Below are 57,396 nucleotides of genomic sequence, written 5' to 3'. Positions count from 1 at the left end.
GACCCGGATCCCGGAGGGTGGCCTGCATCTGTGGGTCCAGCTCCCGCCCGGCCTGGAGGACTCCGCCGTCGCGGACGCGGCACGGGCCCATGGTGTGGCGGTCAACGCGGGCGCCCGGTACTTCCCGGCCGAGCAACCGGGCGCCTTCCTGAGGCTCGGTTTCGCGGCCTCGGAGGACCCTGCCGACCTCGCAGAGGGCGTCCGCCTCCTCGGTGAGGCGGCACGAGGGTGCGCTACGACATGAAGGCGCGGGCACACCCCGCGTCCACCCGGCGGAGCCGCGCCGCCCTCGCCTGCCGTTCCTCCGCCGTTCCGGCGCCACCGGTGCCTCGCACGGAGGCGGGCCCTGGTCGGGCACCGTGATGCGGGCCCGACCAGGTGCTCCCCCGGTTACAGATGCGGTTACAGATAGGGGCGGGTGATCAGCTCGATCGCGTGACCGGCGGGGTCTTTGAAGTACACGCCTCGGCCGCCGTGCTCGTTGTTGATCTCGCCTGGGCGGCGCATCTGCGGATCGGCCCAGTGCTCGATGTCGCGATCGCACAGCCGCTGATACGCGCGATCGAACAGCTCGTCGTCGAGCAGGAACGCGTAGTGCTGCATCTGGATCTCCACCGGCGGCTCGGCGAACTGCAGTAGCACGCCGTCGGTGAGCTGGATGTTGGTGAACGGGCCCCAGGACGGTGCTTCTGGGAGTTCCAACAGCTCCCGGAAGAACCGAGCCGACTCGTTGCGGTCCTTGGAAGCGATGATGGTGTGGTTGAACGTGGCTGTCATTCGACTGACCTCATGGGTGTTCGACACGGAAAACGGACTCGCGGTGCGCGAGTGCCGGGAGGTCCGCGTGCCGAACTGAGTCCACGTGTCGAACTGAGCCCGCGTGCCGAACTGAGTCCACGTGCCGAGCTGAGGGGGTGCGTTCTTCGCACCCGTCGTGCGATCAGCCCACCACCGGGTGGCCAATCCGTGTGTGGCTTAGCGCCGGTCCGGTGTTCACGTCGGGTGACCCTACGCGATCAAGCTGACTGCCACAACAGGAAAACGATCAGCTGCGAGTGGCTCGCCAGACGGCCTTGGCCGGGTGGTCGGTCCATGATCGGACCGGCGCTCCCCCTCGCCGCTCGGTGACCAGTGGCCGGGCTTTCGGCGAGTGAGCGCCTTTGGCGGGTGGAGTGGAGTTATCCACAGGGGCCGCGGTGAGGGGCGGGGAGCTCGTAGGCTTCTGGAATGGCTCTGGCGGACGTGGAAGTGGTCGTGGACATGGATGTGGAAGACGCTTCGGGGACGAGCGAGGCGGTGCAGGTGCTGCGCCGGGTGTTCGGGTACGAGGCGTTCCGCGGCAGTCAGCAGGAGATCATCGAGCACGTCATAGGGGGCGGGGACGCGGTCGTCCTGATGCCGACCGGTGGCGGCAAGTCGCTGTGCTATCAGGTTCCCTCGCTGGTCAGGCCCGGTGTGGGGGTGGTGATCTCGCCGCTGATCGCGTTGATGCAGGACCAGGTGGACGCGCTGCGGGCGCTGGGCGTGCGGGCCGGGTTCCTCAATTCGACGCAGGATCTGGAGGAGCGGCGGCTGGTCGAGGCCGAGTTCCTGGCCGGGGAGCTGGATCTGCTGTATCTGGCGCCGGAGCGGCTGCGGGTGGAGCAGACGCTGAGCCTGCTGGACCGGGGGAAGATCGCGCTCTTCGCGATCGACGAGGCGCACTGTGTCGCGCAGTGGGGGCACGACTTCCGGCCCGACTACCTGGCGCTGTCGATGCTGCACGAGCGCTGGCCCGAGGTGCCGCGGATCGCGCTGACCGCCACCGCGACCGAGGCCACCCACACCGAGATCACCTCCCGGCTGCGGATGGCGGACGCCCGGCACTTCGTGGCGAGCTTCGACCGGCCGAACATCCAGTACCGGATCGCGGCGAAGAACGACCCCAAGCGCCAGCTGCTGGAGCTGCTGCGCGCGGAGCATGCGGGGGACGCGGGGATCGTCTACTGCCTGTCGCGGGCCTCGGTGGAGAAGACCGCGCAGTTCCTCGTGGACAACGGGATTCCGGCGGTGCCGTACCACGCCGGGCTCGACAGCCGTACGCGTGCGGAGAACCAGGCGCGGTTCCTGCGGGAGGACGGGCTGGTCGTGGTCGCCACGATCGCGTTCGGGATGGGGATCGACAAGCCGGACGTGCGGTTCGTGGCGCATCTGGATCTGCCGAAGTCCGTGGAGGGCTACTACCAGGAGACCGGCCGCGCCGGGCGGGACGGACAGCCGTCGACGGCCTGGCTGGCATACGGGCTCCAGGACGTGGTCCAGCAGCGGAAGATGATCGACGGGTCGGAGGGGGACGACGCGCACCGGCGGCGACTGGCGGCCCACCTCGACGCGATGCTGACGCTGTGCGAGACGGTGGAGTGCCGGCGGATCCGGCTGCTGGCGTACTTCGGCCAGGAGAGCGGCGCGTGCGGCAACTGCGACACGTGTCTGAGCCCGCCGCAGACCTGGGACGGCACGGTCGCCGCGCAGAAGCTGCTGTCGACGGTCGTACGGCTACAGCGCGAGCGCGGGCAGAAGTTCGGGGCGGGGCAGATCATCGACATCCTGCTGGGGAAGAAGACCGCGAAGGTCATCCAGTTCGATCATGACGGGCTGAGCGTCTTCGGCATCGGCAACGACCTTCGGGAGGCCGAATGGCGGGGTGTCGTACGGCAGTTGCTGGCGCAGGGGCTGCTCGCCGTCGAGGGGGACTACGGCACGCTGGTCCTGACCGGGACCAGCGGCGAGGTGCTGCGCGGTACGCGCCAGGTGCCGATGCGGCGGGAGCCGGAGAAGGCGGCCCGGGCGGCCAAGGCACCGGCGAAGGGCAAGCGTGCGCCGGTTGATCTGCCCGAGGAGGCGCTGCCGGTCTTCGAGGCGCTGCGCGGCTGGCGGGGCCGTACGGCCAAGGAGCAGGGCGTGCCCGCCTATGTGATCTTCCACGATGCGACGCTGCGGGAGATCGCCACGCTGCGGCCCACGACGACGACCGAGCTGGGCACGATCAGCGGCGTCGGTGAGAACAAGCTCGCGAAGTACGGGCAGCAGATTCTGGACGTGCTGACAGGGAAGGCGGACGAGCCCGAGCCCGAGCCCGGGGCCGCGGCAGGGGCAGGGGCAGGGGGAGCGACCGGGGCCGGGGGTGCGGCGGCCGGTTCCGGGGTGTCCGCGGCCGGTTCCGGGTTGTCCGCGGGCGGTTCCGCGGTGTCCGCGGGTGGCCGTGCCGAGCCGGGACCGGGGCCGGTGCCGGGTCCCGTAGCGGGACCGGAGGAGGAAGAAGAACTGCCGGAGCCGCCGGATGACATCGACTGGTGAGGGGCGGGGGCAGTTGAACGGCGGTAGGCGGCTAAGAGCGAGGAGATCACGGGGCGGCGGAGGCGCCGGACGGCAGGTGCAGGGTGGCTCGGGCGCCGCCGTCGGGGGCGTTGGCGAAGCGTAGGTCGATGCCGAGGACGGTAGCCTGGCCGACGGCGATGGTCAGGCCCAGGCCGTGCCCCTTGCCGCGGCCGGGGGCGTCGGTGCGGAAGCGCTGGGGTCCGTGGCGCAGCAGATCGGCGGGGTAGCCGGGGCCGTGGTCGCGTACCTCGATGGTCGGTGGTCCGTCGGGCGGGGCGTCGACGGTGACGACGACCGGGGGCCGGCCGTGCCGGTGCGCGTTGAGGACGAGGTTGGCCACGATGCGGTCGAGTCGACGCCGGTCGGTCTCGACGACCGTGTCGGAGACGATCCGCACCTCGGTGTCCAGGCCGGTGGCGCGTACCGAGCGTTCGACCAGCGGGCCCAGTTCGTAGGCGTCGAAGTCGCCGCGCTCGGTGCCGGAGTCCAGCCGGGAGATCTCCAGCAGGTCTTCGGTGAGCCGGTGCAGCGCCCGCAGCCGGTCGTTGATCATCTCCTTGGGGCGGCCCTCCGGGAGCAGCTCGGCCGAGGCGAGGATGCCGGTGAGGGGCGTACGGAGCTCATGGGCGACATCGGCGGTGAAGCGTTGCTCGGCCTGGAGGCGGCTCTGGAGGGAGCCGGCCACCGAGTCCAGGGCCGCGGCCACCGCCGCCACCTCGTCCTGGCCCGCCGGACCGCGCCCCGGTGCCCGGCCTTCCTCGTCGCCGACCCGGGCGTCCAGGTCGCCGGCGGTGATCCGGCGGGCGACCGCCGCCGTGGTGCCCAGCCGGCGGCTGATGCGGTGGGCGAGGAACAGCCCGGCGAGGCCGACGGCCGCGGCGGCGAGCACGGCCGAGCCCAGGATGGCGGTGTCGAGCTTCTCCAGGGAGCGGCGGGTGCTGCCGTACGAGTGCCAGACCGCCATCACCTGGTCGTCGGCGGGCGCCGCCGCCCACATGACGGGGCGGCCCCGATAGCTGCCGACCATCGTGCCGCGCCCACCTGAGCGCACCAACTCCCTTAGCTCATCGGGGAGTTCGGGCGGGTCGAGTCGGGAGTGGACGCTCTCGTCGGAGGTGCCGTACTCGAAGAGGGCCAGCGCGGTGTCGAGGTTCTCACGGGTCTCCTTGCGGATCTGACCGACGGTCTGGCGGGCCACCGCGTTGTGCACGAGGACGCCGAGGACGGCGGCGACCGCGCAGCTCACCGCCATCACGGTCAGCGCGATCTTCCAGCGGAGGGAGACCGCCGGGCGTCTCATGGGGGGCCGCCGTCTTCGTCCGGCCGGTTCCGGTGTTTGCGGGGCTCGTCGAGCGTGAGGTCCCACAGGTCCATCGAGTCACCGTCCCAGACGTAGTCGGTGACGCTGACGTAGCGCGGGTCCTTGGTGGGCTCCCGGATGGAGAGGTGCCCGGCCGCCAGCTCGACCCCGGCCAGCACCCCGCGCAGCGCCAGCACCCGAGTCACGACCTTGTGCTGGACGCTGTAGACGCGCAGCTCGCTGTTGCGGGCGTCGAGGTCGATGACGGTGATCAGGTCCGGCTTGCCGTCGCCCGTGAGGTCGTGCAGTTCGGGGCGGCGTACGGCCCTCGGCTCGGGCGGGTGCTGCCCCTGCGCGGCGATGTCCGCGTCGAGGACGGCGAGCGGGTCCACGTCGGCCATGGAGCCGCTGGGGACGTGCGGCACGTGCGGTACCGGCTTGCGGGCGGCCGGGTTGTCGTCCCGACCGAGCGGGGCGGGCGAGTACCCCGGCCACAGCGCGAGGGGCGCCTTGACGTCCCGGGCGCGCCCGTCGCTCTCCAGACCTTCCAGGCCGGCGCATCCGGCGAGGAGCGGCAGCAGGAGCGGACAGAGCAGGGGCAGGGCGAGGAGCCTTCGCACCGCGTCGCCACCGCCTCTCCGTCGCCGATTCCACCAAGCTATCCAAGCCTGCGACGGACGGAATCTTCAGCTCGGCCATTCCGACGGCACCGGGGCGGCCATTCCGACGCACCGGGGCGGCCATTCCGACGGCACCCCGGCGGCCATTCCGACGGCACCCCGGCGGCCAGGGCGACGGCACCGGGTGCGGCCAGGGCGACAGGGCGCCCGCGCGGACCGGATCGTGACGCCCGGGCGGGCCGAACCGATGACGCCCGGGCGAGCCGGACCGTGACGCCCCGGCGAGGTGCCGCGTCCCGGCGAGCGTGCCGCGTCCCGGGCCATGCGGCGCCTTGGCGCCTTTTGCCGCCTTTGCGGGGGCCGCACCCGACGCTTCGTCACAGGACCGATCCCAGAGATCTTGCTGGCTGTTACACAACGTACGGGTTGCCGTTAAGGACGCTCCGTAACGTGGTGCGCCGTTCCGTGCCCCCTGGCGGCCCACGCCGCCCCCGACGAGGAGTACCCATGCGGGCCCAGCGCCGCCACATGATCCGTACCGCCACCGTCGCGACCGGCGCGCTGGCCGTCGTCCTGCTTCCCGCAGGTGCCGCCTCCGCCGCCGATTCCACCGCGCCCTCGGAGAGCCGGACGTCGATCGTGCTGCCGGACAACGGGCTGGCCGGACTGGCCGAGAAGGCCGGCCACCTGCCCAAGGCCGGACTGATCGGCGGTGCGGGAGCGCTGGGCGTGGTGGCCACGACCGTCGCCGTGCACCGCCGGCGCCACGGCAGCCACGGCCGCGGTCACCAGGCCTGAACCGGGCAGTCAGCAGGCCTGAGCGGAGCGGCCAGCAGGCCTGAACCGGGCGGTCACCAGGCCTGGGCGGAGCGGCCAGCAGGCCTGAGCCACCGCCCGCCGCACGGCCTCACTCCCCCACCATCCGCTGCACGTCCTCGTACCCCAGCACCCCGCCACCCGTCCCCGTGACGTCCGGCAGCTGCCGGTCAGCGCGGATGGCGTCCGCCGCCCCGAGAGTGGCCTGAAGGGCCGTACGGAAGAGCAGCGAGCCGGTGCTGATACGGCGCACACCGAGCTCCGCCAGTCGGCTGACGGTGTGCCTCCCGGGGGCGAAGAGGATGTTCAGTGGAGCCGGGATCTCGGCGACCAGGACCGCCACGTCCTCGTCGGCGACGACGCCCGGTACGAAGACGCCGTCCGCGCCCGCGGCCAGGTAGCTCTCGGCGCGCGAGAGCGTCACCGAGAGCGGCGGCGGGGCGTCCACCAGCCAGTGGGTGTCGATCCGGGCGTTCAGGAACAGCCCCGGCGCCCGCCCCTTCGCAGCGCTGATCAATTCCGCCTGGCGGACCGGATCCTGCAACCCCGCACCGCCGGGCAGCCCGTCCTCCAGATTGAGACCGGCCGCCCCGGCCTCCGCCAACTCCCCGGCAAGTTCCGCGACTTGGGAGGGATCCCCGCCGAAGCCGCCCTCGATGTCGACGGTGTACGGACACTCCAGCCGGCCGTTGAGCCGCAGCGCCAGGGCCAGCGTCGCATCGCGGGCCTCGGCGAGGCCGCGCCCGTCCGGGTACCCATGGGCCGCGGCGACGCCCAGGCTCGTCGTACCGACCGCGGCGTACCCGGCGCCGGCGAGCGCGACGGCCGAGGCGACGTCCCAGGCGTTGGGCAGCAGCAGCGGCTGGTCGGCGTGGTGCAGCGCGTGGAAGTGGAAGGTGGCGTACTCCGGGGAGGTACTCATACGGGCACCGTAGGCACGTCTCCCTTCGGTTGGCGCCGAAGACTCGCGGCGGACAATGGCGTGATGACCACTCCGGCGTACAGCTCCGAACTCGCACGGCTGGCCGCACTGCTCGCGGACCGCACCCGCGCCACCTTCTGTCTGGCGCTGCTCGACGGCCGGGCCTGGACGCTCGGCGAGCTGGCGGCATATGCGCAGGTCGCGCCGTCGACGGCGAGCGAACACCTGACCCGGCTGACCGAAGGCGGACTGCTCGCCGAACACCGCCAGGGCCGTCACCGTTACGTCCGGCTGGCCGGCCCTCGCGTCGCCGAGCTGCTGGAGACCCTCACCGCGCAGCTCGATCCGCCGACCGAGGCCCCGCACGGCCTGCGCGCGGTGCACTCCTCGGCGGCGCTGGCCCGTGGCCGCACCTGTTACGACCACCTGGCCGGCCGGCTCGGCGTGACCATCACCGACGCCATGACCGGATGCGGGCTGCTCGACCAGGACGGCGGTTTCGCGCTGACCGACGCCGGCCGCGACTGGCTCACCGGCCGGCTGGACATCGAACCGGCCGCGCTGCGCACCGGCCGCCGCCCGCAGGCCCGCGGCTGCCTCGACTGGACCGAGCGCCGCCCCCACCTCGCGGGCACCGCCGGCGCCCGCCTGTGCGAACGGCTGCTGGACCGCCGCTGGATCCGCCGGATCGGGAGCGGCCGGGCGGTACGCCTCACGCGTGACGGGGCGACCGCGCTGCACGACCTGCTGGGGATCGACGGGGCGACGGCGGACCTGCTGTGAGGGCGGGGCAGCGGGCGGACGGGCAGCCCGGGACGGACGGCTGGTCCGCTGCCGGAGTACTGGCCCGGCCCGGCCGGGACGACTGGCCCGGCACGGCCGACCCGGCTGGGGACGGCCGCAATCCCGTGGCCCCGCGCGCCCCGGCCCCCGTACCGTACGCACATGATCGACACGACGCGCCCGGACCGCGCCGCCCCGGCCACCCGCACGCTCTGGCGCCCCACCGGCCCCGAGGAGCTCGCGCTGGTCGAGGCCTCCGGCTGGCGCGCCTGGCCGCCGCGGCTGCCCGACCAGCCGATCTTCTACCCCGTACTCAACGAGGACTACGCAGTACGCATCGCCCGCGACTGGAACGTACCGGCCTCCGGCGTCGGCCACGTCACCCGCTTCGAGGTCGAGGCGGACTTCGTCGCGCGCTACCCGGTGCAGCAGGCGGGCGGCCGGACGATCCTCGAACTCTGGGTCCCCGCCGAGGACTTGCCGGAGTTCAACCGGCACATCGTCGGCCGCATCGAGCTGGTCCACACCTTCCGCCCGCCGCAGTCGCCGTGACACCGGACCGGGCCCCAGGCCGCGCCGCCCGCCCCGTCCTGCTCACCTCGGCGCAGCGCACCGGCACCGCCGTGCTGCTGGCCGGGACGGCGACCCGGCGCGGCCTGGAGACCGCGGTGCTGACCGGCCCGGACACGCTGCGCGCGCTGGCCGGCCGGACGGTGCACTGGTACGGCGGACCACGCACCGCCGACCGTGTGTCCGGCGCCCTGGGGCTGGGGCTGCTGGAGCCGCCCGACGACTGGCTCGCCCGCCTGCCCCGGCAGCTCACCCTCCGCGACGTCGCACTGCTGACGCACGCGGAGGCGGTGCGGCTCCCGGGCCCGTTCTTCGCCAAGCCCCCAAGCGACAAGTCCTTCCCGCCCGGAGTGCGTACGGAGGGCGCCCGGCTGCCGCCGGCCGCCGCGAACACCCCGGTCCTGGTCTCGGAGGTGGTCTCGTTCGTCGCCGAGTACCGGCTCTTCCTCCTCGACGGCGCGCTGGCCACCGCCACCCGGTACGCCGTCCACGGACGGCTGGACCCCGCCCCGCTCGCCGACGACGACCGCGCGCCGCAGGTCCGCGCCTCCGCCGCCCGGCCACCTAGCCGCCCGCGCCGCACCCGCCCCGCCGCCCGTACACCGTGATCCGGGCGCCGCGCACCTCCCGGCTGCCGCAGACCTCGAACGCGTCCCGCAGCGTGGCGCGTTTGGCGATCTCCTGGTCGTTGTCGTCGGCGGGCTGGCCGGCGGGGTCACCGGCCACGATGATGCGGCGGGCGGCCAGCATGCGGTCGCGGATGGCGTCGCCGGAGAGCTCGGTGCCGTAGAGGGTGTGCGAGGCCAGGGGGCTCTCGGCCAGGGCGAGGTCGTTCAGGCCGCGGAAGTCGTGCGGCCGGGTCGCCATCCAGATCCGGCGCCGGGACGGCATGAAGAGCAGGCCGTCGCCCGGCTCGGCGACCTCCCGGACGGCCTGGGCGACCGCGGTGACGTCGTCGACCCGGCTGTCCGGGCTGCGCAGATGGACGTTGACGGGGAGCAGCGCGGCCAGCGCCGCCGCCAGGGCCAGGGTCCGGCGCAGCCGTCGGGCCCGGGTCTGGCCGTGCTCGCCGGCCGGACGGAGCAGCCGGGCCAGGGCCGCGCCCGCGAGCAGCGCGAACCCGACGACGTAGTACAGGACGTAGCGGTCGACGTAGGCCGGCTCGACGTGGGAGAGCAGGAGCAGCAGCAGGGTGGGGAGCAGCAGCAGCGGGACGGCCAGGGCGCGCAGGCCGATCGGGCCGCGGGAGCGCACCCGGACGCGGGCGCAGGCGATGCCGAGGACCGCGAGCACGGCGAAGGTCAGCAGCTGGATCGGGTCCGGCCACATCAGCCAGCTGATCTGCGCGGACTGCCGGGTGCTGTAGACCGCGAGCGGGGCCAGCCCGGCGAGCACGGCGACCGCGCACAGCGCCCAGGCGCGCCGCACGGGGCGGGGCAGCCGGGCGAGGATCACCGCGGCGCCGTGCGCGGGCAGCGCCAGACATGCGAACTCGTGCAGCAGGCAGGCGCACAGCATCAGCACCGCATACCCCAGCCACAGCTTCCGGCGGGGGCGGGCGGCGGTCAGCACCAACAGGTAGCTGGCCCAGACGACCAGGGCGCAGACGAGCGCGTAGGAGCGTCCCTCCTGCGCGTACTGCTGCACGACCGGAATCAGCGCGAAGGTGAGGCCGGCGAGCAGGCCGGCCCGCCGGCCGACCAGCCGCCCGCCCAGCAGGGCGACGCCCGCCGCGGCGGCGGTCATCGCCGCCACGGACGGCAGCCGAAGGCCGATCACCTGGCCCAGGACGCCGTCGAGGGTGGCGTCGTAGAAGCGGAACCAGACGTGCATCAGCGCGTAGTACAGGCCGTGGACGACATCGACGTGCTGGAGCGTGGACCACAGGTCGGCCAGGCTGCGGTGCGCCATGTCGTAGGTGACCGCCTCGTCCCGCCAGACGGCGTCCTGCCGGCGGACCCCCCACGCCCCCAGGAGCAGCATCAGCCCGGAGGGCATCAGCACCACCGCGCCCTGTGCCGCCCGGGTACCGCGGACGGCGACGGCGGACGGGTGGGTCGGCTTCTGGATCTGCGCTACGTCGATGACGGGCTCCGGTCGCGCACGGGACGGACGGGCTTCGGGCGGATCACGAACGGACTTCGGGCGGCGGGGTGCGTACCGACGCGAGGTGCGTACCGACGCAGGCTACGGGCGGGACGTGGCAGCGGGGGCCCGACCCGGCGCATCCGCCGGCCCGGGCCCCCGGCACGCTCACCCCAGTCGGGTCAACTTCGCTCCGAAGGACGGCTCGCGGAGGTCCTTCTGGAGCGCCACCGGTACCTTCTGGGCGGTCTGGCCGCTGCCGACCGTCAGCACTCCGACCGTCGTCCCGGCCTTCGCCTCGTGCGGGACCTTCTTACCGCCGCCGATGCTCAACTTCAGCTTCTGGCCCGGGACTCCGACCGCCTTCAGGTCCTTGGTGGCGACGACGGGCGTCTGTCCGCCCAGGCCGTCGTCGACGTAGCCGACGACCTGGCCCTTCTTCACCGCCGTGGCCGAGGTCAGGGCGGTGCGTACGGCTGCGATGACCTTCTTGCTGTTGTTCTTGACCATGGTGAGGCTGTTGGAGCCGTCGGGGTCCAGGCCCTTGAAGTGCTGGTCCATCATCGTGCCGAGTATCAGGCGGTCCTTGCCGTCCACCGTCTTGTAGGCCGCCCAGGACAGCGTGCCGCCGGCCGCCGTGCTGGAGCCGGTCTTGATGCCCTTGATGCTCAGCCCGGCCAGCAGCAGGTCGTCGTTGTTGTTGTTGATCCGCTTCGGCACGCCCGGGATGTCGGCGTTGGGCATGGCGACGATCGGCCGGAAGGCGTCGAACTTCATGACGGCCTCGGCCAGCTTGAGCTGGTCGACGGCGGTGCTCACGGTCTTGGGGTCCAGGCCGCTGGGGTCGGTGTAGGTGGTGTTCTTCATGCCCAGGTCCTTGGCGGCGTCGTTCATCTTCTTGACGAACGCCCCCTCGTTGGCGGACTGGGCGTCCCAACGGGCCAGCAGCCGGGCGATGTTGTTGCCGGACGGGATCATCAGCATCTTGATCATGTCCTGCTGGCTGAACTTCTGCCCCGCCTGAAGCCCCTTGATCCGCGACTCGTCCCTGGAACCGCCCTCGGTCACCGCCTTGGCGTCGACCTCGACCTGCGGGCCCTTGTCGTCCTTCTTGAGCGGGTGGTCCCTGAGGATGACGTAGGCCGTCATGATCTTGGCGACGCTCGCGGTCGGCACCGGCTTCTGCTCGCCGAACGTGCCGATCTCGCCGGAGCCCACGACCGTGACCGCCGCCTGCCCGTGCTCGGGCCACGGGATGGAGAGCTTGCCGCCCTCGAAGGTGAACGAGGACTTGGCGTCGCCGAGGACGAGCGTCGGATTCGGCAGCGGACGCACCGACTGGACGACCACGAAGATGACCGCCAGCAGGATCGCCAGCGGGGTCCAGATCTTGATCCGGCGGGCGACGGTGCGCAGCGTGGTCTCGGGCGGCGGCGGGGTGTTGGTGAGCTTCGCCAGCAGGTCGAGCGGCGGCAGCGGCTCCTGCTTGGTCCGCTCCGACTCGGGCAGCGCGGCGGGCTGGGCGCCGGCCGTGGCACCGGTGGCCGCGGGCGGCATCGCACCGGGGCTGTCGGCGCGCCCGGGCGCCCCGGCCGACTTGGCGGGGGCGGCGGCGGCCTTGCCGGTCGCCTTGTCGGCAGCCTTGTCGGTCTCCTTGCCGGTCGCCTTCTCCCCGGTCGCCTTGTCCCCGGTCGCCTTGTCCCCGGTCGCCTTGTCAGTCGCCTTGCCGGCGTCCCGTTCCGCGGGCTTCTCGGCCAGCTTCTCGGCGGCCTTCTCCGCAGCCTTGTCGGCGGCCTTGTCGGTCGTACGGGAGGGGGTCTTGGGCGCCGTCTTGCCCAGCGACTTGCCCGCACTGCCGTTGTCCGCCGACTTCAGCGCCACGAACTGGCTGGTCCGCTCGGAGTCACGCTCGGGCGCCTCCTCGGCACCGGTCGCCTTCCCCGAGCCGGAACCCTTCGCGGCGCCGGACTCCTTGCCGCCGGGTTCCTTGCTGTCCGTCTCCTTGGCAGCGGAATCCTTGGCTCCGCTCTCCTTGGCGACAGCGGACGCTTCCGTGCCCTTGGACTCGCCCTTGCCCCCGTCCGTGCCCTTGGACTCGCCCTTGCCCCCGCCCTTCTCCGTGCCCTTGCCCTTGGCGGGCGGGGTGATCTTGAACGCGGTGGTCGCCTGGTCGACGGCCTCGGCCGAGGCACCCTTCCCCTTGGTCTTCGCAAGGGCGAACACACGGGTCGGCTCATCGACCGCCTCGTCAACCGCCGCGTCGTCGCCCTCGGGCTCGCCCTGGGCCGCACCGTCGCCGTCGGCGTCACCCTTGGCGGCGCTGTCGGCGGCGCTCTTGACAGCACCCTTGGCCTCGCCCTTGACGGCACCCTTGGCCTCGCCCTTGGCGACGCTCTTCTCCGCGACCGCCTCGGCAGGCTTGCCCTTCTGCCGCCCGACGGTCTTGAACACCGCGGTCGGCTGGTCGACGACCTCGGCCCCGGCATCCTTGTCGGCGTCGGACCCGGCCCCGGCATCCGCGTCGGCATCGGCATCGGCCGTGGCCGCCCGCGCCGGCTCGGACCCGCCCTTCGCCCCGCCGTTCGCCCGGCCCTTCGCTCCGGCCTTCGCCTCGCCCTTCACGTCCGCCGCGGCCGCCGGCTTTGCTGCTGCCTTTGCAGCGGCACCCTCATCAGCCCCGTCGGCACCCCCGGCAACAGCCTCATCCGCAGACTCGTCGGCCTCGGACGCCACGTCGTCAGCCGTGGACGCCACCTCGGCGCCCCCTGCGGAGCGTTCGCTCTCAGCCGCCTCGCCGGTCACGTCGGCCGCGGCGTCCTCGTCGCCCCCGTCGACGTCCCCGTCGACGTCCCCGTCGACGTCCTCGCCGGCGCCCCCGTCAGCGCCCCCGTCGCCCTTCTCCGCGGTCCGGGCAGCCGCGGCGCCCTGCGGGCGGCCCTTGCCCCCCTCGGCGCCCACGGCGCCCTCAGCGGCCTTCTGAGGCGCTTCAGCGGCCTCAGCAGGCTCGGGCTTCCCGGGCGCTTCGGAGTCCTCGGCCGCCTTCGCGGCCCCCGACTCCTTCGCCGGTCGATCCGGTTCCCCTCGGAAGGCGGACAGGCGCGGATCACGTTCGCTCCGCGCCGTCTCCCCCGACGACTGCTTCTTGTCCGACTTGTCGGGGGACTCGCCCGCCACCGATGTCTCCTTCATACGTCCCACTGCTGCCTGGCCCAGTGTTCCCAAGTGTCCTGTGTCCGCACAGCGCCGCCTCGCCGCCACGCGAACCGGGTACCTGCCGCACCCCACGGAAAGCTGTCGCCGACGTGCAAGACGAGAACGACATACCTACCGGTTCCCTATCGAACCCCCCACGCACCCTCGACAGATGAATGTGAGAGGGGTCACCCTGTCATTCATCCACGCGGGGAGGCATGGATGGGCAGGAGCCGCAGAACAATTCCGGAGGAGCTTCTGCTGCTCGCTTTGGACCCGACCACGGGCACCACAGCGCAGCCGCAGTCGCTCGACCTCGGCCTGGCCGGGGCCCAGCTAGTAGAGCTGGCTCTGGCAGGACGGATAGCCCCAGACGGGGATCGTATCGCCGTGGTGATGGCACGGCCGACAGGAGATCCAACTCTGGACTCCGCGCTCGAACTGCTGCGCCGACGCGGCAGTCCGGTGCGCGCGGTCCACTGGATCGGCGGGCCCCGACTGGGGCTGCGCCAGACGTACCTCACGCATCTCGAACGGTGCGGCATGGTGCATGCCGTGGCGGGTCAGATGTGCGGGGTGCTGCCGACGACGCGCTACCAAGCGACGGAGACGGCGATCAGCCGGGAAATCAGGGCCCGGCTGGACAACGCGATCCGCACCGGCGTACCCCCGGACCCGCGGACCGCGGCGCTCGCCGCGCTGGCCCATGCGGTCGGCCTCGGCAAGCACCTCTACCCAGGGAACGAGGGGCGGTCATCGCGCTCCCGTCTCCGGGATCTCATTCGACACGACCCGATGGGCGGGCTGGTCGCACACGCCGTCATGGACGTGCAGAACGGCGTCGCGGCCCAGCCCCGGCGGCCGCAGGCCGCCGGGGCGGGAGCCGTACGGCAACCGGCGTCGCATGCCACGGCGGACCCGGCCGGCGCGCCGAGCCAGTCGCGGCACGGCCACGGCAGGATGGCCCGAGTGGGCGCCCGCTGACGCCGTAAGGACGCCGCACGAGGTCCCGTATCCAACGGTGCAGCGCCACTTCCGCACCACCCGCACCACCGCCCCACCATCCCGTTCGGGAGCCGCAGCAAGGAGCGCGGGGCGGCGGTTCCGGCCGTTCTGGACGACGACCGGGACCGCCGCCCCGCGCAAATGCGCGCTCGCCTTCTGTGTGCGTTTCACTGCGCGGTGTCACCTCGGAGTGGCAGTCTGCTGACTGGAAACGACAGCAGTACGGAGCCGGAGGTGCACTTCCCGTGGCGTCCAGTGTCAATCCCACCGTCAGACGACGCCGCTTGGGCCAGGAGCTGCGCAGGCTCCGCGAGCTCAAGGGCATGACGGCGGAGGAGGTGGCCGAGAAACTGTTGGTCTCCCAGTCGAAGATCAGCAGACTGGAGAACGGCCGCCGCAGCATCAGCCAGCGCGATGTCCGCGATCTCTGCGCGGTCTACGAGGTCGAGGACCACCGGATGGTCGAATCGCTGATGCAGATGGCGAAGGACTCCCGCCAGCAGGGCTGGTGGCACGCCTTCGGCGACATCCCCTACAGCGTGTACATCGGTCTGGAGACCGAGGCGGCCTCGCTGCGGATCTACGAGTCCCTCCTGGTGCCCGGCCTGCTACAGACGCCCGGCTACGCCGAGGCGGTCATCCCCGGAACCGTCCCCGAGTTGGCGTCGGACCACCTGGAGAAGCGGATCCAGGTGCGGATGCGCCGCCAGGAGCGGGTCAACGACCCCGAGCGCCCGCTGCGACTGTGGGTGGTGCTGGACGAGAGCGCGCTGCGACGAGTGGTCGGCAGTCATCTGATCATGCGCGAACAGCTCGACCATCTCGTCGAGATGACCAATTTGCCGCATGTGACGGTGCAGGTACTTCCGTACCAGACCGGCGCGCACGCCGGAATGTCGGGAACGTTCTCCATTCTGGAATTCGACGACGACTCGGATTCCAGCGTGGTGTACATCGAGGGCGTCACCAGCGACCTCTACCTGGAGAAGACGAATGATGTGCACAAATACACGATCATGTACGAGCACTTGCGGGCACAGGCACTGAGCGCGGAGGCCAGCCGGGAGTTCATCGCCGATGCGGCGAAATCCCACGCGGACGCCGTGAGGTGAGGCGTCGAGCCGGGAGGAAATGGGGCGGAATCTAGTATTCCGGATAACGGGTTCGCACGGTACACCTGCCCCTACTTCCTTGAAAAGAGATCAAGGAATATGCCATTCGGACGGGTGAACGGCCTCTGCGGCTGGTGATGTTGGCGCGTAGCGTCGTCACTACCGAATCCGCGGTAACCCAGAGTGAGCAGGAGCGAACATGGCCGTGCAGCCCAATTCCGCATTCTCCTGGACCAAGTCCTCGTACTCCGGCGGCAACGGCGCCTGCGTCGAATTCGCCGTACCCACCACCACAGCCATCGCGGTGCGCGACTCCAAGGACCCCGAGGGGCCGCGCCTCACGTTCGACAACTCCTCCTGGAGGCGCTTCGTGTCGGACGTCGCCGACGGCGCGTTCGACGTGGCGTGACCTGACGCGTCACGATCCGCATTCCGCAGATACGAGCCCTCTCGACTGGATCGCCGTCCCGGCCGAGGGGGCTCGGCCATGCCCACTCCCCGTTACCGGAATTCAGCGCAATTCGGCCACATACCGATCCGTCCCGGGGACGGTCGGCAGGAACGGCGCCATGAGCTCCACCCGTCCCAGCCCGGACTCCGCGACCTCCTCCCCCAGGCCGGCGAAGTGCGCCGCCCAGTCGTCGCGCGGATCGCGCTCAAGGAACCACAGCAGGGTCAGCCGGGTGTCGACGCCCTCGACCTGCTTCACATACGCCATCCGGTCCCCCGGCAGCGGCGTCGGCCGGAAGACCGTGACCATCGCCGCCGGTGAGCCGGCCAGCCGCCGCGGCAGGTGCCGGGTGCGCAGCCAGCGAAGCAGTTCGGCCCGCCGCTGCGGACCGTCCGCGTCGATCACCTCCAGCACCAGTCCGGCGTAGGGATGGTCCAGCGCGTGGAAGTCGCGGGGGCCCGCGGCACCGTCCCGGTAGACGGTCGCCAGATGGTCCTGGAAGGCCGTGAAGACGTGTGTGCGGCCCTGGTGGACCCGGCCGTCCCGGTTGAGGCGCCGGTTGATGCCGACGGTCCACTTCATGTGCTCGTCGTAGCGGCCCTCGGTGAGCCAGTAGGTGGAGAGGTAGCAGCCGGCCGTGACCGGCTGGGCGACGGCGGACTGCTCCGGGTAGCGCAGCAGTTGGAGTTCGCGGGTGGCCACCCAGCGGCGGCCGGCGAACATCCAGGGCATCGCCATGGCGCCGGCGATGTAGTGGTCGTCCTCGTACCAGCGGTTGTAGGCGTGTTCATGGCCCGGATGCGGTTCGACCATGGTGATCAGCGCGTGCCCGGGGCGCACCCCGTAGGGGCCGACGGCGGCCAGTTCGGCGTATGCGGCGACGTTGGTGTCGACGTTGGTGTCGACGACGGAGGGGGCGTCCTGTGGCGTTCCTTCGCGGTCTGCGGTCATGACGGACAGGTGTAGCTGACGATCCATCAGAAGGCGAGGGGTGCCGCGGGGCGTCCGGACCGCGGGGGCGTTCACCATGCGGGCACCCCTGCACACCGGGCGCCGCCCCGGCTACCCTCCATGCCACCTGTGGCTAACGACGGTTAACCGCAGGTCATGAGTGAGGGGAGACACCATGCCGGACGCGCGCCACGCCGACACCCACGCCCACACCCACGCCCCCGTACCCGAACTCGCCGCACGGGCGGCGCGGACCGGCAGCTCGCCCGTACGGGACATCCTGGCGCTCACCGCCCGCCCCGAGGTCATCTCGTTCGCCGGCGGGCTGCCCGCGCCCGAGCTCTTCGACGCGGCGGGGGTGGCCGAGGCCTTCCGGTACGTGCTGGCCGAACAGCCCCGGCGGGCGCTCCAGTACTCCACGAGTGAGGGCGATCCGGCGCTGCGGACGGCCGTCGCGGCGCGGCTGACCGGGCGCGGGCTGCCCACCGACGCCGACGACCTCCTGGTGACCACCGGCTCCCAGCAGGGCCTGTCGCTGCTGGCCACCGCCCTGTTGGAGCCGGGCGACACGGTGCTGGTCGAGGACCCCTGCTACCTCGCGGCGCTACAGATCTTCTCGCTCGCCGGCGCCCGGGTGGTGCCGGTGCCCACCGACGACGGCGGCCTGGACCCGGCGGCGCTGGACGAGATCGCCGCGCGCGAGCGCCCCAAGCTGCTCTACGTCATACCGACGTTCCAGAACCCGACCGGCCGCACGCTGTCCCCCGAGCGGCGGGCCGCGGTCGCCGAGGTCGCCGCCCGGCGCGGCCTGTGGATCGCCGAGGACGACCCATACGGGGAGCTGCGCTTCGAGGGCGAGCCGGCGCCGTGGGTCGCCGCCTTCCCCGGGGCAGGGGACCGTACGGCGCTGCTCGGCTCGTTCTCCAAGGTGATGGCGCCCGGGCTGCGGTTGGGGACGCTGCGGGCGCCGGCCGCGCTGCGGCGTGCCTGCGTCATCGCCAAGCAGGCCGCCGATCTGCACACCTCGACCGTCGACCAGGCGGCCGCGGCGCGCTACCTGACGGTCTCGGACCTGGACGCCCATCTGGCGCGGGTGCGCGACGCCTACCGCGAGCGGCGGGACGCGCTGGTCGACGGGCTGGCCGCGGCGCTCCCCGAGGGCTCGCGGTGGAACCGTCCGGCGGGCGGCATGTTCGTCTGGGCGACGCTGCCCGAGGGGTACGACGCGACGGCGCTGCTGCCCGAGGTCGTCCGGCATGACGTCGCCTACGTTCCCGGCGCGCCGTTCTTCGCCGGGACGCCGGATCCGGCCGCCGCCCGGCTGTCGTTCGTGACGCACCCTCCGGAGGAGATCCGCGAGGGCCTGGGCCGGCTGCGCACGGCGCTGGAGGGCGCGCGTCGGCAGGGGTGAGCGCGGGAGGGTCTGCGTGTGCCGTCGACCAGCCCCGACCGCACCGCCCGCTCCCGAACCGTCGACGAACCGTCGACCGGCGTCGACGACCGCTCCCGGCTCTGGCCTTCCCGGGCCGCCGGACCTACCCTGACGGATCGTCAGTTAGTGCCGGTGGCCCGGGAGGCGGACATGCTGCTGCGGAAGAAGACCGTCGTCGTCTCGGGCGTGGGCGCCGGGCTCGGCCACCAGGTCGCGGCGGCCTGCGTGCGCGACGGCGCCTCGGTGGTCCTGGGAGCCCGCACGGAGGCGAACCTCGCGACGACCGCCGCACGGATCGACCCTTCGGGCGAGCGGACCGCCTGGCGGGCGACCGACATCGCCGACGAGGCGCAGTGCGAGGCGCTGGCCGCGCTGGCCGTGGAGCGGTTCGGCGGGATCGACGCGGTGATCCACGTCGCCGCGCTGGACTCGCTCTTCGGCGGCCTCCGGGACGCCGACTTCGACTCCTGGCGCGGCGTCGTGGACGTCAACCTCTTCGGCACGCTGCGGATGACCCGGGCCTGCCTGCCGTCACTGACCGCGCGCGGCGGCGGTTCGGTGGTGATGATCGGCACCCAGTCGTCGGTGGCCGCACCCTCGCAGGTGCAGCAGGCGGCGTATGCGGCGTCCAAGGGCGGGCTGGTCTCGGCGATGTACTCGCTGGCGCGCGAGCTGGGGCCGGACCGCATACGGGTCAACACCGTGCAACCGGGCTGGATGTGGGGCCCGCCGGTCGAGGCGTATGTGCGCTTCCAGGCGCACACCGAAGGCGTACCGGAGTCCGAGGCGCTCGCCCGGCTGACCGGGCGGATGGCGCTGCCCGAACTGGCGACGGACGCCGATGTGGCCGAGACCGCGGTCTTCCTGGCCTCCGACCGGGCGCGCGCCATCACCGGTCAGTCACTGCTGGTCAATGCGGGAGAGCTGATGCGGTAGCAGCCGCTCCTCGTTCTCTCGACCGACTCCGGCCGCACGGGATCCCGCTCCCGTGCGGCCGATGTGCGTACGGGCCGACGCCCGGCGAAGTATGGGTTCATCGTGTGCGCGGCCGCCGGACCGGGACAATGCCCGCGATAGCCAAGGGAAGGCAAAATCGTCCGCCTTGCTGATCGGTATTCATATCCATGACCATCGATGGTCTTGACCGGTCCACCGGACGGGCGGTTCAATCCCCGAAGTCCCCACTCCCGCAAGGGGATACCGCCCCACAGAACGTCACGGCGAAGTGGCGCACGTTCACAAGGCGGACCCCTGGAGGGGGCATGGACAGTCTCGACTGGGCCGTACTCATCGGCTACTTCGGCGTGATGGTGGCGATCGGCGTGTGGTCGCACAAGCGGGTGGACGACGTCGGCGACTTCTTCACCGCGGGCGGCAGGATGCCGTGGTGGCTGTCCGGCATCTCCCACCACATGTCCGGCTACAGCGCCGTGATGTTCACCGGCTACGCCGGCATCGCCTACCAGTACGGCATCACCTCCTACGTCACCTGGTCCTTCCCGATCGCGATCGGCATCGCCATCGGCGCCCGGCTGTTCGCCGGTCGGCTCAACCGGCTGCGGTCGCGGCTCGGCGTCGCCTCACCGCTCGAGTACCTCAAGAGCCGCTACAACCTGCCCACGCAGCAGGCGCTCGCCTGGTCCGGCGTACTGCTGAAGATCGTGGACGTGGGCGCCAAGTGGGCCGCCATCGCCACCCTGTTGTCCGTCTTCACCGGTATCTCGCTCAACCAGGGCATCCTGATCACGGGCCTGATCACCGGCGTCTACTGCACGGTCGGCGGGCTGTGGGCGGACGCCCTCACCGAGCTGGGGCAGTTCGTCATCCAACTGCTGGCCGGCGTCGCGATGTTGGCCACCGTCCTGGGCGAACTGGGTGGTATCAGCGCGCTGTGGACGGTGTGGGACAAGCTGCCGGACCACCACGCCCGGCCGACGGTCGGCCCGTACACCCTGACCTTCCTGCTGGCCTACCTCTTCATCAAGACCTTCGAGTACAGCGGTGGCATGTGGAACCAGGCGCAGCGCTTCATGGCCACCGGCAGCGCCCGGGAGGCCCGGCGCTCGGCGGGACTCTCCGCGGCCCTGTGGTTCGTCTGGCCCGCGGTGCTCTTCTTCCCCATGTGGGCGGCGCCGCTGCTGGTCACGGCGGAGAAGCCGGACGCGTCCGACGCCTACGCCCTGCTGACCGAACGGCTGTTGCCGCACGGGCTGCTGGGCCTGGTCGTCGTCGGCTTCTTCTCCCACACGATGGCGATGTGCTCCTCGGACGCCAACGCCGTCGCCGCGGTGTTCACCCGGGACATCGCACCCGCGCTGTCGGCGAGGGCGCGCGACTGGTCGCACCGGTCCGGGCTGCTGGCCGCGCGGCTGTCGACGGTCGCCTTCCTGGGGCTGTCGATGGCGATAGCGACCCAGGTCGACTCGCCCGCGTTCAAGGACATCATCACCGTCGTCATCACGTGGGTGGCCGGACTGGTCGGGCCCATCTCGATCCCGTTCCTGCTCGGGATGCTGCGGGCGTTCCGCAGGTCCGGGCCGACCGCGGCGCTGGGCTCCTGGGCGGCCGGTCTGTTCGCCTTCTGGCTGACCGACTACGGCCTGGGCGACGTCCGGCTCCAGATCCAGATCGTCTCGCCGGTCGCCACCTCCCTCGTGCTCTACGTCCTGCTCGGCCTGGTGCGGCCGGAGGACACCGCGGAACGGGACGCGGTGCTGGCGCGGATCAACTCGGACGACGACGGGGACGGCGCGGGGGCGGGGGCGGCGGCGGGGATTCCGGGGCCCTACGCCCGCGGGTAGCGGGCGAGCCAGCCCGAGGACGAGCCGGCCGGGCCGTGCAGCGCGGCGCCCTGCGTCATCTCCATCGCGAAGTCGTCGGCCAGTTGCAGGATCGTGGGCCGGCCCTCCAGCTCGACCAGCCACACCGGCGGCAGCGCCGTCTCGCCGTGCAGGGTGCCCAGCAGGTTGCCGCAGATCGAGCCGGTGGAGTCGCTGTCGCCGCCGTGGTTCACGGCGAGCAGCAGACCGTGCCGGACGTCCTCGGCGACCAGCGCGCAGTACACGCCGATCGACAGCGCCTCCTCGGCCGTCCACCCCTCGCCCAGCGACTCCACCCGGGCCGGCGTCGGCATGCCCTGCCGTACGGCGCCGAGCGCGCGCTTGAGGGCGTCGGAGGTCTCCTCGTGGCCGGGCCGGGTGGACAGATGGGCCAGCGCCTTCTGTACGGCGCTGTCGAGGTCGTCACCACGGGCCAGCGCATGGTTGATCACCGCGAAGGCGCCGGCCGCCAGATAGCCGGTGGGGTGGCCGTGCGTCTGCGCCGCGCACTCGGCGGCGAGCTGGAAGACCAGCTGCGGCTCCCAGCCGACCAGCAGGCCGAACGGCGCGGAGCGCATCACCGCGCCGCACCCCTTCGAGTCGGGGTTCTTGGGGGCGTCGAGGGTACCCATCACCTCGTCGCCGAGTCCGTTCAGACAGGCCCGGCCGGGTGCGCGGCGGGAGTAGAGCCACTCCTCGCGGGCCAGCCAGCCATCCTCCTCCTTGCGCTCGTCCGGGCCCCAGTCGTGCTGGGTGGCGGCCCAGCGCAGGTAGGCGCGGTGGACGTCGGTGGGCGGGTGCCAGGCGCCGGTGTCCCGGCGGACCTGGGCGCGGATCAGTCCGTCCACGGTGAACAGGGTCATCTGGGTGTCGTCGGTGACCGCCCCGCGCCGCCCGTAGGCGGGCACGAAGTCCGTCACGCCCTCCTGGCCGTGCGCCGCCCGGATCGCATCGAGGGAGTCGAACTCGATCCCGGCCCCGAGGGCGTCGCCGATGGCGCCGCCGAGCAGACAGCCGCGTACCCGGCTGCGGAAGTCCTGCTGTTCCGCACGCCCCCAGATGGCGCCGCCGCCCGCCGCGCTCATGTCGGGACCTCGCTCCGCTCGGCCCCGCTTGCGCCCGGCGCGCAGTCGTGCATGGCTCGCTCACTGCGCTCGCTCACTGCGCCTCCCGAAGCTCACACCGGTCCAGGGCCTTGCGGAGCCCTTCGCGCAGCACTGTAATCGACCAGGATTGATCAGTTTCCAGCCAGGTGAGTATGCGAATAGTCGCTGGCAAGGCGGCTTTTGGGCGGTACGGTCCGGTAGCGTCCGGCCCCGACCACGGGCCGTGGCTGCATGCCCACCTGCCGTCCGCCCCACCCCGGGAGAACCCGCATGACACCGCGCTGCGCCGTACTCGACGACTACCAGGGCGTGGCCCTCTCGATGGCCGACTGGGCCGCCCTGGACGGCGCCGTGGACGTCCGCACGCTGTCGGAGCCGCTCCGTTCCGAGGACGAGGTGGTCGCGGCGATCGGCGACTGCGAGATCGTCGTCGCGATGCGCGAGCGCACCCCGTTCCCCGCCTCGCTGCTGGCCAGGCTGCCCCGCCTCCGGCTGCTGATCACCTCCGGCATGCGCAACGCCGCCATCGATCTGCCGGCCGCGGCCCGGCACGGCGTCACGGTCTGTGGAACGGCAGGCAACACCGAGCCGCCGGTCGAACTCACCTGGGCCCTGATCCTCGGCCTGGCCCGCAACGTCGCGACCGAGAGCGCCGCGATGCGGACCGGCGGCCCGTGGCAGAGCACGCTCGGTGCCGATCTGCACGGCCGCACGCTCGGCCTGCTCGGCCTGGGCAAGATCGGCACCCGGGTCGCCCGGATCGGCCAGGCCTTCGGCATGGACGTGGTCGCCTGGAGCCGGAACCTGACCGCCGCACGGGCCGCGGAGGTGGGCGTGCGCGCCACCGCGACCAAGGAAGAGCTCCTGGAGAACAGCGACGTCGTCTCCGTCCACCTCGTCCTCGGCGACCGCACCCGCGGTCTGCTCGGCGCCGCGGAACTGCGCCGGATGCGGCCCACCGGCTACCTGGTCAACGCCTCCCGCGCCGCCATCGTCGACCAGGACGCGCTGCTCCGGGCGCTCCGCGAGAACTGGATCGCCGGCGCCGGGCTGGACGTCTTCGAGCAGGAGCCGCTGCCCGCCGACCACCCCCTGCGCACCCTGCCGAACGTCCTCGCCCTCCCGCACCTCGGCTATGTCACCCGCCGCAACTACGAGGGCTACTTCCAGCAGGCCGTCGAGGACATCACCGCGTTCCTGGCGGGCAACCCGGTGCGGATACTTGTCTGAGCACGCAGAGCGGACACCCGATCACCAGGAGTGCAACCGTTCGATGATGGCAGGGGCGCACGCTGGGCATGCTCTCCCCATGTCCGAGTACGAGTGGGATCGCACCACCATGGCCGTCGTTGCCTCCGCGCTCTCCGGGGACAGCGACGGCGCGGTGGAACTCCTCCGGCCGCTCCCCCAGAGCGATGTCTGCCACATCGCGGTACGGCTCGCCGCCATGGCCGCCGACGCACTGATCGTCGCCGCACAGGACAGCGGGGGCGACCGCGAGGAGGCGCTGTCGCAGTGGCAGCAGTGCATCCTCCAGCACGAGTCCGAGTACGAGGAGGAGTAGCGGCCCGCGCCCCCTCGCTCCCGCGCCCCGCTCCCCCGTACCCGCCGCTCAAATACGCGCCGCTAGTCGACCACCGGCAGCAGCTCCGGCAGATGCCCGTCCGAGGCGAGGGCGGCGGCCCGGCGCTCCTCGGGGACCGGGCCGTAGGTCGTCGTCCGGGGGCGGGCCGGACGACCCGCCTGGTCGGCGATGGCGATCAGATCCCGGATGGAGCGGTAGGAGCCGTAACTCGACCCCGCCATCCGGGAGATGGTCTCCTCCATCAGGGTGCCCCCCAGGTCGTTGGCGCCCGAGCGGAGCATCGCGGCGGCCCCGTCCGCGCCCAGTTTGACCCAGCTGGTCTGGATATTGGTGATGTGCGGGTGGAGCAGCAGCCGGGCCATGGCCGTCACCGCGCGGTTGTCGCGGGTGGTGGGGCCGGGGCGGGCGATCCCGGCGAGGTAGACCGGGGCGTTGGTGTGGATGAATGGCAGGGTGACGAACTCGGTGAAGCCGCCGGTCTCCTGCTGGATCTCGGCCAGCAGCCGGAGGTGGCCGAGCCAGTGGTGCGGCTGGTCGACATGGCCGTACATCATCGTCGAGGACGAGCGGATGCCCAGCTCATGGGCGGTCTTGATGACCTCGACCCAGGTGGCGGTGGGGAGCTTGCCCTTGGTGAGGATCCAGCGCACCTCGTCGTCGAGGATCTCCGCGGCCGTACCGGGAATGCTGTCCAGCCCCGCCGCCTTCGCCTCCGTGAGCCACTCGCGGATCGACAGCCCGGTGCGCGTCGCGCCATTGACGACCTCCATGGGCGAGAAGGCGTGCACATGCATCCCGGGGACCCGCTCCTTCACCGCGCGGGCGATGTCGAAGTACGCCGTGCCGGGCAGGTCGGGGTGGATGCCGCCCTGCATGCAGACCTCCACCGCGCCCACCTCCCAGGCCTGTTGGGCGCGGTCGGCGACCTGGGAGAGGGAGAGGGTGTAGGCGTCGGCGTCCGTACGGCGCTGGGCGAAGGCGCAGAACCGGCAGCCGGTGTAGCAGACGTTGGTGAAGTTGATGTTCCTGGTGACGATGTAGGTGACGTCGTCGCCGACGGTGTCCCGGCGCAGCTCGTCGGCGATCGTGCACAGCGCGTCCAGGGCGGGGCCGTCGGCGTGCAGCAGCGCCAGCGCCTGGGCGTCGGTCAGCCTGGTCGGGTCGTCGGCGGCCTGCGACAGTGCCTGCCGTAGGTCGGCTTCCAGCCGCTCTCCCCGCCGCCCGTCGCCGGCGGCGGGCCCGGCCGCCATCACCGGCGCGGCGGCCTCGCGCAGCGCCGCCCAGTCGCCGTAGACCTCGTCGAAGTCGTCCCGGCGGTCACCGCTGCGGCCTTCGGTGTCGATGGTGCGGTGCAGGTCCGTACGGCCCGAGGAGCTGAGGGTGAAGCCCCCGTCGGGCTCCTGCCAGGGGCGGCCCACCACGGGGGCGTCCTCGACGGCCAGGCAGGTCTCCGGGTCGGCGAGCGCCCGGACGTGCGGCAGCAGCCGGGGGTCCAGCCACGGTTCGCCGCGCTGGAGGAACTCCGGGTAGATGGGCAGCCGTTCGCGCAGTGCGAAGCCGGCGGCGGTGCAGCGCTCGGTCAGCTCGTCGATCTGCGGCCAGGGCCGCTCGGGGTTGACGTGGTCGACGGTCAGCGGCGACACCCCGCCCCAGTCGTCGATCCCGGCGGCGATGAGCAGCTCGTACTCGCCGTCGACCAGGTTGGGCGGCGCCTGGAGCCGGGTCGAGGGGCCCATGATGTGCCGGGCCACCGCGATCGTCGCGGCCAGCTCCTCCAGTTCGGCGTCCGGCATGCCCCGCATCGCCGTGTCCGGCTTGGCGCGGAAGTTCTGCATGATCAGCTCTTGGATGCCGTGGTAGGCGCGCTGGATCCGGCGCAGCGCGAACAGCGACTCGGCCCGCTCCTGGTACGTCTCCCCGATGCCGATCAGCAGCCCGCTGGTGAACGGGACGTTGGAGCGGCCGGCGTCCTCCAGGACGCGCAGCCGCACGGCCGGCTCCTTGTCGGGCGAGCCGTGGTGCGGGCCGCCGGGCTCGCTCCACAGGCGCTCGGCGGTCGTCTCCAGCATCATCCCCAGGGAGGGGGCCACCGGCTTGAGGCGCTGGAAGTCCGTCCACGACATCACGCCGGGGTTGAGGTGGGGCAGCAGCCCGGTCTCCTCCAGGACGCGGATGGCCATGGCGCGCAGGTACGAGATGGTGTCGTCGTAGCCGTGCGCGGCCAGCCACTCGCGGGCCTCGGGCCAGCGGTCCTCGGGCTTGTCCCCCAGGGTGAACAGGGCTTCCTTGCAGCCCGATTCGGCCCCCCGCCGCGCGATGTCCAGCACCTCGTCGGGCGACAGGAACATTCCGTGGCCGGCCCGGCGCAGCTTGCCGGGGACGGTGACGAAGGTGCAGTAGTGGCACTTGTCCCGGCACAGGCGCGTCAGCGGGATGAACACGCTCTTGGAGTACGTGATGACGCCGGGGCGGCCGGCGGCCTCCAGGCCGGCGTCCCGCACCCGCCCCGCGGAGGCGCACAGGTCCTTGAGGTCCTCGCCACGGGCCTGAAGCAGCACCGCGGCCTCGCCGACGTCCAGCGCCACGCCGTCGCGGGCCCGCTTGAGCGCGCGCCGCATCGCGTTCGCGGTGGGCCGGGCCGGGGAGGCGGACGGGGTGCCTGGATCGCGGTCGGCCCCTCGATCGGATGCCTGGTCAGGTCCCTGCGCGCTGGAAGTCATTCTCCGAGCATACGAGCGCCCACCGACAGCGCCGCCGCCGGAACGGGGGCGGCCGATGTGCCGCTGATCACGGCACATCGAGGTTCCGCCGGCCCCCTGCGGGGGCATGTCCCCGCGGCGGCTCACGGCATGCCGTTCGGCCGGAGCTCACCCCATACCGGCGAGCAGTTCCTCGGAGTACGTACGGGTCAGGAACTCCATGTTGTGGCCGTCCGGGTCGTTTATGTAGAGGCCGCGGCCGCCGTCGTGGGTGTTGTACTGCTGCGGCCGGGTGTGCACCGGGTCGGCCCAATAGGGCAGCTCGCGCTCCTTGATCCGCCCCAGGATCGCGTCGAACTCGTCCTCGCTCACCAGGAACGCGTAGTGCGTGGGAACGAACTCCCGGCCCCCGGCGACGTGCTCCGCGTAGTCGAGGGTCACCCCGTTGTCCATCTTCAGGGCCGCGAACGGGCCGTACGCCTTCGGCTCGGGCGCGTCCAACAGGTCGGCCAGGAAGCGGGCGGAGGCGAAGCGGTCGGTGGCGTGCACGATCGTGTGGTCGAGACTGGGCATGGGACCTCCTTGGTCTCCGTACGGTCTCCGTAGATGTCCGTCACCTTCGACGCTACGACTACGCGGACCGGCGGCGGATCGGTCTGCGGTACCGACCCGGGCCGATGGGCCGTACACCGATGGACCTAGGGCCGGTCGGCGCGGCAGTCCTGACACGGGTCGTGACACAGCAGGAACGATGCGCTCCGGTCCGTCACCGGCGAGGCCGGTGGGGCGGCCGGTACCGGGCCCGTGGCGTGCGGGGCGGGCCCGGTCCGAGCTCGGTCCGGGCCCGTGGCGGTCCCGGTCATCGCGGAACTGCTCAGAGGTACTGCTCAGATCAGAGGCGCTGCTCAGAGGTACTGCGCGAAGTCGTCCAGCGTCCGCAGCACCTCCGCATCCTCGGCCGACGGCAGCTGGAGGACGACCTCCTCCAGGCCCAGCTCGCGGTAGTGGGCCAGCTTCCCGGGTGAGGGCCTGACCGCGTACGGCACCACCACGGGCTCGCCCGGCCGCCCGGCCTCCGACCAGGCCCGGCGCAGCACCGGGAGGGTCTCGGTCAGGCCCCGCCCGCCGATCGGCAGCCAGCCGTCGGCGTACGCGGCGATCTGCCCGAAGAGCTTGGGGCCGGCCGCGCCCCCCAGCAGGATGCGCGGCGCGCCGTGGAGCGGTTTGGGGTGGGCGAGGGAGGCACGTACGGACCCGAACGCACCGTGGTAGGCGGTCGGTTCGTCGGCCCACAGGGCACGCATCAGGGCCACCCGGTCCCGGGTCAGCTCGCGTCGGGTCGACCACTCCACCCCGTGGTCGGCGGCCTCTTCGACGTTCCACCCGTAGCCGATGCCGAGCGTGAAGCGGCCGCCGGAGAGGAAATCGAGGGTGGCGATCTGCTTGGCGAGGTCGACCGGGTCGTGCTGGGCGACGAGGGTGATGCCGGTGCCCAGTGCGAGGCGCTCGGTGACGGCGGCGGCCTGGCCGAGCGCGATGAACGGGTCGAGGGTGCGGCCGTACTCGCGGGGCAGCGGCTCGCCCATGGGGGCGGGGCTCTCCCGGCTGGCGGGGATGTGGGTGTGCTCGGGGAGGTAGAGACCGGCGAATCCTCGCCGTTCCAGCTCACGGGCCAGCCGGTCCGGCCGGATCGTCTCGTCGGTCAGGAAGATCGTGGTGGCGATGCGCACTGTGGATACCTCCGTCACGCGGGTGGGTGAGCGAATGTTGCCTTACCGCCCGACGACTATCCACAGGCCTTTCCCCCGCCGTCACGGCCGCGTACAACAGTCTTCACGCGGCGCAACGAGCCGGCCGCGCAGCGGCATCGGACGGGATGACACAGGCACGGGCACGGGACAGCACGACAGGGCACGGGACGGCACGGCAGGGCACGGGACGGCACGGCAGGACAGGAGCCGGGCCGAGACGAGCGGGGACCACATAGCCGGGACGGCATGAGCCGGGACGGCACGAGACAGCGCGGGGGCTGCGATGGAACGACGCGACGTTCTGAAACTTTCGGCGGTTGCGGGGGCGACCGGCGCGCTTACGCTCGGACGTGTGAGCTTCGCCGACGCGGCGCCGACGGCCGGGCGGTCCGGGGGTGGGCCCGGCGAGCAGACCCGCCGGGTGACTGGCCATCTACCCACCGGAGCACCGGACTTCGTCTATCTGCCGGTCGAAGTGCCCCACGGAGTGAGGGAGATCGCGGTCTCCTACGCCTATGACCGGCCCACCGTCCCGGACGGCACGGTCGGCAACGCCTGCGACATCGGCATCTTCGACGAGCGGGGCACCGCCCTCGGCGGGGCCGGCTTCCGCGGCTGGTCGGGCGGCGCACGCACGGAGTTCTTCCTGCGGGCCGACGACGCCACCCCCGGCTACCTCCCGGGCCCCGTCAACGCGGGCACCTGGCACATCGCCCTCGGCCCGTACACGGTCGCGCCGCAGGGCCTGTCCTACGAGGTCACCGTCACCCTGCGGTTCGGCGCCCCGGGACGGACCCCGGCGCCCGTGCACCCGCCCGAGCGGGCCCGGGGCCGCGGCCGCGCCTGGTACCGCGGTGACAGCCATCTGCACTCGGTCCACTCCGACGGCAAGCGCACCCCCGCCCAGATCGCGGCGCTGGCCCGGACCGCCGGGCTGGACTTCATCAACACCTCCGAGCACAACACCACCTCCTCCCACCGCGCCTGGGAGGGGCTGTGGGGTGACGACCTGCTGATCCTCACCGGCGAGGAAGTCACCACCCGCAACGGGCACGTGGTGGCGATGGGCACCGACCCCGAGACCTTCATCGACTGGCGCTACCGGGCCCGCGACAACGCCTTCGGCAGGTACGCGCGCGCCATCCGGCGGGCCGGCGGCCTGGTCATCCCGGCGCATCCGCACGCCACCTGCATCGGCTGCAACTGGAAGTTCGGATTGAACGAAGCGGACGCGGTGGAGGTCTGGAACGGCCCGTACACCCCCGACGACGAAGTCACCCTCGCCGAGTGGGACAACACCCTGGTCGCGCACATCCGCGGCCGGACCGACTGGCTGCCGGCCGTCGGGCACAGCGACGCCCATCGCGACCCGGACGTCGTCGGCCTGCCGCAGACCGTGGTGCTCGCCGACGACCTCTCCCGGCGGGCGCTTCAGGACGGCATCCGGGCGGGCCAGGTGTGGATCGCCGAGTCCTCGAAGGTCGACCTGTCCTTCTCGGTCACGGGTGAGCGCGGCGAACACGCCGGGATCGGCGAGCGCCTGGAGGTCTCCGGAGCGGCGAAGGTCACCGCCCGCCTCACGGTCTCCGGCGTCCCCGGGTGCACGGTCTCCTTCCTCACCGACCAGGGGCGCCTGTACTCGTCCCCGCTGCCGCCCTCCGGTGAGGGCACCGTCAGCTGGCAGACCACACCCGACTACGCCGCCTACATCCGCGCGGAGGTCCGCCACCCCGCCGCCACCCCCGGCCTCCCCGGCCCCATGGCGGCCATGACCAATCCGGTCTTCGTGGGGCACCGGACGACCTGAGGAGCGCAGCGACAGCCACAGCCAGGAATACCTCGGGGGCGGAATGCCCGGGGGCCGAAACGGCCAGGGAGCCGAAATAATCGGAGGCAGCCACCGGTTATCCCCGGTGGTGCTGCTCACGCCGCGCCATCCGTAGCGCTTCCAGGAGGATTCCGATGCGTGCTCTCGTTGTCGATCATTCCGCGCCCGGCCGGCTCGCCCTCGGGGAGGTCGCCGACCCCGTACCCGGCCCCGACGAGGTCCTGGTGAGGATCCAAGCGGTCTCGCTGAACTACGGCGAACTGCCCAAGTCCGACGATGCCGTCGAGGGCACGGTCCCGGGCTGGGACGCCGCCGGGGTGGTCGAACGGGCCGCCGCCAGCGGCCGCGGGCCCCGACCCGGCGACCGCGTCATCACCTTGGGCCGGAACGGCGGTTGGGCGGAGCTGCGGGCCGTGCCCGTCGAGGAACTCGCCGTGCTGCCCGACACGGTGGACTTCACCACGGCCGCCGCGCTGCCGGTGGCGGGCCTGACGGCGCTGCGCGCGCTGCGCACCGCGGGGGTGCGCCCCGGGCAGCGCGTCGCGATCACCGGCGCGTCCGGCGGTGTGGGGCGGTTCGCCGTCCAGCTCGCGCATCAGGCGGGCGCCGAGGTGTACGCGTTCGTCGGCAGCGCGGCGCGCGGTGCCGGCCTGACCGCGCTGGGTGCGGACCATGTGCTGACCGCTCCGGCCGACCTCGACGAGGCGGTGGACGTGGTGCTGGACAACGTCGGGGGATCGCTCCTCGCGGAGCTGCTGGAGCGGACCGCCCCCGACGGCACGATCCTCTCGATCGGCGCCGCCTCGGGCCGGCCGACCTCGATCCAGCCGTACCAACTCGTCCTCAACCGGCTGACGTTGATCGGCATTCAGTCCGTCGGTGACACCGGCGCCGACCTGTCCCATCTCGTGCGCCTGGTCGCCGAGGGCCGCCTTGCGGCGAGCGTGGACCGGGTGGCGGACTGGGAGGCGGCCGGCGAGACCGCCAACGCCCTCCTGAACCGCGAGGTACGGGGCAAGGCGGTCCTGACGATCGACTGAGGAGCCCCGCGACGAGCGGGGCGCCGAGCCGCGCCCGTCGGCCTGCTCCTCCCCCCCAGGGCCGGTCTCGACCGGGTCAGGACCTCGCCGCGGAAGAGGGCGGGACTGCCGCGCTGCACGACCAGCATGATCGCGGCGCCCAGGAGGAGCCGGCCGACGCCGGCCGCTCCTCACCCCGGCCACACGATCGCTTGCAGCTCGCTGTAGGCGTGCAGCGCGTACGAGCCCACGTCCCGGCCCACCCCGCTCTGCTTGAACCCGCCGAACGGCGCCTCCATGTTCCGGCCGACCGTGTTCACCCCGACCCCGCCGGCCCGCAGCCGCCGGGCCACCCGGAAGGCACGGGCCACGTCGCCCGACCAGACGTAGTCGATGAGGCCGTAGTCGCTGTCGTTGGCCAGCGCCACCCCCTCGTCCTCCTCGTCGAACGGGACGACCACGACCACCGGGCCGAAGATCTCCTCCCGCACGACGCGCATCTCCCGGGTGCAGTCGGCCAGCAGCGTCGGCGCCACATAGAAGCCCCGCTCCAGGCCCGCGGGCCGCTCGCCGCCCACGACGACCCGGGCGCCCTCCTTCCGCCCCAGCTCGACGTACCCCTCGACCCGGTCCCGGTGCGCCGCCGAGATCACCGGGCCGACGACCGTGCCCGGCTCCTTCGGGTCGCCGACCGTCAGCCGGCCGGCGTACCGCGCGAGCCGCTCCACCAGGGCCTCGTACACGCCCCGTTGTGCGATGACCCGGGTCGGCGCGGTGCAGATCTGTCCGCTGTAGAAGGAGAACGTGGTGCCGATGCCGGCCGCCGCCGCGTCCAGGTCCGCATCCTCGAAGACCACCGCCGCGCCCTTGCCACCCAGCTCCATCAGCTGGCGTTTCATGCCCCGCCCGCAGACCTCGCCGATCCGCCGGCCGACGGCCGTGGAGCCGGTGAAGCTCACCATGTCCACGTCCGGCGCCTCGACGGCCGCCTCGCCGACCTCGGCACGGGCGCCGCTCACCACGTTCACCACCCCGGCCGGCGCCCCCGCCTCCGCCAGCGCGGCCGCCATCCGGTAGACCGACAACGGGTCCTGCGGGGCCGGCTTCACCACCACCGTGTTGCCCATCGCCAGGGCCGGCGCGACCTTGCCCGCAGGGTTCGCCCACGGGTTGTTGTACGAGGTGATGCAGGTGACCACGCCGACCGGCTGGCGGACGGCGAGCGCCCCCACCACACCGGCCCTCCCCATCGGCCCGGCCTCGTTGATCTGCGGCACCAGCCCCTGTTCGACGGGTTCCAGCGCGCCCTTGGCGTAGCGGCGGAAGCGCGCCACGCCGACCGCGACCTGCATGCCGCGCGCCGTCCCGGTGGTCGCACCGCTCTCGGCCTGCGCCAGCTCGGCGTTCACCGCGAAGTCCCGCTGCATGACGTCCGCGGCCCGGTCGAGGACCGCGGCCCGCTGCTCCGGCGAGGTGGCGGACCAGGCCGCGAAGGCCTCCCGGGCCGCGGACACCGCCGCGGACACCTGCTCCCGGCTCGCCTCGGGCGCGAGGCCGACGACCGTCTCCGACGCCGGGTCGACCACCTCGTAGTGGCCGCGGGCCGGCTCGACCCACTCCCCAGCGATGAACAGCCGTTCCCTGACCGGGCCGTGGGACGTCACCTGGCACTCACCACCCTCATCCGCCGCCCCACGGGCAGCCGTTCGTCCCTCATCGGGTGCTCACCGTCCTGGTGTCCCGCCCGGACCGCAGCACCGTCCCGGCCACCGCGCCGGTCACCACGTCCGCCCGGATCGCCTCCACGCCGTTGACCCATACGGCGTCGATGCCGACCGCCCGGGAGTCCAGGCGCGGGCTGTCGCCGGGGAGGTCGTGCACGAGGGTGGCCGGGCCCGCGTCGATCCGCTCCGGGTCGAAGAGGACCAGGTCGGCGTGCCAGCCCTGCTGGACCTGGCCGCGTTCCCGCAGGCCGAAAAGGTGCGCCGGGTCGTCCGTCAGCATCTTCACGGCCTGCTCCAGACCGACCAGTTTCCGGCCGCGCAGACAGTCGCCCAGGAAGCGGGTGGTGTACGGGGCGCCGCACATCCGGTCCAGGTGCGCGCCCGCGTCCGAGCCGCCCAGCAGGACGTCCTCGTGCTGCCAGGTCTCGGCGCGCAGGGCCCAGGAGGCCGGGTCGTTGTCGGTGGGCATGGGCCAAAGGACCGTCCGCAGCCGGTCGTTGACGCAGATCTCGACCAGGCACGCGAAGGGCTCCTGGCCCCGTTCGGCCGCGATGTCCCGGACCACCCGCCCGGTCAGGCCCTCGTTCGCCGGGGAGTAGGTGTCGCCGATGACGTACCGGCCGAAGTCGGCGAGCCGCCGGAAGACGCCGGCCTCCTTGCTGGCGGCGCGCCGCAGCATCTCGGCCCGTACCGCCGGGTCGCCGAGCCTGGCGATCCGCTCGTCCACCGGCAGGCCGAGGATCTCGCCCCACCCGGGGATCAGGTTCAGCGCGCAGAAGGTGCCCAGGGACATGTTCATGGGGGTGAGGATCGGCATGGTCAGGGCGACGACCCGGCCGCCCGCCTTCCGGGCCCGCTCGCTCGCCAACAGCTGTCGGGGCACCCGCTCGGGCACCGCGGCGTCGATGGTCAGGACGTTCCAGTTCAGCGGTCGGCCGGCCGCCGCGCTCATCTCCACGAGCAGGTCGATCTCGTCGTCGCCGAACCGGTCGAGGCAGCCGGCGACGATCGCCTCGATCTGGGTGCCCTCGTGGTCGGCGACGGCCCGGCTGAGTGCGAGCAGTTCGTCGGGACGGGCGTGCCGGGAGGCGACCGGCTGCCCGTCGCCGTCGGAGTGGGTGGCGGACTGGGTGGTGGAGAACCCCCAGGCCCCGGCGTCCATCGCGGCGTGCAGGAGGTCGACCATCTCCGCCAACTGCTGTGCGTCGGGCTGCCCGCCCACCGCGTCGGCGCCCATCACATACCGGCGCAGCGCGCAGTGCCCGACCATGAAGCCCGCGTTGACGGCGATCCGCCCTTCGAGCGCGTCGAGGTAGTCGCCGAACGAGTTCCAGGACCACGGCGCGCCCTGCTCCAGCGCGACCAGGGACATGCCCTCCACCTTGGACATCATCCGCCGGGTGTAGTCGGCGTCCTCGGGGCGGTCCGGGTGCAGCGGCGCGAGCGTGAAACCGCAGTTGCCGCCCGCCACGGTCGTCACCCCGTGGTTGAGCGAGGGGGTGGCGTACGGGTCCCAGAACAGCTGGGCGTCGTAGTGGGTGTGCGGGTCGACGAAGCCGGGGGCGAGGATGCGCCCGGTGGCGTCCTCGCTGGTCAGTGCCTCTTCGGTGACGGTGCCGGGCGGCGCGATGACGGCGATCCGGCCGTCGCGGATACCGACGTCGGCGGGGTACGCGGGCGCGCCCGTCCCGTCCACGACGGTCGCGCCCTTGATCAGGTGGTCGAGCACGGGCGGTGCCCCTTCCTTGCGACGTCCTCTCGGCTTCTGGTGGCTTCCGCGCGGCGTGCGCGCGGTGGCGCAACATGCGTACGGTGGCGCGGCGTGCGCGCGGTGGCGCACCGCGGCGTCAGCCGCCGGCGGCCTGACGGAACCGCGTCGTCCGGTGCACCGGGTCGGTGTCGATCTTCGGGATCACGTGCTCGCCGATGAGCTTGATCGTGTTCATGGTGTCCTCGTACGGGATCCCGATCGGCAGCCCGAAGCTCAGCTGGTCGGCGCCGGCCTGCTCCCAGCGCTTGCACTGCCGGAGCACCTCGTCCGGGTCGCCGCAGATCATCAGCTCCTCGGCGATCAGCAACTCGATGATCTCCGCGGTGTAGTCGGGCAGCAGCTCGGGCCACTCGGGGACGCCCTCGGGCCGCGGGAAGGTGTCGTGGTACCGGAACACCAGCGACTGGAGGTAGTTGAGCCCCCCGTCGACGGCGATCCGCACCGCCTCCTCGTGCGTCTCGGCGCAGATCGCCGTCGAGGTCACCATCACGTTGTCGTTGACGAAGTCGCCGATCGGCTCGGCGTCCCGGATCGCCGTCTTGTACTGCTCCAGCACCCACTCCATGTCGGAGACCTTCTGCACGCTGAAGCCCAGCACCCCCAGCCCCTTCTTGGCGGCCATGGCGTACGAGGACGGGGAGCCGGCCGCGTACCACATCGCGGGGTGCGAGGACCCGTACGGCTTGGGGAACACCTTGCGCGGGGGCAGTGACCAGTGCTTGCCCTGGAACCCGGGGTACTCCTCCTGGAGCCACATCTTCGGGAACTCGGCGATGGTCTCTTCCCAGATCTCCTTGGTGTGGTTCATGTCGGTGATGCCGGGGAGGAAGCCGAGGATCTCGTGCGAGCCGGCGCCGCGCCCGCTGCCGAACTCGAAACGCCCCTCGCTGAGGTGGTCGAGCATGGCGACCTTCTCGGCGACCTTGACGGGGTGGTTGACCTGCGCGAGCGGGTTGAAGATGCCCGATCCCAGGTGGATCCGCTCGGTGGCGTGCGCCAGGTACCCGAGGAAGACGTCGTTGGCGGAGAGGTGCGAGTACTCCTCCAGGAAGTGGTGCTCGGACGCCCAGGCGTACTTGAAGCCGGATGCGTCCGCCTGGATGACGTACTCGGTCTCCTCCATCAGCGCCTTGTGCTCCGCGAGCGGGTCGGTCTCGGCCCGCTTTCCCACGTATCCCTGTACGAAGAGCCCGAATTCCACGGAGGTTCACCGTCCCATGAGCCGTTTCTGACGTACCGTCAGATCGTGGTGCCGACTGTTCCACCGCACGCCAGGACCGTCAAGAGCCGTCACGCCACTACCTGATACCCCGTCAGAAGTGGGTCTGCCGGCGGGCGCCGGTCCGCGTCCCACCCGCCCGCGGCCCGCCGCCCGCAGCGCCGCCCGCCCCGCCTCAGAGCACGCTGACGCCCGCCAGCCATCCCCCGTCGATCACGAACGGCTGCCCGGTGATGTACGAGGAGTCCTCGCACGACAGGAACAGCGCCAGCTTGGCGACCTCCTCCGGCTGCCCGACCCGCCCCAGCGGCACCAGCTTCCGGTACAGCTCGTCGAGGGCCTGCGCGGCCGCCTCGGTGTCCGCCTCCGGGTCGAGCTGCGCCGGATTGCTCATGGCGGTGTCGATGGCGCCCGGGCACACCGCGTTCACCCGGATGTTCCCGGCGGCGAGTTCCAGCGCGGCGACCCTGGTCAGCCCGACGATCGCATGCTTGGTCGCGGTGTACGCACCGACGTACGCCATGCCCGTGACCCCGGTGTACGAGGCGGTGTTGACGATCGTCCCGCCGCCCGCCGCGGCGATCTCCGGCGCGACGGTCTTGATGCCGAGGAACGCGCCGACCTGATTGACCTGGACGATCTGCTGGAACTCGGCCAACGGGGTGCCGGTCAGCTCGTTGAAGCGCAGGATGCCGGCGTTGTTGACCAGTCCGTCGATCTTCCCGAAGGCCTCCTTGGCCACGGCGACGGCGGCGCTCCAGTCGTCCTCCCGGCTCACGTCCAGCCGGACGTAGCGGGCCCGCCCCTCGCCCACCCGCGCCCCGATCTCCTCGGCGAGGGCCGCGCCCTGCCCGTCGAGGACGTCGGCGAGCAGCACGCTCGCCCCCTCGGCCGCGAAGAGCCGCGCCTCCTGCTCCCCCTGCCCGCGCGCCGCACCGGTGATGAGGACGACACGTCCGTCCAGCTTGCCCATGCCAGGTCCCTTCCGTGAGAGGTCAGTTCAGCCGGGGGGCGACGTCGGTGGCGAACGCCGCCATCTGGTCGGTCAGTTCGCTGCGGCTGCGGCTGCGGAACCGCACCTGGATCTGCTGGACGCCCATCGCCGCGTACTCCCGCAGCGAGTCCGCGATCCGCTCCGGCGCCCCGGTCAGGGTCCCCCGCCCGACCCGCCACCCCGGCTCGCCGACGTACAGCGGCTCGACGATGGCGCCGATCACCACCGGATCGACCACCCCGGCGGCCTCCCGCAGCCGCCGCAGCCTGGCGATCTGTCCGGGCAACTGCTCCCGGCGGTCGCCCTGCGGCAGCCAGCCGTCACCGCGCTCCGCGGCACGGCGCACGGCGGCCGGCGAGGAGCCGCCCACCCAGATCGGCGGGCGCGGCGTCTGCACCGGCCGCGGCGCCTGCCCCAGCCCCTCGAACGAGAACCGCTCCCCGACGAACTTCGGGAAATCCTGCCGGCCCAGCGCCACCTTCAACGCGTCGAGGGCCTCGTCCAGCACCGCCCCCCGCCGCGCGAAGTCCACCCCGAGCGCCTCGAACTCCTCGCGCACATGACCGGCGCCGACCCCGAGGATCAGCCGTCCGCCGGAGAGGTGGTCGAGCGTGGCGTACTGCTTGGCCGTGATCAGCGGATGCCTCAGCCCGACCACCGCCACATGGCTCAGCAGCCGCACCCGCTCCGTCACCGCCGCCAGGTGCGCGAGGGTGGCGACCGGGTCGTACCAGACCGTGCTCATCGCCTCGGCCAGCCGCCGCGGGATCGCGATGTGCTCGCAGCAGGCGAGGTAGGCGAACCCGTGCCGGTCCGCGGTCCGCGCGATCTCCACCAGGTCGGCGGGCCCCGCGGCCACCTCCCAGCTCTCCGCGTAGAGCGTGCTCTGCGACTGCACCGGAAGCTGCATCCCGTACACCAGCCGCCCGTCACCGGGCCGCCACACTCCACCGTCCCGTGCGCCCTCGCCCCTGCCGTCCACGCGCCCTCCAGCCCTCACCGAATCTGACGGGTCGTCATGTAGCCTCGGCGAGACATGGTCGCGGCAGACGCGCCATCAGGCAAGGGAGGGAACGCCACCGGCCGGTTCGGGCACCCGACCCCCGGTCGGGCCTCAGGGCCAGAGCAGCTCGCGCACCCAACGCCCCGCATCAAGGCGGTAGTTGAGGCGTACGTGGCGACGCTGCGCGTCCCCCTGGAAGAACTCCACCTCCTCGGGGCGGAGCACATACAGCGTCCAGCTCGGCACCGCTGCGTCCGGTTCGCTCCGGGCGCGCTCCCAGGCGGCGGCCGAGGCGCGGGCCAGTTCGTCGGTCGAGCCGAGGACCTCGCTCTGGCGGCCGACCAGCGCGGCGGCCAGCGCACCCGTGGAGCGGCGGTGCAGATCCGCCGCGCTCTCCTCGGGGCCCGCCTCGGTGACCGTGCCCCGGATCCGCACCTGCCGGCCGACCGCGGGCCAGTAGAAGCCGAGCGCGGCCCGCGGTCGCGCGGCCAGTTCGCGGCCCTTGCGGCTGCCGCGGTGCGAGGCGAAGTGCCAGCCGCGCCCGTCGGCGTCGTGCAGCATCAGGGTCCGCAGGGAGGGGTCGCCGGCCGCGTCGGCGGTGGCGAGCGTCATGGTGTGCGGCTCCGGCTGACCGGCCTCGGCGGCCTCCCGCAGCCACTGCCGGAAGAGGGGCAGCGGCTCGTCCGGCGCGTCGGCCGGGTCGAACGACGGCAGGTCGACGTCCCAGACCCGCAGCCCGCGCAGCAGCGCGCGGAACGCGCGGCCGGCGGGGTCGGCCTCGTCGGCGTGGCCCACCGGAACGCCGGTGGGGACGGCGTCCGGTGCGTCCTGGCGTGCGGGGTGATCGCTCATGTCAGGCAGCGTACGTCGGCCCGGTGGCGGCCGGCGCGGGGCCGGCCGTCCCGCCCGACAGGGGGCGGATTGCCGGGCCCGGCACCGGATAGTCCTTGAGCGTGATCGCGGTGGCGCCGCGCTGCACCTCCTCGGCGATCTTCTTGGCGACGGCGTTCTTCCAGGGCAGGTGCGGCAGGATCCGCAGCATCAGGTGCCGCAGGCGGATCTGCCGCCGGCTGTCCGCCGTCATCTCCTTGGCGAACTTCCGTGCCAGCGCGTGGTTGACCGCGACATAGCCGCGCATCTCCGCCTCGTAGGCGGCGAAGGCCGCCTCCGGGTCGCCGCCGGCCGCCGCGAGCTCCCCGGCCAGGACGTACGCGCCGACCAGCGCCATGCCCGTGCCCTGCCCGGAGGCCGGCGAGGCGCAGTGCGCGGCATCGCCGAGCAGCACCACCCGCCCGCGCGACCAGCGGTCCATCTCGATCAGCTGGAGCCCGTCGAAGTAGAGGTCGTCGGCCGCGCGGGCGGCTTCGAGCAGCCGCGGGGTCTGCCAGCCGACGCCCTCGAACGCGGCGCCCAGCAGGCCCAGTTGCTGTGCGGTGTTCCGGTGGTCGTAGGCCAGCCGGGGCGAGCGGAAGGTCAGCAGACCGGTGGCCGCCGGGCTCCCGGCCGAGCTGTAGGCGCAGATCAGCCTGCCGGGCACGGCGTGGTACAGCTCCTCGCGGTCCAGACCGAGTTCGTTCGGCATGGAGAAGGCCGAGATGTACGCGCCGAGGTGCCGCACGTACTGCTCCTCCGGGCCGAAGACCAGCCGCCGGACGGTCGAGTGCAGGCCGTCGGCGCCGACCACGAGGTCGAAGCGGCGGGGCGCGTTCCGCTCGAAGGTGACGTGCACGCCGCCGCGGTGCGGGTTGCCCGGGGCGGTCGGTTCGATCGGGGTGATCGAGGTGATCGAGGTGATCGAGTCGCCGAAGAGGTACTCGACGTGCTCCCGGGTCCGGTCGTGGAGGATGCGGGCCAGTTCGCCGCGCATGATCTCGTCGTCGCGGCCGACCCGGGCGCCGAAGATCTCGGCGGGCAGCGTGGCGATCCGCTTGCCGTCTCCGTCCACGTACGCGCCGGTCTGCATGTCCGTGCTGGCGCGCTGGATGTCCTCCAGGATCCCCATCCGTTCGGCGACCTCGATCGCCGCGCCCCGGATGTCGACCTTGTACCCGCCGGTCCGCAGCTCGGGGGCGCGCTCGACGACGGTCACCGCGAAGCCGTAGCGGTGCAGCCAGTGGGCGAGCGCCGGGCCGGCGATGCTCGCACCGGAGATCAGGACGGAGGTGGGGCGGGGGTGGGCGGTGGTACCGGACATGGCGGGGTTCCCTTCGCGGGCGTGGCACTCCTGGGTGGACTGCGCCGGGCGGTCGCGCGGCGCTCGGTCGTGGTGCGGGCGCTGACCGGTAGCTCGAATATACAGACGTCTTAAACGTTTGTCTATGACGCTTGTATAGATCGCGGGGCGCACGTCTCCGCGACGCCCGGAAAACCGTTCGCCCGAAGCCGCCGGCCCTCCCTACGCTGCCCCCATGCACTTCCGCCAGATCTACGGCTGACACGGCCTCAAGGGCGCTCGCCCGCCCCGCCCGCACCCCGGCACGCCCGGAGCGCGACCGGCTCCGCCACCGGCGCCGCGCGGCGCCGCCCTGCCCATCGGGCTCCCCGCGTTCCTCGGCGCCCCTTCGCACCGCCTCCGCGTTGCCCGATTGCGCGCCTTCGCGTTGCCCCGTCGCGCTCCTCCGCGTTGCTCTGCCGTAGCCCTCTATCCAAGGAAGTCCTGATATGCCCCGCCCCGCGCACATCGCCATGATCGGTACGCCGATGGTCAGCCACGTCCTGCCTGGCCTGGAGATCATCCGTGAGCTGGTGGCCCGCGGCCATCGCGTGACGTACGCCAACACCGACCACGCCGCCGGGCTGATCGCCTCCACCGGCGCCGAGCTGGTCCACTACACCTCCACGCTGCCGGTCGTCGAGAACGACTGGCCGCAGAACCCGATCGCCGCCGCCTCGCTCTTCCTCGACGACGCGATCGCCGTCCTGCCGCAGCTGCACGCCGCGTACGACGACGACCCCGCCGACCTCTACCTCTACGACGTCGGCGCGTACGCCGCCCGCGCGCTGGCCGAGGCGCAGGGCCGCGACCTCGTCCAGCTGTCACCGACGTACGTGGCCTGGGAGGGCGCCGAGGAGGAGATCGGCGCGGCGCTCGCCGGGCTGCCGGGGGGCGCCGCCCACCGGGCGCGGTTCGCCGCCTGGCTGGCGCGGTGCGGTGCGGTGACCACGAACGTGGAGGAGTTCAGCGGCCGGCCGCGGCGCGTGCTGGCCATGATCCCGCGGGCCATGCAGCCGCATGCGGACCAGGTCGACTCCGGTGCGGTGACGTTCGTCGGCCCCTGCCTCGGCACCCGTGCGGAGCAGGGCGACTGGACGCGGCCGGCCGGCGCGGAGAAGGTGCTCCTGGTGTCGCTGGGCTCGGCGTACACCCGGCAGCCGGAGTTCTACCGGCAGTGCGTGGCGGCCTTCGGGGACCTTCCGGGCTGGCACATGGTGCTCCAGGTCGGCCAGTACACCGATCCGGCAGAGCTGGGGGAGATTCCGTCCAATGTCGAAGTACACCGGTGGGTACCGCAGTTGGCGATCCTGGAGCAGGCGGACGCGTTCGTGACGCATGCCGGGATGGGCGGCAGCAGCGAGGGCCTGTACGCCGGTGTGCCGATGATCGCGGTACCGCAGGGCGCCGAGCAGTTCATCAACGCCGACCGGCTGGTCGAACTGGGCGTCGCCCGCCGGATCGACACCGCGGACGCCACACCGGAGGGGCTGCGTACGGCGCTGACGGAGCTCACCGGTGATCCGCGGGTCGCCGCGCGTTCCGCATGGCTGTGGAGCGAGGTGCGCGCCCACGGCGGCACCCGCCGGGCCGCGGACCTGATCGAGGAGCGACTGCCCCAGGCCCGCGTGGGCCGCCCCCGCAACCGCCCCACGGACGGGCTGGTCCCCGAGGGCAGATAGGCACCGCCCGGGTCGGCCGCCCCACGGCCGGGCCGTTCCGGGCCGACCGGCCCGACGGTCCCATGGGGCGACCGGCCCGCCCGGGCGCTCACCCCCACCCCAACACCTGACGTTTCGGGCAGCGGCCGACCACGGCGTCGACCTGCCCCGCGCTGCCACCCGGACCTATCGCCCACCGGCGGCCCTCGCCCGCTTCGGCACTTCCTCGTACGTCACCAGACAGGCAGCGGAAGTTCCCTCCCGTGCGACTGCCGTACGTGGCGTCGCAGCCTGGCCCGGGCGTCCACTTCCAGGCTCCGGTCCCGTGTCTCCCGCCCTTCGGCTTCCTGAGCCTCCAACAGCCGGCACACGTCACAATGCTCTTCGCGCTTCTGGCTCTCCATGCCGCCATGCTTCCGAGCCATGTCGGGCCACTGCGACGGCGGTAGGGCGTCATTCGGGTGTCACTCAAAGGCGTCAAACCGGTGTCATTCATCGGGGACCGCGGCTAGCGTTAGCCGTATGACCACCGCCTCGCACGTACCGAACAACAAACTCCGCGCCGTACGCATCGGGCTGCGGCTCAGCCAGGACGACCTGGCCCGGGCCCTGCGAGGGGCGGGCGCGGAGGCCGGGGAGCCGAACGATGCCAGCAAGCGCCTCGTACAACGCTGGGAGACGGGTGTCAGCCGCTCACCGCGGCCGGTCTACGCCCGGGCCCTGGAGAAGGTGACCGGCATGCCCATCGAAGCGCTCGGCTTCCGACTCCCCCTCCCCATGGCCCGGGTCCGTGGGGACGGCAGAGGCGGTCACGACATGGAGCCGAGCCCCGACGGCATCCCCGCGGCTTCCAGTAGCCGCCCCCAGCCGGCCACCGAAGGGCCGGAGGCATCGGATACGTCGACGGGGAGCCCGGCACCGAACCACTCGGGCATCTGGCTGAGCCGGTACGAGTTCTTCTCGTCGGGGCGCGATGCGACCTTCAGCGCCGCCCACCATGTCGTTCTCGTCCAGCACGGCACCCATCTCACCGGCCACTCCCTGCCGGGCGCATCGTCCAACCCCGACTCACCCCTGTCCCTGGACCTCACCATGGACGGCAACGTCGTCACCGGCACATGGGTGGAACAGACCGCGTCCTCCGGCTACTACGCGGGCGCCCGCTACCACGGCGCGGTCCAGCTCCTCGTGGAGCCCACGGGCCGCCGCATGGCCGGCAAATGGGTGGGCTTCGGCAAGGACTTCGACGTGAACACCGGCCCCTGGGAACTGGTCTTCAAAGACCTTTCCATGAGCAAGGCCACGCTGGACGACTACAGCCGGCCGCCCGAGTAGCACATCCGGCTCTGCTCCCACTCGGCGGAGGAGCCCGCGACTCACGGACCAGCGCGAAAGGGCCGGCTACACCGGCTCGCAACGCCGCTCACCCCCGCCCCAACACCACCGTCCCCGACGAGCAGAACCAGCCGCCGGTGCCCGAGGCCACCGCGAGCTCCGGCAGCGAGCCGTCTGGCCGGCGGACCTGGCGGTCCGGGCCCGCCTCGCCACGGAGCTGGCGTACCGCCTCGACCAGCAGGAACAAGCCGCGCATGCCGGGGTGGCAGGCGGCCAGCCCACCGCCGTCGGTGTTCACCGGCAGCGCGCCGTCCCGCAGCAGCCGCCCCTCCCCGACGAACGCGCCGCCCTCGCCCTTGGCGCAGAACCCCAGGTCCTCCAGCGTCACCAGGGTCATGTACGTGAAGGCGTCGTACAGCTCGGCGAGGTCGATCTCGGCGGGGCGGACACCGGCCCGTTCGAAGGCCAGGCGCCCGGAGACCGCCGCGGGCGAGACGGTGAAGTCGTCCCACTCGGACATCGTGGTGTGGGAGACCGCGGTGCCGGAACCGAGCACCCAGACCGGGGCGCGGGCCAGGTCGGGGACGTGGTCCTCGGCGACCAGCAGGACCGCACAGCCGCCGTCGGAGCGGATGCAGCAGTGCAGCTTGGTGAACGGGTCGGCGATCATCGGCCCGGAGAGGACCTCGTCGACGGTGATCGGTTCGCGGTACATCGCATCCGGGTTGGCGGCCGCGTTGGCCCGCGCCTGGACCGCGACCTGGGCCAACTGCTCCAGTGTGGTGCCGTACTGGTGCATATGACGGCGGGCGGCCATGGCGTACTTGGCGATCAGGGTGTGCCCGTAGGGGACCTCGAACTGTAGCGGGCCGCGGGCGCCGAAGGAGAGGTTGGCGGTGCGCCGCCGGGCCTTGAGGTCGGCGCGGGCGGTGGAGCCGTAGACGAGCAGCACGGCGTTGGCGTGACCGGCCGCGATGGCGTCGGCGGCGTGGGCGGCCAGCACCTCCCAGGTGGCGCCGCCGACCGAGGTCGAGTCGACCCAGGTGGGCCGGAGCCCCAGGTACTCGGCGACCTCGACGGGCGCGAGGGTGCCCAGCCCGGCCGACGCGAAGCCGTCGACCACCGACCGGTCCAGCCCGCTGTCGGCCAGCGCCCGGCGGGCCGCCTGGGCGTGCAGGGCGTACGGGGTGGCCTCGTCCACCCGGCCGCAGTCGGACAGGGCCACTCCGGCGACGGCCACCTTGCGCCGCCCGGAACGGCGGCGGACACCCGCCGGGCCCTGCCCACTCCGCCGACTCTCCGCCGCTCCCGGCGTCGCTGAAGACATGAATCTGACGGTACATCAGATGCAGAGCGGTGGGCAGACCTAGGAAAGTGCACCCCCCGTCCCTACTATGACGCCCCGTCAGATCGGATGCCGGAACCCGTCCGGACCGGACGGGCTCGGGTCGTACGGCCGTGAGGAGCCCGCCGATGGATGCCGCGTTCACCGAGGAGCAGCACGAAATCCGCCGCACCCTGCGCGAACTGCTGCACAAACGCTGCGGCCCGGACGAGGTGAAGGCGGCGGTGCGCACCCCGGCCGGCTACGACGAGCAGCTGTGGCACCAGATGGCCGGGCAGCTCGGACTGCCCGGCCTGGCCCTGCCCACCGGGTACGGCGGGGTGGGCTGCGGCCCCACCGAACTCGCCCTGGCCTGCGAGGAGACCGGCCGCACGGTGCTGCCGTCCCCACTGATCGCCACCGCCGCACTGGCCGCCCCGCTGATCCTGACGCTGGGCGACGGACGCCAGCGCACCGCCCTGCTGCCGGCCCTCGCCGCCGGGGAACTGACCGCGACGCTCGCCGTACCGGGCGGCCGGCTGGCCACCGCGCTCGCGCTGACCGGGCCGAACGACGGTGACTGGGCGGGCGGCGGGCGGGCCGGCGGGATCCAGGCCCACCGGGCGGAAGGGGGCTGGCGGCTGTACGGGGAGGCCGGGCAGGTGCTGAACGGGCACACCGCGGACGTCCTACTGGTGGCCGCACACACCGGCGGCTTCGCGCACAGCCGCACCCTGCTCTTCGCGGTGCGCGCCGACGACGCCCCCGGACTGCTGCGGGTCCGGCAGACCGCACTGGACGAGACCCGCCCCCAGGCGCGGCTCGAACTGCGCGAGGTGCCGGCCGAGTTGCTGGGCGAAGGGGAGGGCGACGAGGCGGCGGTGGCCGCGGCGCTGGCCGCGACCGGCGCGGTGGCGGCCGCGGCGCTGGCCGCCGAGGCCGTCGGGGCGGCCGACACGGCGCTGGCCCGTACCGTCGCCTACGTCCAGGAGCGCGAACAGTTCGGCCGGCCCATCGGCTCCTTCCAGGCGGTCCAGCACCGGCTCGCCGACCTGTACGTCGGGCTGCAAGCGGCCCGCTCGGCGGCGTACTACGCGGCGTGGTCGGCGGGCCGGGACCGGCCCGGCGCTCCCGGGTCCGCCGCCGCCCGCCGCGGTGCGGCCGAGCCCGGAGTGGGCGCGCTGGCGCTCGCGCAGGCGCTGGAGGCGCTGCGCGCGGTGGCGGCCGAGGCGGTCCAGCTGCACGGTGGCATCGGCTTCACCTGGGAGCACCTGGCGCATCTGTACTTCAAGCGCGCGGCCTGTGACGAGCTGCTGCTGGGCCCGGTGCACCGGCTGCGGGCCCGGGCCGCCGAGGAGGCGGGGCTGTTCGCGGGGGCGCCGCACGAGCGGGGCGCACCGGCCGGCGCACCGTCGACGGCCCCGTGCGCCCGAGAAGCGGTCGATGCCTGATGCCTCCCGGTGAGCGGCTGCTCCAGAGGATCTCCACGACCCGTGCGTTCGCCCGGACCGCACCGCATGTCATCCCCGCGCTGGACCGTGCGGTGCACCGGCTGACCCGCGGAAGGGTGCTGCTCAGCGCGCGGCTGCTGCCGGGGGTGATCCTGACCGCGACCGGCGCCCGGAGCGGACGGCCGCGCCGCACCCCGCTGGCCTGTCTGCCCGAGGAGGGCGGCGGCTGGCTGCTGGTCGGCAGCAACTTCGGCCGGCCCGGACACCCGGCGTGGACCGGCAACCTGCTCAAGAACCCCGAGGCGGAGGTCAGTTGGCGGGGCGAGGACATCCCCGTACGGGCCCGGCTGCTGACCGGTGAGGAGCGGGCGCGGGCGTGGCGGACGGCGCTGGAGTTCTGGCCGCCGTACGCCGCGTACCAGGCGCGGGTGGAACGGGAGATCCGGCTGTTCCGGCTGGAGCGGCGCTGACCGGAGCCGGATACGGGCGGTGGGCGGACGCACACCGCGGGCACACATCACGGGCACACATCACGGGCACACATCACGGGCGCACACCACGGGCGCACACCGCGAGTGCACACCGCGGGTGCGAGGCCCGCGTGCGGTGCGTCATCACATACGCACAGCGGGTGCCCCCCGCGGAGGGGTGGCACCCGCTGTGCGCGCTGAACAGGTATGGCAGGACAGACACCGGACCGATGGCGAACCGGCCCGGATGCACCGGGACTTGAGGCGCGGCTACCGCTCGACCGCTCCCTCGGCTGCGTGCTCGGTTACTCGCTGGTTGCGCGTAGGCCGCTCCGTTACTTGGTCGGCTTCTTGCCGGTGATGCCGAAGTGCACCAGCAGCGCCAGATTCGGCTTGAGCTCGGTCTGCTTGACGCCCCAGCTCTGGAAGCCCTTCTGGTGCCCGGCGACCGCCGCGAGCATGGCGACGATCGAGCCGGCCATGGCTGCCGGGCTGACGTCCTTGTCGACCTTGTTCTTGCTCTGGAGCTCCTGGATGGAGTCCGTGAGCGAGTTGGTGACGGCGTTGAGGATCTTCATGCGGATCTTGTAGAACCGCTTGTCGCCCTCGGCCGCCCCCAGGTCGACGACGCGGAGGATGGCGTCGTTCCTGCGCCAGAAGGAGAGGAAGCCTTCGACCAGGTCCTCCGCCGCCTGCCAGCCGGACTTGCCCACCCAGGAGCGACCGGCGACAAGATCGGTCAGAGTGGCACCTTCTTTGGCCATCTCCTCGGCGATTTCGAGGACGGCGCCTTCGACGTCGGGGAAGTACTGATAGAACGTAGCGGGTGAAGTCCCCGCTTTTCGGGCCACATCGATGACCTTGACGTCCCGATAGGGGGACGAACTGAGCATTTCACTGAGGCAGTCGAGAAGCTTCTGCCGCGTCGCCTGTCCGCGGCGGCCGGCAACTCTGCCGTCGACGGTTCGAACTTGTCCTGTCATGCCGTCAGCTTACCGAGGGGTGATCGGAGCGCGATCTGGCTGCCTGCAAATGGGGAAGCGGGAGTTCGGGGTGCACCGGCCGCGCGAGTGCGCTGGTGACGGCCCTGCGCGGGCCCGAACACCGGACGCCCCGGCTTGGCCCGAACCGGTGAATGCTCTTATCAACAGCCTGTGGACAACTTCGGTGGACAAGCGGTCACTGTGCGTACCGCAAGTGCTCGACCGTGACCGTCAGTTGGCCCCCGGGTCCCATTCACCCCGTACCGGTTGGCCACATCGGCCCAAGGAGGTCGCCATCCACCGGAACCGACCCGGCATGCGAAGCTCCACCGAGCAGACCGCGCGAACCGGCACTAGCGTGTACATATGGCCGCCGAGGCAGCCGGCGATAGGTGCTGCCCGGACGCAGCTCACCTGACAATCACGGCGCCACGCCAGGCGGCATCACACCGAAGTGACGTTCGACAGCGCAGAATTGGACCGTCGGGTCGGGAGACGGGGGGCGGGGCGTCAAGCGGAGCGGCGATCGTCCGTATTTCGGGCGGTACCAGGCGCGCGACATCCACAACCGACCGGTAACCCGCACGGCAACCACCCCACGCCGGACGTATCGGAGCACGTCAGGCGGGGTGGGGTTACATCGGGTAACGGGCCCGGTGCGAGGTACGGGGGGTATGCCATGACACGGCGGACGGGCCCCGGGTTCGCAACCGTCGGCTCGGCCAGGAAGAATCAGCACGCGCACGGCCGTTCCGGCCAGGCGGTGAGACGCTGCACGGGGCAGTGGCTCTCGGCGGCTCGCGGCTCTTGAGAGTCTCTATTTCTACGCCCCACGGGGAGGTGGCAGGCAAGTGGTGGAGCAGCTGAAGGCGCTGACGCAGCACGATCCCCGTCGGATCGGGCCGTTCGAGGTGCTCGGCCGTCTCGGGGCCGGCGGCATGGGACTGGTCTATCTGGCGCGGTCGGCGTCCGGCCGGCGCGTGGCGATCAAGACGGTGCGCACCGAGCTCGCCGAGGACCAGCTGTTCCGGGTCCGCTTCACGCGCGAGGTCGAGGCGGCCCGCGCGGTCAGCGGCTTCTACACCGCGGCGGTGGTCGACGCCGACCCCCGGGCGGCGGTGCCCTGGCTCGCGACGGCGTACGTCCCCGCGCCCTCCCTGGAGGAGATAGTCAATGAGTGCGGGCCGCTGCCGGCCCAGGCGGTGCGCTGGCTGGCGGCCGGCATCGCCGAGGCGCTTCAGTCCATCCACGGCGCCGGCCTGGTCCACCGCGACCTGAAGCCGTCGAACGTGCTGGTCGTCGAGGACGGCCCGCGGGTGATCGACTTCGGTATCGCCTCCGGCGTCTCCAACACCCGGCTGACCATGACCAACGTCGCCGTGGGCACCCCCGCCTACATGTCGCCCGAGCAGGCCCGGGACTCACGCAGCGTGACGGGCGCGAGCGATGTGTTCTCCCTCGGCTCGACGCTGGTCTTCGCCGCCACCGGACATGCGCCGTTCCACGGCGCCAACCCCGTCGAGACGGTGTTCATGCTGCTGCGGGAGGGTCCGGACCTGACCGGGCTGCCGAACGAACTCCGCCCGCTCCTGGAGTCCTGTATGCAGATGGAGGCCGGCCGCCGGCCGTCCCCCGCCGATCTCCAGTCCCAGCTCGCACCGCACCTCTTCAGCTCCGGCAGCGACGACAGCGGTACCGCCTCGGCCTGGCTGCCGCCGGGCGCGGTGGGACTCATCGAGAGCCGCCGCGGCGGCCGCTCCGCGGTGCCGAAGGAGGCCCCACGGGCGAGCGCACCGCGCAGCTCCGGCCGCCCGGCGCCGGCCGCGCCGCCGGCCCCGCCCGCGCCCCCGTCCATGGCGCCCCCGATGCCCGCCCCACAGCCGGTCACCGCGCCGCCGCGGCCCGAGAGCGCCCCGGTGGCCTCCGCCGAGACGGGCTGGCCCGGGCAGATCGGCCCCGGCGCGCACCGCGGCGGCGACCCGCGCGGCAACCCCGGTCCGATGCCCCAGCCCGCGCCGGTCGGCCCGGACGCGTCCACGGCCCGGGTGGCCCCGGTCTCCGCGGCACCGCCCGCCGCGTCCTCGGCCGCGCTGCCCTCCGCCGCACCCGCGGAGGGCACCGCCGGTCCGGTGCGCCTCGGCGGCTCGCCCGCCCCGATAGGGCCGGGGCCGCGCGCCGATGCCCAGAACCCGCAGCCGCGCGGGCAGGCCGGCGCCGCCACGAACTGGGTCCGACCACCCGCCGGTGGCGCCGCGACCGGTGCGCCCCCGCAGGGCCCGGCCGCCCACGGCGCCGCGGTGACCGAGGGCGCCGCGGCGCAGCCCGCCGCCCCGCCGGAGGCGCCACCCGCCGAGCCGGGCCGCTGGCGCCCCTGGCGGTTCCGGATGTCGAACGACGTCTGGGGCACCCCGGTCGTCGCCGACGACCTGCTCTACGTCACCTCCTTCGAGGTGCACGCGCTCGACGTGGCGAGCGGACGCCGTAAGTTCAAGACCCGTGACGTCGCCTGGGCGATGGCGGTCTCGGACGGCCGGATACACGCCTCCGACGGTCCCAGCCTGTACGCGTTGGACGCCGGCGACGGCACCGACCTCTGGCGGCTGAACGCCGAGGGCTGGGTCTACGCCCTCAAGGTCGACCGCGGGACCGTGGTCACCAGCACCCGCGGCGGCGGCGTCCAGGCGTGGGAGGCCGGCAGCGGCGAGCTGCTGTGGCAGACCTCCGGTGTGCAGACCGACTTCGAGACCGCCGAGGCCGGGCCGGTGGTGCACGACGGCACGGTGTTCGTGTGGGCCGATGCCCGGCTGAAGGCGCTGGAAGCGCGCACGGGTGCCGAACGCTGGTCGTACCCGATCGGGGACACGGCGTCCTGCGGCGGGGTGCCGATGCGGCTGCTGCCCGCGCCGGACGGCGTGGTCTACGTGGTGGCCGGGGCCCGGGTGCTGGCGATCGACGTCGCCCGCGGCGATGTGCGCTGGCACTTCGAGGCGCCCGCGGTGTTCCTGAGCCCGCCCGCGTTCGCGCCCGGACCGGCCGTCACCGGCGGCGGTGTCTATCTGGCGGACTACCTCGGCACGGTCTACGCCCTGGACCCGGCGGACGGCCGCGACCGCTGGCGGATCGCCACCGAGGCCCGGCAGTCCACCGAACCGGTGCTGGTCGCCCACGGCGCGGTCCACCTGGGCAGCGGCAAGGCCCTCTACACCCTGGACGCGGTCACCGGCACCCCGCGCTGGCGCTTCCAGGCCGGTGCGGAGATCGTCGGCGCACCGGTCGTCGCCGAGGGCAGGGTGCACTTCGGCTCGGCCGACCACTGTCTGTACACGCTCGATGCGATGGGCGGCCAGCTGCGCTGGAAGCTGGCGACCGGCGGCGAGATCACCGGCTCGCCGGTGGCGGTCTCCGGCGTCGTCTACGCGTGCAGCAAGGACCGCTGCGTCTACGCGCTGGACGCGGCCAAGGGGACGGGGCTGGCGCGCCGGACCTGAGGGGCGTTCGGGGAGCTGACGCGACGTCCGGCCGTCCGGCTACTCCCGCTCTTCCGGGGGCCGTTGGGTCCCTTCGGGCTCCTCCGGCCGGTGCTCCTGGGGCTGTTGCTCCTGGGGCTGTTGCGGCCGTGCGGACTGCGGCCGGCGGTACTCCCTGCCCCACTCCACCGGCGGCGTGGGCGGCAGCCGGCGGGACGGCATGGTGGGCGGCCCCTCCTGGGGCTGCTGCCCGGCGTCCGGCGCGGCGGGCCGCGGTCGTTGCCCGGTCGGGGGCGGCTCGGTGACCGGCAACGGGGCGGTCGGGGTGTCGTCCTGCTCCCCGTAGGGGCGGGTGACGGGGCGGGTCGGCGGTCCGGCGGACCCGGCGACGTACGGCTCGGGGTCCCACTCCTCGGCGCCCGGTCGGCCCGCGTCCCAGGGTTCGGGGGTCCCCGGCGGGTAGGCGACCGGGGGGTACGGCGTACGGGCGTCGTGGCGGCCGTCGGGTGCGTACCGGCCGTAGTGCCCGTCGTAGTACCGCTCGTCGTAGCCGTGGTCGTCATACCCGTAGTCGTCATAGCGCCGGCCGCCGGGACGCCGGTCGTCGTCGCGCCGGTCGTACCCGCGGTCGTAGGCCCGACCGTTGCGGCCCCGCATGATCAGGGCGCCGAGCAGCATCAGGGCGCCGCCGCCCAGGGCGTTGGCCACGCCGACACCCAGCCCGCGGGCACCGGCCGTCAGCTCGCTCGCGGCCTGTCCCTGTCGGACCATCCACAGGATCGTGAAGCCGAGGACGACCAGGCCGGCGAGGGCGACCAGGACCCGGGAGCGCAGTGCCACGCCGATCAGGGTGAGCAGCGCGGCGAAGGCCATGGGGAGGAGGATCGAGCCGAAGAGCGCGGCGGCGTTTCCGGTGATGCCGTGGAACAGGTCCTCGATCCGCACGTCGCTGCCGTGACGGCCGTCGTACCAGGGACGGAAGGGGCTCCAGACGGCGGCCGTCGCTCCGACGAGGGCGATCAGCGACCCGAGAACGTTGCGCACCACGGGCGTCGCCTCGCTTCGGGTCGTTCTGTCATCCTCCGTGACCGACGCTACGCCTGCCCGTCTGCCCTCGCTAGACAAGTACGGCCGCATGCGTCGCCGGGGCCGCACAGCGGGTTGCCGGGGCCCGTACGGGCCGTCACCGGGGCTTGCTAGGGTGCCGTGCACGCGTCAACCCACAGGGTGGCGGGGATCAAAAGTTTCCACGGGGGACGGGCAAACAAATGAAGCAGCGCACGCGCACGGGCACGGGCATCCTCGGCGACACCCACAGGGTTACCAGGGCGGCGGTCGCGGCCGGGCTGGCGGTGGCGACGGTCGCCACGATCGGCGGCTGCGCCTTCGGGCGGCCCCGGGTCGTGATCCCCCCTTCCGCCTACGCGACCCCGTCGTCGTCCTCCTCCTCCAGCTACGACCCGTACAGCCCGAGCCCCTACGATTCGCCCACCTACTCGCCGTCGCCGACGGAGGAGACCTTCGACCCGGACGGGCGGGCGGACGCCAGCGGCAGCAACTGCGACTTCTCCAACTCGCTGCGGCAGTTCACCTACACGGTGTCCATCACCAACCCGTCCTCGACCGACACCTTCTCCTACGACATGGCCGTCAACTGGATGAAGGCCCGGCCGGCCGACGGCAAGGCATACGGACTGCACGAGCGTTCGATCACCGTGGGCCCGGGTCAGACCGAGACCTACACCGCCAAGTACACCGTCAACCAGTCCTCCATCGGGGAGTTCTGGTACACCTGCCAGATCACCCGGGCGCACAAGACCCGGATTTGACGGGTCCCCATCACTGGTTCAGCGGCTGGGGCCAACGGCCGGGTTCAGCGGCCGGCGTCCCGCTTCCGGGCGGCGAACAACTCCGCCTGCCGGTCCGGGGGCAGGTTGCCCAGCGCGATGAGCTGCGGGGCGTGCGCCAGGGCCTGCGCCCTGGCCGCCTCCTTGGCCGCCCACAGGGCCCGCACGGTGCCCTGGACCGCTTCGGTCGGCTGCGCGGCGACCACGGCGGCACGACGCAGCGCGACCTCGGCCGCCGCGCCCGGTGCGGTCAGCTCGGAGACCAGCCCGGTCTCGTACGCCCGCCGGGCGCCCAGCCGCTCGGCGGTGCCCATCAGGGACAGCCGGGCGATCTCCCCCAAGGGCATCCGCTGCGCCATGAGGATGGACTCGTACGCGCTGACCATCCCGTAGGTGGTGTGCGGGTCGAAGAAGGTGGAGTTCTCGGAGGCGATGAGGAACTCGGCCTCGCCCAGCAGGTAGAAGGCGCCGCCGCAGGCCATGCCGTCGACTGCGGCGACGACCGGCTTCCACAGGTCGTTGGCCTTCGGGCCGATGGCGAGCAGCGGGTCGTCGAGCGAGTAGGGCGAGGGCGGCTGGGGGACCTCGACGGAGCGGTCGATCCCGGTGCAGAAGGCCCGGCCGCCGGCACCGGTGATCACCACGGCCCGTACGGAGCCGTCGAAGCGCAACGCGCGCCAGGTGGCGGCGAGTTCGGCGGCCGTGTCGAGGTCGATCGCATTGTGCCGCTCGGGCCGGTCGAGGGTGACCAGGGCGACCCCGTCCGCGATCTCGGTACGGACCGTCACGGCCGCTCCAGGATCCAGCGGGGCACGGTCACGCCCCCGGGCAGGGTGTGGAAGACCGCCTTCACGGGCGCGCCGATGCGCAGCCGGTCCGGAGCGACGGAGTTGAGGGCGGCGTCGGCGTCGGCGACGAGGTTGCCGACGAGCCGGATGCGGGATGAGTCGGCCAGTTCCACGAGGATCGCGTTGTAGCCCGGCAGGGCGGCGTACGCGGGCAGCAGTGGTGGGTGCGGGAGGACGTAGGACCAGATGCGGCCGCGGCCGCTCGTCCGCTGCCAGTGGGCGGTGAAGGACTGGCAGTGCGGGCAGCAGGGCCGGGGCGGGAAGCGTAGTTCGCCGCAGTCGGAGCAGGCCTGGATGCGCAGTTCGCCGCGGGCGGCGTACTCCCAGAAGGGCGCGCCGTCGTCGTCGGGGACGGGAAGCAGCAGGTCGGCGTCGTCGCCGGGCGGATTGTCAGTGGCGGGTGCCACGCTGGGGGACATGGACGCACGAACGGACGGAACGGCACTCATCGCACCTCAACTCCTCAGCAGCAGGGCCGAGGTGGGGACTCCCTCGCCCGCGGTGACCAGGCAGGTGGTGGCGTCGGGGACCTGCGCGGTGCTGGTGCCGCGCAGTTGCTTGACGCCTTCGGTGATCAGGTTGAAACCGTGGACGTACGCCTCGGAGAGGCCCCCGCCGCCGGTGTTGAGGGGGAGCCGGCCGCCGATCTCCAGCGCGCCGCCCTCGGTGAAGGCCGCGCCCTCGCCGCGCCCGCAGAAGCCGTAGCCCTCCAGCGAGAGGGGGATCAGGGGGGTGAACGCGTCGTAGATCTGCGCCACGTCGACGTCCTGTGGCCCGAGGTCGGCGCCCTTCCACAGGTGGCGGGCGGCGGTCCAGGCGGGACCGGTGAGCGGGTCGTCGTTCCAGTAGTTGACCATGCCGTGGTGCTGGGCGGGCAGGCCCTGTGCGGCGGAGTGGACGTAGACGGGCCGGTGACGGCAGTCCCTGGCGCGTTCGGCGGAGACCACGACGCAGGCGAGGGCGCCGTCCGTCTCCAGGCAGTTGTCGAAGAGGCAGAGCGGCTCGCTGATCCAGCGCGCGGTCATGTACATCTCGCGGGTCAGCGGGCGCTCGTACATGATCGCGGCCGGGTTCTGGTTGGCACGGTTGCGGCAGGCCAGGGCGACGTTGAAGAGGTGGTCGCGGGTGGCGCCGTACTCGTGCATATAGCGGCGGGCCAGCATGCCGATCTCGTCGGCGGGGCGCAGCAGTCCGAAGGGCCGGGTCCACTGTCCCGGGGTCGGCAGCTGGACCCGGGTGTTCTTCCAGGGCCGCGGTCCGGAGCCGCGCTTGCGGGACCGCCAGGCCACGCCGACGCTCGCCTGGCCGGTGGCGACGGCCGCGGCCAGGTGGGCCACCGTCGCACAGGAACCCCCGCCGCCGTAACCGACCTTGGAGAAGTGCGTGACGTCCCCGGCGCCGATGGCCTTGGCTATCTCGACCTCATCGGTCTCCTCCATGGTGTAGGAGGCGAAGGCGTCCACTTCCGAGGGGGCGATCCCGGCGTCGTCCAGCGCCGCGACGATCGCCCGACAGGCCAGGGTCTTCTCGGATTCCGGGAGGTGTTTGGCGAACGGAGTCTGTCCGATGCCGGCTATCGCCGTAGCGTCCTTGAGGGTCGCCCCCATCGCCACCTCCGTGGTCGTCCATCAGTGCTGACAGCGGAGGAGGGTACCGCTAATCTGACGGACAGTCAGCTAGTGGTCGTGAGGTCTTTGGCGGGAGGTAGTGCGATGCGCGACGACATGGATGCGCGGGCGGACCTGGAGTACGGCGCCATCCCCCAGCTGGTGCGGGCGGCCGCCCGGCGGTACGGCCCCCGGGAGGCCGTCGTCGAGGGCCGCACCCGCCTCTCGTACGCCGAGCTGGGCCAGCGGGTGGAGCGCGCGGCGGCCGCCTGCATCGCCTCCGGCGTCACGCCCGGCGACCGCGTCGCCGTCTGGGCGCCCAACACCCTCGACTGGATCGTCTCCGCCCTCGGCGCGGTCACCGCCGGCGCCGTCCTCGTCCCCGTCAACACCCGCTTCAAGGGCAGCGAGGCCGCCTACGTCCTGCACCGCACCCGCACCAAACTGCTCTTCGTCACCGGCACCTTCCTCGGCACCTCCTACGTCGCCGCGCTCCGCCGCGCCGAGGCCCGACTCCCGCACCTGGAACGGGTGGTGGTGCTGTCGGACACCGCCCCCGAGGGCTACCACGCCTGGAAGGACTTCCTCGCCGCCGGGGAGGCGATCTCCACCGAGGAGGTGTGGCAGCGCGCCGCCTCGGTGGCGCCCACCGCCCCGTCCGACATCATCTTCACCTCGGGCACGACGGGCCGCCCCAAGGGCGCGGTCATCACCCATGCCCAGACCCTGCGCTGCTACGGCGTCTGGAGCGAGTTGGCGGGGCTGCGCGAGGGCGACCGCTACCTCATCGTCAACCCGTTCTTCCACACCTTCGGCTACAAGGCCGGCATCATCGCCTGCCTGTTGCGGGGCGCGGTGATGGTGCCGCAGCCGGTGTCCAGCGTGGACACCGCGCTGGCCAACATCGCCGCCGAACGGATCTCGGTGCTGCCGGGTCCGCCGACCCTGCACCAGTCCCTCCTCGACCATCCGGCCCGCGCCGCCTACGACTTGAGCGCCCTGCGCCTGGTGGTCACCGGCGCCGCGGTGGTCCCCCTCCAACTCGTCGAGCGGCTGCGCACCGAGCTGGGCGTGGGGACGGTCCTGACCGCGTACGGCCTCTCCGAGGCGAGCGGCATCGTCACGATGTGCCGTCGCGGCGATGCTCCGGGGACCATCGCCACGAGCTCGGGACGGGCGATCCCCGGCACGGAGGTACGGGTCCTCGCCGGGCCGGGCGAGCCCGGCGAGGTCCTGGTGCGCGGCCACCACGTGATGCGCGGCTACTTCGAGGACCCGGAGGAGACCGCGAAGGTCCTGGACGCCGACGGCTGGCTGCACACCGGCGACATCGGCGTCCTGGACGCCGACGGCAACCTCCGGATCACCGACCGGATCAAGGACATGTTCATCGTCGGCGGCTTCAACGCCTACCCCGCCGAGATAGAGCAACTCCTCGGCCGACACCCCGACATCGCCGACGTCGCCGTCATCGGCATACCCGACCCCCGCCTCGGCGAGGTCGGCAAGGCCTATGCGGTCCGCCGCGCCGGCTCCTCGCTCACCGCCGACGACCTGATCGCCTGGTCCCGCCGCGAGATGGCCAACTACAAGGTGCCGCGCGAGGTCGTCTTCGTGCCGGAGCTGCCGCGCAATGCGAGCGGGAAGGTCCTCAAGCGGAGCCTTCGGCGGTGACGCCCACGTTTTTGTCTGGCCCGCCGTGGCCTGGCGGCCGGCGCTCGCCCCACGTTGTTGGCTTTCCCGCCGTGGGTGTTTCTCACCGTGGCGCCTGCGGCGGGCTGTGCCGCTGCGCGGGGCTGTTCGGCTGCGGGTGCGGTCCTGCGGGGCTGGGTGTCCGGACTGCTTCGCTTTACGTCCGGACACCCAGCCCCTCCGGCCCCCACCCTCCCGCGGGTGGGAGAGAAAAGGGCCGGTGGGGGCGCGCACGAGTGGTCCCCCACCCGCAGTGAACAGACAGCGCTCGCCCCCCAGGATCAGTCACCCCCACTCACGGGAGGGGACGGGCCGGAGGGGCAGGGGTGTGGGACGTAAAGCGAAGCAGTCCCACACCCCTGCCCCGCAGGACCGTCACCGCACC

47 protein-coding genes (1 of these 47 only partly in view) are annotated in these 57,396 nt (G+C 72.6%); 23 read left to right on the top strand and 24 right to left on the bottom strand.

What is annotated here, in order from left to right; genetic code table 11:
• Positions 1-244, top strand: the 3' portion of a protein-coding gene (locus AB0C96_RS26805; protein WP_362920601.1) for a PLP-dependent aminotransferase family protein. Its footprint begins 1,169 nt before the window's first position; 244 of the gene's 1,413 nt are visible here — the last part of the coding sequence; the start codon falls outside the window, past its left edge; the stop codon is at positions 242-244.
• Between the two features lie 158 nt (positions 245-402).
• Here AB0C96_RS26805 and AB0C96_RS26800 read toward each other — a convergent pair whose 3' ends face one another.
• A complete protein-coding gene (locus AB0C96_RS26800) occupies positions 403-777 on the bottom strand; it encodes a VOC family protein (RefSeq protein ID WP_362920599.1) in 375 nt (124 codons plus the stop codon).
• Positions 778-1,227: 450 nt separating this feature from the next.
• Here AB0C96_RS26800 and recQ point away from each other — a divergent pair, with 450 nt between their 5' ends.
• Positions 1,228-3,336, top strand: a complete 2,109-nt coding sequence (gene recQ, locus AB0C96_RS26795) for a DNA helicase RecQ (protein ID WP_362920597.1) — start codon at positions 1,228-1,230, stop codon at positions 3,334-3,336.
• A gap of 46 nt (positions 3,337-3,382) precedes the next feature.
• On the opposite strand, the gene AB0C96_RS26790 is transcribed toward recQ, so the two are convergent.
• Entirely contained in the window at positions 3,383-4,657 is a 1,275-nt protein-coding gene (locus AB0C96_RS26790; RefSeq protein WP_362920595.1) for a HAMP domain-containing sensor histidine kinase, read from the bottom strand.
• Positions 4,654-5,277 (bottom strand): hypothetical protein, encoded by a 624-nt coding sequence (locus AB0C96_RS26785; protein ID WP_362920593.1) that lies wholly within the window; start codon positions 5,275-5,277, stop codon positions 4,654-4,656. The genes AB0C96_RS26790 and AB0C96_RS26785 overlap by 4 nt, the downstream gene beginning before the upstream one ends.
• Positions 5,278-5,784: 507 nt before the next feature.
• Between AB0C96_RS26785 and AB0C96_RS26780 the strand changes: the two genes are divergently transcribed.
• Entirely contained in the window at positions 5,785-6,075 is a 291-nt protein-coding gene (locus AB0C96_RS26780; protein ID WP_362920591.1) for a hypothetical protein, read from the top strand.
• A 109-nt stretch (positions 6,076-6,184) separates the two neighbouring features.
• Here AB0C96_RS26780 and AB0C96_RS26775 read toward each other — a convergent pair whose 3' ends face one another.
• Positions 6,185-7,015, bottom strand: a complete 831-nt coding sequence (locus AB0C96_RS26775; RefSeq protein ID WP_362920590.1) for an isocitrate lyase/phosphoenolpyruvate mutase family protein — start codon at positions 7,013-7,015, stop codon at positions 6,185-6,187.
• 63 nt (positions 7,016-7,078) lie between these two features.
• Here AB0C96_RS26775 and AB0C96_RS26770 point away from each other — a divergent pair, with 63 nt between their 5' ends.
• The 3 genes from AB0C96_RS26770 to AB0C96_RS26760 all read left to right on the top strand — a co-directional run bounded on the left by AB0C96_RS26770 (position 7,079) and on the right by AB0C96_RS26760 (position 8,976).
• Positions 7,079-7,798: a helix-turn-helix domain-containing protein gene (locus AB0C96_RS26770; protein WP_362920588.1), complete on the top strand. Its 720-nt coding sequence runs from the start codon at positions 7,079-7,081 to the stop codon at positions 7,796-7,798.
• Between the two features lie 162 nt (positions 7,799-7,960).
• On the top strand, positions 7,961-8,350 hold the full coding sequence (locus AB0C96_RS26765) for an ADP-ribosylation/crystallin J1 (protein ID WP_362920586.1): 390 nt from the start codon (positions 7,961-7,963) through the stop codon (positions 8,348-8,350).
• Complete coding sequence (locus tag AB0C96_RS26760; protein ID WP_362920585.1) at positions 8,347-8,976, top strand: ATP-grasp domain-containing protein; 630 nt, start codon at positions 8,347-8,349, stop codon at positions 8,974-8,976. Before AB0C96_RS26765 ends, AB0C96_RS26760 begins: the two co-directional genes overlap by 4 nt.
• On the opposite strand, the gene AB0C96_RS26755 is transcribed toward AB0C96_RS26760, so the two are convergent.
• Both AB0C96_RS26755 and AB0C96_RS26750 read right to left on the bottom strand, forming a co-directional pair.
• The gene (locus tag AB0C96_RS26755; protein ID WP_362920583.1) at positions 8,933-10,366 is read right to left on the bottom strand and encodes a glycosyltransferase family 39 protein; all 1,434 of its coding nucleotides are present in this window, start codon (positions 10,364-10,366) and stop codon (positions 8,933-8,935) included. The genes AB0C96_RS26760 and AB0C96_RS26755 overlap by 44 nt on opposite strands.
• A gap of 255 nt (positions 10,367-10,621) precedes the next feature.
• Positions 10,622-13,627: a serine hydrolase gene (locus tag AB0C96_RS26750; RefSeq protein ID WP_362920581.1), complete on the bottom strand. Its 3,006-nt coding sequence runs from the start codon at positions 13,625-13,627 to the stop codon at positions 10,622-10,624.
• 240 nt (positions 13,628-13,867) lie between these two features.
• On the opposite strand from AB0C96_RS26750, the gene AB0C96_RS26745 reads away from it, so the two are divergent.
• The 3 genes from AB0C96_RS26745 (at position 13,868) to AB0C96_RS26735 (ending at position 16,171) form a co-directional block, all read left to right on the top strand.
• Positions 13,868-14,629, top strand: coding sequence for a GPP34 family phosphoprotein (locus AB0C96_RS26745; protein ID WP_362920579.1), 762 nt, complete (start codon positions 13,868-13,870; stop codon positions 14,627-14,629).
• 266 nt (positions 14,630-14,895) lie between these two features.
• Complete coding sequence (locus tag AB0C96_RS26740) at positions 14,896-15,762, top strand: helix-turn-helix transcriptional regulator (protein WP_362920577.1); 867 nt, start codon at positions 14,896-14,898, stop codon at positions 15,760-15,762.
• Between the two features lie 199 nt (positions 15,763-15,961).
• Positions 15,962-16,171, top strand: a complete 210-nt coding sequence (locus tag AB0C96_RS26735; RefSeq protein ID WP_362920576.1) for a DUF397 domain-containing protein — start codon at positions 15,962-15,964, stop codon at positions 16,169-16,171.
• Positions 16,172-16,273: 102 nt separating this feature from the next.
• Here the strand turns inward: AB0C96_RS26735 and AB0C96_RS26730 are convergent, their stop codons facing one another.
• Complete coding sequence (locus tag AB0C96_RS26730; protein ID WP_362920574.1) at positions 16,274-17,164, bottom strand: hypothetical protein; 891 nt, start codon at positions 17,162-17,164, stop codon at positions 16,274-16,276.
• A gap of 175 nt (positions 17,165-17,339) precedes the next feature.
• Between AB0C96_RS26730 and AB0C96_RS26725 the strand changes: the two genes are divergently transcribed.
• The 3 genes from AB0C96_RS26725 to AB0C96_RS26715 all read left to right on the top strand — a co-directional run bounded on the left by AB0C96_RS26725 (position 17,340) and on the right by AB0C96_RS26715 (position 21,397).
• Complete coding sequence (locus tag AB0C96_RS26725; RefSeq protein ID WP_362920572.1) at positions 17,340-18,575, top strand: PLP-dependent aminotransferase family protein; 1,236 nt, start codon at positions 17,340-17,342, stop codon at positions 18,573-18,575.
• A gap of 171 nt (positions 18,576-18,746) precedes the next feature.
• Complete coding sequence (locus AB0C96_RS26720) at positions 18,747-19,532, top strand: SDR family oxidoreductase (protein WP_362920681.1); 786 nt, start codon at positions 18,747-18,749, stop codon at positions 19,530-19,532.
• Positions 19,533-19,858: 326 nt separating this feature from the next.
• The gene (locus AB0C96_RS26715) at positions 19,859-21,397 is read left to right on the top strand and encodes a sodium:solute symporter family protein (RefSeq protein ID WP_362920571.1); all 1,539 of its coding nucleotides are present in this window, start codon (positions 19,859-19,861) and stop codon (positions 21,395-21,397) included.
• Here AB0C96_RS26715 and AB0C96_RS26710 read toward each other — a convergent pair.
• Positions 21,382-22,500, bottom strand: coding sequence for an ADP-ribosylglycohydrolase family protein (locus tag AB0C96_RS26710; protein ID WP_362920569.1), 1,119 nt, complete (start codon positions 22,498-22,500; stop codon positions 21,382-21,384). The two genes, AB0C96_RS26715 and AB0C96_RS26710, sit on opposite strands and share 16 nt — an antisense overlap.
• 291 nt (positions 22,501-22,791) lie before the next feature.
• On the opposite strand from AB0C96_RS26710, the gene AB0C96_RS26705 reads away from it, so the two are divergent.
• Both AB0C96_RS26705 and AB0C96_RS26700 read left to right on the top strand, forming a co-directional pair.
• Entirely contained in the window at positions 22,792-23,751 is a 960-nt protein-coding gene (locus tag AB0C96_RS26705) for a D-2-hydroxyacid dehydrogenase family protein (protein WP_362920567.1), read from the top strand.
• A 79-nt stretch (positions 23,752-23,830) separates the two neighbouring features.
• Complete coding sequence (locus tag AB0C96_RS26700; protein ID WP_362920565.1) at positions 23,831-24,085, top strand: hypothetical protein; 255 nt, start codon at positions 23,831-23,833, stop codon at positions 24,083-24,085.
• A gap of 62 nt (positions 24,086-24,147) precedes the next feature.
• On the opposite strand, the gene AB0C96_RS26695 is transcribed toward AB0C96_RS26700, so the two are convergent.
• From AB0C96_RS26695 to AB0C96_RS26685, 3 genes are all read right to left on the bottom strand, one after another.
• Positions 24,148-26,826: a bifunctional FO biosynthesis protein CofGH gene (locus AB0C96_RS26695; protein WP_362920563.1), complete on the bottom strand. Its 2,679-nt coding sequence runs from the start codon at positions 26,824-26,826 to the stop codon at positions 24,148-24,150.
• A gap of 147 nt (positions 26,827-26,973) precedes the next feature.
• Positions 26,974-27,378 carry a VOC family protein gene (locus tag AB0C96_RS26690; protein ID WP_362920561.1) on the bottom strand — a complete coding sequence of 135 codons (405 nt, stop codon included), beginning with the start codon at positions 27,376-27,378 and terminating at the stop codon, positions 26,974-26,976.
• A 332-nt stretch (positions 27,379-27,710) separates the two neighbouring features.
• Positions 27,711-28,535, bottom strand: a complete 825-nt coding sequence (locus AB0C96_RS26685) for a TIGR03619 family F420-dependent LLM class oxidoreductase (protein ID WP_362920559.1) — start codon at positions 28,533-28,535, stop codon at positions 27,711-27,713.
• Positions 28,536-28,839: 304 nt separating this feature from the next.
• Between AB0C96_RS26685 and AB0C96_RS26680 the strand changes: the two genes are divergently transcribed.
• Together AB0C96_RS26680 and AB0C96_RS26675 are read left to right on the top strand one after the other, a co-directional pair.
• A complete protein-coding gene (locus tag AB0C96_RS26680; protein WP_362920557.1) occupies positions 28,840-30,363 on the top strand; it encodes a CehA/McbA family metallohydrolase in 1,524 nt (507 codons plus the stop codon).
• A gap of 155 nt (positions 30,364-30,518) precedes the next feature.
• Positions 30,519-31,424, top strand: coding sequence for a zinc-binding dehydrogenase (locus tag AB0C96_RS26675; RefSeq protein WP_362920555.1), 906 nt, complete (start codon positions 30,519-30,521; stop codon positions 31,422-31,424).
• A gap of 170 nt (positions 31,425-31,594) precedes the next feature.
• Here AB0C96_RS26675 and AB0C96_RS26670 read toward each other — a convergent pair whose 3' ends face one another.
• The 7 genes from AB0C96_RS26670 to AB0C96_RS26640 all read right to left on the bottom strand — a co-directional run bounded on the left by AB0C96_RS26670 (position 31,595) and on the right by AB0C96_RS26640 (position 40,308).
• Entirely contained in the window at positions 31,595-33,067 is a 1,473-nt protein-coding gene (locus tag AB0C96_RS26670; RefSeq protein WP_362920553.1) for an aldehyde dehydrogenase family protein, read from the bottom strand.
• Between the two features lie 49 nt (positions 33,068-33,116).
• Positions 33,117-34,856: a D-aminoacylase gene (locus tag AB0C96_RS26665; protein ID WP_362920551.1), complete on the bottom strand. Its 1,740-nt coding sequence runs from the start codon at positions 34,854-34,856 to the stop codon at positions 33,117-33,119.
• Between the two features lie 118 nt (positions 34,857-34,974).
• On the bottom strand, positions 34,975-36,099 hold the full coding sequence (locus AB0C96_RS26660; RefSeq protein WP_362920549.1) for an LLM class flavin-dependent oxidoreductase: 1,125 nt from the start codon (positions 36,097-36,099) through the stop codon (positions 34,975-34,977).
• A gap of 193 nt (positions 36,100-36,292) precedes the next feature.
• Positions 36,293-37,090 (bottom strand): SDR family NAD(P)-dependent oxidoreductase, encoded by a 798-nt coding sequence (locus tag AB0C96_RS26655; RefSeq protein ID WP_362920547.1) that lies wholly within the window; start codon positions 37,088-37,090, stop codon positions 36,293-36,295.
• A gap of 22 nt (positions 37,091-37,112) precedes the next feature.
• Positions 37,113-38,021, bottom strand: coding sequence for an LLM class F420-dependent oxidoreductase (locus AB0C96_RS26650; protein WP_362920679.1), 909 nt, complete (start codon positions 38,019-38,021; stop codon positions 37,113-37,115).
• 204 nt (positions 38,022-38,225) lie between these two features.
• Positions 38,226-38,966: a pyridoxal 5'-phosphate synthase gene (locus AB0C96_RS26645; RefSeq protein WP_362920545.1), complete on the bottom strand. Its 741-nt coding sequence runs from the start codon at positions 38,964-38,966 to the stop codon at positions 38,226-38,228.
• A 1-nt stretch (position 38,967) separates the two neighbouring features.
• The gene (locus AB0C96_RS26640; RefSeq protein ID WP_362920543.1) at positions 38,968-40,308 is read right to left on the bottom strand and encodes an FAD-dependent monooxygenase; all 1,341 of its coding nucleotides are present in this window, start codon (positions 40,306-40,308) and stop codon (positions 38,968-38,970) included.
• A 467-nt stretch (positions 40,309-40,775) separates the two neighbouring features.
• On the opposite strand from AB0C96_RS26640, the gene AB0C96_RS26635 reads away from it, so the two are divergent.
• Together AB0C96_RS26635 and AB0C96_RS26630 are read left to right on the top strand one after the other, a co-directional pair.
• Positions 40,776-42,008, top strand: coding sequence for a macrolide family glycosyltransferase (locus AB0C96_RS26635; RefSeq protein ID WP_362920541.1), 1,233 nt, complete (start codon positions 40,776-40,778; stop codon positions 42,006-42,008).
• 501 nt (positions 42,009-42,509) lie between these two features.
• Positions 42,510-43,322, top strand: a complete 813-nt coding sequence (locus AB0C96_RS26630; RefSeq protein ID WP_362920539.1) for a helix-turn-helix transcriptional regulator — start codon at positions 42,510-42,512, stop codon at positions 43,320-43,322.
• 88 nt (positions 43,323-43,410) lie between these two features.
• On the opposite strand, the gene AB0C96_RS26625 is transcribed toward AB0C96_RS26630, so the two are convergent.
• Positions 43,411-44,523 carry an acetyl-CoA acetyltransferase gene (locus AB0C96_RS26625; RefSeq protein WP_362920677.1) on the bottom strand — a complete coding sequence of 371 codons (1,113 nt, stop codon included), beginning with the start codon at positions 44,521-44,523 and terminating at the stop codon, positions 43,411-43,413.
• Between the two features lie 272 nt (positions 44,524-44,795).
• Between AB0C96_RS26625 and AB0C96_RS26620 the strand changes: the two genes are divergently transcribed.
• On the top strand, positions 44,796-46,097 hold the full coding sequence (locus AB0C96_RS26620; protein WP_362920537.1) for an acyl-CoA dehydrogenase family protein: 1,302 nt from the start codon (positions 44,796-44,798) through the stop codon (positions 46,095-46,097).
• Positions 46,097-46,567 (top strand): nitroreductase family deazaflavin-dependent oxidoreductase, encoded by a 471-nt coding sequence (locus tag AB0C96_RS26615; RefSeq protein ID WP_362920535.1) that lies wholly within the window; start codon positions 46,097-46,099, stop codon positions 46,565-46,567. The genes AB0C96_RS26620 and AB0C96_RS26615 overlap by 1 nt, the downstream gene beginning before the upstream one ends.
• A 335-nt stretch (positions 46,568-46,902) precedes the next feature.
• Here the strand turns inward: AB0C96_RS26615 and AB0C96_RS26610 are convergent, their stop codons facing one another.
• Positions 46,903-47,550: a TetR family transcriptional regulator gene (locus tag AB0C96_RS26610; protein WP_362920533.1), complete on the bottom strand. Its 648-nt coding sequence runs from the start codon at positions 47,548-47,550 to the stop codon at positions 46,903-46,905.
• A gap of 851 nt (positions 47,551-48,401) precedes the next feature.
• On the opposite strand from AB0C96_RS26610, the gene AB0C96_RS26605 reads away from it, so the two are divergent.
• Entirely contained in the window at positions 48,402-51,038 is a 2,637-nt protein-coding gene (locus tag AB0C96_RS26605) for a PQQ-binding-like beta-propeller repeat protein (RefSeq protein WP_362920531.1), read from the top strand.
• A gap of 39 nt (positions 51,039-51,077) precedes the next feature.
• On the opposite strand, the gene AB0C96_RS26600 is transcribed toward AB0C96_RS26605, so the two are convergent.
• Positions 51,078-52,064, bottom strand: coding sequence for a hypothetical protein (locus tag AB0C96_RS26600; RefSeq protein ID WP_362920529.1), 987 nt, complete (start codon positions 52,062-52,064; stop codon positions 51,078-51,080).
• A gap of 221 nt (positions 52,065-52,285) precedes the next feature.
• Between AB0C96_RS26600 and AB0C96_RS26595 the strand changes: the two genes are divergently transcribed.
• Positions 52,286-52,846: a hypothetical protein gene (locus AB0C96_RS26595; protein ID WP_362920527.1), complete on the top strand. Its 561-nt coding sequence runs from the start codon at positions 52,286-52,288 to the stop codon at positions 52,844-52,846.
• Between the two features lie 44 nt (positions 52,847-52,890).
• On the opposite strand, the gene AB0C96_RS26590 is transcribed toward AB0C96_RS26595, so the two are convergent.
• The 3 genes from AB0C96_RS26590 to AB0C96_RS26580 are packed head-to-tail and all read right to left on the bottom strand — an operon-like array spanning position 52,891 to position 55,319.
• Positions 52,891-53,652 (bottom strand): enoyl-CoA hydratase/isomerase family protein, encoded by a 762-nt coding sequence (locus AB0C96_RS26590; protein WP_362920525.1) that lies wholly within the window; start codon positions 53,650-53,652, stop codon positions 52,891-52,893.
• Positions 53,649-54,131: a zinc ribbon domain-containing protein gene (locus AB0C96_RS26585; protein ID WP_362920675.1), complete on the bottom strand. Its 483-nt coding sequence runs from the start codon at positions 54,129-54,131 to the stop codon at positions 53,649-53,651. Before AB0C96_RS26585 ends, AB0C96_RS26590 begins: the two co-directional genes overlap by 4 nt.
• Before the next feature lie 36 nt (positions 54,132-54,167).
• Positions 54,168-55,319 carry a lipid-transfer protein gene (locus AB0C96_RS26580; protein ID WP_362920523.1) on the bottom strand — a complete coding sequence of 384 codons (1,152 nt, stop codon included), beginning with the start codon at positions 55,317-55,319 and terminating at the stop codon, positions 54,168-54,170.
• Positions 55,320-55,424: 105 nt separating this feature from the next.
• On the opposite strand from AB0C96_RS26580, the gene AB0C96_RS26575 reads away from it, so the two are divergent.
• A complete protein-coding gene (locus AB0C96_RS26575; RefSeq protein ID WP_362920521.1) occupies positions 55,425-56,993 on the top strand; it encodes a FadD3 family acyl-CoA ligase in 1,569 nt (522 codons plus the stop codon).
• The last annotated feature ends 403 nt before the right edge of the window (positions 56,994-57,396 follow it).

It is taken from the genome of Streptomyces sp. NPDC048506 (genome assembly GCF_040651315.1).
GTDB lineage: Bacteria > Actinomycetota > Actinomycetes > Streptomycetales > Streptomycetaceae > Streptomyces.
The sequence above is the reverse complement of the archived record's forward strand: the minus strand, read 5'-3'. Positions and strand labels throughout refer to the sequence as shown.

Coding starts and splice junctions, on each gene's coding strand:
- AB0C96_RS26800 (WP_362920599.1), bottom strand. CDS start 777: ATGACAGCCACGTTCAACCACACCATCATCGCTTCCAAGGACCGCAAC.
- recQ (WP_362920597.1), top strand. CDS start 1,228: ATGGCTCTGGCGGACGTGGAAGTGGTCGTGGACATGGATGTGGAAGAC.
- AB0C96_RS26790 (WP_362920595.1), bottom strand. CDS start 4,657: ATGAGACGCCCGGCGGTCTCCCTCCGCTGGAAGATCGCGCTGACCGTG.
- AB0C96_RS26780 (WP_362920591.1), top strand. CDS start 5,785: ATGCGGGCCCAGCGCCGCCACATGATCCGTACCGCCACCGTCGCGACC.
- AB0C96_RS26775 (WP_362920590.1), bottom strand. CDS start 7,015: ATGAGTACCTCCCCGGAGTACGCCACCTTCCACTTCCACGCGCTGCAC.
- AB0C96_RS26770 (WP_362920588.1), top strand. CDS start 7,079: ATGACCACTCCGGCGTACAGCTCCGAACTCGCACGGCTGGCCGCACTG.
- AB0C96_RS26765 (WP_362920586.1), top strand. CDS start 7,961: ATGATCGACACGACGCGCCCGGACCGCGCCGCCCCGGCCACCCGCACG.
- AB0C96_RS26755 (WP_362920583.1), bottom strand. CDS start 10,366: ATGCCCTCCGGGCTGATGCTGCTCCTGGGGGCGTGGGGGGTCCGCCGG.
- AB0C96_RS26745 (WP_362920579.1), top strand. CDS start 13,868: ATGGGCAGGAGCCGCAGAACAATTCCGGAGGAGCTTCTGCTGCTCGCT.
- AB0C96_RS26735 (WP_362920576.1), top strand. CDS start 15,962: ATGGCCGTGCAGCCCAATTCCGCATTCTCCTGGACCAAGTCCTCGTAC.
- AB0C96_RS26730 (WP_362920574.1), bottom strand. CDS start 17,164: ATGACCGCAGACCGCGAAGGAACGCCACAGGACGCCCCCTCCGTCGTC.
- AB0C96_RS26725 (WP_362920572.1), top strand. CDS start 17,340: ATGCCGGACGCGCGCCACGCCGACACCCACGCCCACACCCACGCCCCC.
- AB0C96_RS26720 (WP_362920681.1), top strand. CDS start 18,747: ATGCTGCTGCGGAAGAAGACCGTCGTCGTCTCGGGCGTGGGCGCCGGG.
- AB0C96_RS26715 (WP_362920571.1), top strand. CDS start 19,859: ATGGACAGTCTCGACTGGGCCGTACTCATCGGCTACTTCGGCGTGATG.
- AB0C96_RS26710 (WP_362920569.1), bottom strand. CDS start 22,500: ATGAGCGCGGCGGGCGGCGGCGCCATCTGGGGGCGTGCGGAACAGCAG.
- AB0C96_RS26705 (WP_362920567.1), top strand. CDS start 22,792: ATGACACCGCGCTGCGCCGTACTCGACGACTACCAGGGCGTGGCCCTC.
- AB0C96_RS26700 (WP_362920565.1), top strand. CDS start 23,831: ATGTCCGAGTACGAGTGGGATCGCACCACCATGGCCGTCGTTGCCTCC.
- AB0C96_RS26695 (WP_362920563.1), bottom strand. CDS start 26,826: ATGACTTCCAGCGCGCAGGGACCTGACCAGGCATCCGATCGAGGGGCC.
- AB0C96_RS26690 (WP_362920561.1), bottom strand. CDS start 27,378: ATGCCCAGTCTCGACCACACGATCGTGCACGCCACCGACCGCTTCGCC.
- AB0C96_RS26680 (WP_362920557.1), top strand. CDS start 28,840: ATGGAACGACGCGACGTTCTGAAACTTTCGGCGGTTGCGGGGGCGACC.
- AB0C96_RS26675 (WP_362920555.1), top strand. CDS start 30,519: ATGCGTGCTCTCGTTGTCGATCATTCCGCGCCCGGCCGGCTCGCCCTC.
- AB0C96_RS26655 (WP_362920547.1), bottom strand. CDS start 37,090: ATGGGCAAGCTGGACGGACGTGTCGTCCTCATCACCGGTGCGGCGCGC.
- AB0C96_RS26650 (WP_362920679.1), bottom strand. CDS start 38,021: ATGCAGCTTCCGGTGCAGTCGCAGAGCACGCTCTACGCGGAGAGCTGG.
- AB0C96_RS26645 (WP_362920545.1), bottom strand. CDS start 38,966: ATGAGCGATCACCCCGCACGCCAGGACGCACCGGACGCCGTCCCCACC.
- AB0C96_RS26640 (WP_362920543.1), bottom strand. CDS start 40,308: ATGTCCGGTACCACCGCCCACCCCCGCCCCACCTCCGTCCTGATCTCC.
- AB0C96_RS26635 (WP_362920541.1), top strand. CDS start 40,776: ATGCCCCGCCCCGCGCACATCGCCATGATCGGTACGCCGATGGTCAGC.
- AB0C96_RS26630 (WP_362920539.1), top strand. CDS start 42,510: ATGACCACCGCCTCGCACGTACCGAACAACAAACTCCGCGCCGTACGC.
- AB0C96_RS26620 (WP_362920537.1), top strand. CDS start 44,796: ATGGATGCCGCGTTCACCGAGGAGCAGCACGAAATCCGCCGCACCCTG.
- AB0C96_RS26615 (WP_362920535.1), top strand. CDS start 46,097: ATGCCTCCCGGTGAGCGGCTGCTCCAGAGGATCTCCACGACCCGTGCG.
- AB0C96_RS26610 (WP_362920533.1), bottom strand. CDS start 47,550: ATGACAGGACAAGTTCGAACCGTCGACGGCAGAGTTGCCGGCCGCCGC.
- AB0C96_RS26595 (WP_362920527.1), top strand. CDS start 52,286: ATGAAGCAGCGCACGCGCACGGGCACGGGCATCCTCGGCGACACCCAC.
- AB0C96_RS26585 (WP_362920675.1), bottom strand. CDS start 54,131: ATGTCCCCCAGCGTGGCACCCGCCACTGACAATCCGCCCGGCGACGAC.
- AB0C96_RS26580 (WP_362920523.1), bottom strand. CDS start 55,319: ATGGGGGCGACCCTCAAGGACGCTACGGCGATAGCCGGCATCGGACAG.
- AB0C96_RS26575 (WP_362920521.1), top strand. CDS start 55,425: ATGCGCGACGACATGGATGCGCGGGCGGACCTGGAGTACGGCGCCATC.